This window comes from Streptomyces sp. NPDC055025, from assembly GCF_053608565.1.
In genome coordinates this window covers 57,672-110,548 of sequence record NZ_JBSGVS010000003.1, presented here as the reverse complement: position 1 = coordinate 110,548, position 52,877 = coordinate 57,672, and the positions used below count along the sequence as shown (strand labels likewise).

The following is a 52,877-nucleotide window of genomic DNA, read 5'->3' as shown; positions in this document are numbered from 1 at the left end:
CTCCACGCTCACACGCCCGTGATGACCGGCTCAGGCACCGGCTCGGGCGCGGGCTTGGGCCCGAACTCGGCCGCCAGGTCGCCTGCCAGGACACGGTCCATGGAACTGGTCATCATGGCGCGCATGCGCTGCTGCTTGACCGCGCTGTAGCCGAGGTCCTCCCACGCCTGCTCGCGCGGCAGGATGTCCGCCTGGACCAGCTTCACGACCGCGTCGGCCTTCTGCGCGAACGTCGGAGTCGACGGGTCCCGCCACAGCGTCTCCAGCCGCTGGAGGTCAGGGTTCCAGGCGCCGTCACGGAAGCGGAGCGCCAGGCGGGCGACCTGCTCGTACGAGCCGGAGAAGGCGCGGGCCTTGCGCTCTGCGGACTTCACCAGACGGGCCTCACGCGAGCGGATCGCATCGGCGGACGCCGCGTCGTCAGCGACCAGCCCCATGTAGTTCGGCGGGAGCGCGGCGATCGAGGCCGTCAGCCTCGCCAGGGCGTTGATCGTCTCGTGGAAGTTCGTCAGCGACGCCTCGGGGAACTGCCCGACCTCGGCCCCGTCCCGGTTCTTCGTCTTGGACGACGCCCACAGGCGGCCGGCGATCCGCGACCACACCGAGATGGGCTTGCCGTCCTTGTCGGTGAAGTCCTGCTCGTCGAAGCCCAGCGCCCAGCGGCGCGGCATCGCGTGGAACTCCGCCGCGACCATCATGTCCGTGGCGATCTTGCACGCCGCGTCCGACAAGGGCAGCACGTCCGCCAGCTCCGAGACACCGCCCGGAGTCAGCAGCCGGCCGCGGTTGACCAGCGGCACCACCGGCACGACCCCGAGCCCGTGATCGTCGCGGTCCGCCTCGGTCCAGCCCTCGACGCCCTTGTGCTCGTAGATCACCGTGGCGTCCGGCAGGTCCAGCGTGGCGAAGCGGTCCCGGACATCCCCTGTCAGGGTGTCTATGTCGTTCCACCGCTTCAGCGTCGCCCGCACCTTGCGGGTCTTGGGGTCGTAGTCGGCATGCATCTGGAGAGGGGACTCCGCCGTGATGAGCGGCATGGCGGAGTCCTTCTCGTTGGAGCCGACCTTGATGAACGCCCTCTTCATCACCAGGGCATCCACATGGGCCTGCTGGGACTGCTCGTCCATCCCGTTCGCCTGCCAGATCGCCCACAGGTCTTCGTCCGCGGTGTCCTTGGCCGGGTAGCGGAACCCTTCGACGTCCAGGCGCTGCTCGACCGCGTCGACGACCAGCCGCGGCCAGTTGACGACGACCTGCTGGAGCTGGCTGCCGAGTTCGGCCTGCAACTCCGGGTGCAGGTACGCCAGAGGCTGCGTGCCCTCGTAGTAGGCATTCAGCGCCGCCAGTTGCGGCCGTTCGGCCTCGTGGCAGCGGGAGAGGTAGTTGCACCAATCCAGATCCGAGAGTTCCATCAGCGCATCACCACCATCCGGCCGGATCGTTTGATGTTGGCGCCGGCCGCGATCGCGTCGCAGCGGGCTTCCCAGGACAGGTCACCGGCCATGGCGGCGTCCATCTTGAACGGACTGTCGTGACGTTCCTTCTCGATGACCCACAGGACCTGGCCGTCCTCGTCGAGCATCTTCAGATTCCGGCGGCGCGCATTCGCGATGTGCTGCCCGAACACCTCGTTCCCGTCGTGGGCGAGGTCCCCGGACTTCATGGCGCGCTCGTAGGCCCTGATCGAATAGGCCATGGCCTTCGGCCGGTTGGTCCACCACTCATGAACGATCTCGTCGCCCCAGCGGCCCTTCCACCGGTGAATCATCCCGTCCCAGTACGGCGGATCCGCGTACACCCGCCACACCCGCCAGGTGTCCATGGCCTCCACCAGTGCCGCCTCCACCTCTTCCTCGGGGCACTCCCAGTCCACCGCGTCCGGCGGGCACTCCCAGATCCCCAGAGGCCACTGGAAACCCGAGTCGACGTGAGTGGCGATGAGCGCCGTGGCGTCGCGGAACTGCGCGCCGTCGAAGCCGACCGTGATCAGCTCCTTCGGCGGGACCACGAAGCCGGAGCGGGCCAGGTTCTTCCACTGGAGCACGTCGAAGGCCTGCCGCCCGGCCTGCACCCTCCGGTTCAACCACACGCGCTCGAAGTACGCCTTGTCCGTGTCCGGCTGGTTGTAGAGGCTGGCGATCGCGTCGACCTGACCCTCGAAGTCCGGCCACTGCGCGATCGCAGGCCCGGACGCTTCCCGGATCGCGGACCGAAGCTGCCCGTCATCGGCCAAGTCCTCGCCCTTGCGGGGCGCGGCCTCCCGGTGGAAGAAGAACAGCGTCTTGTCCTTCGCCTTGCCCTTGGACACCAGCTCCGCGTACTCGTGCGTGCCCTGCGCCACCGACCCCTCGCCCGGGGTGTAGGTGGTCGTCGTCTCCAGTGACCACGGGTCGGCCAGCATCCGCTTGGGGATGTTCGCCAGCATCGTCTGGTGCGCCTCACGCAGACGCGGCAGAACGAACCGGTGGGTTTCGTCAAAGTGCTGGAAGGTGGTGCGGGCACCGTCGCGGGAGTCCGGGGATGACGCCAGGGCCTGGGCCTTGCCGTCACCGTCGATGCGCATGATGCGCTCAAGCCCCGAGTCGAACAGATCGGAGTCGGGGCCTTCGGTGCACATCACCAGGAGCGCGCCGTAGGCCAGGTCCGAGGTCTGCTCCTCGGTGTAGGCCACCATCGGGATGTACGGGTCCCGGACCGGCACACCCACCGGTTCGCCGTGAGTGTCGAAGCCGTCGCACCGCACCGGGGAGTCAGGATGCAACTCGGCGAAAGCGACCGCGGCGGCCAGCTCGGTCTTCGCGGTGCCCTTCCGGACGGACAGACCGACACGCTTGAACCGGCGCCGCCCGGCCCGAGGGTGGCCCTGGGGATAGACCTCGTACCAGCGGTAGATCAGCGCCCGTTTCTCGGCGTCCAAGGTGTAGGGCTCGCCCCGCAGGTCGCCCGGCCCGTGAACGCACCGGTCTTCCAGCAGATCGCACACCTGCGGCCCGAGCGTCGGCCACGGCTCCTCATCGGCACCGGGGACGATCAGGACGCCCACGGTCTACACCACGTGCAATATCGCCCGCGGATCCGCCGACACCGACGGCTCGGCCAGCGGCCTCTGCTCCGGCCGCCGGCGCCCCGCACGTTCCGCGGCCGGTTCCTCGTCCACGATCTCCCAGCGCAGCCGCAGCAGCGCCAGCGGTGTCAGCCCGAGCCGGTCAGCGAGCTGCCGCGCCTCACGGGCCGCGTCCAGGTCGCCCAGTTCACCCAGAACCTTCCACCGCACGTACTGAGCGGGTTCCCGGGACCAGCCAACCTTCTCCCAGGCGACGGCCTGCGGCGTCTTCCACAGATCCCGCCACAGCCGCTTTTCCAGACCTCGCTGGGCCTCCAGGACCTTGGTCAGGACCCGGACTTCCAGGTCGGTGGCGTCCAGCTTCCGCTGAAGAACGGCCCGCCGGGCGGGCTCCGCGTCCTGAAGGTCGACGCGCAGCGCGTCGACCTTCTCCTGGGCGGCCTCCAGCTCTGCGGTCTTGCGCACGTCATCGAGCAGCGGCCAGGGCGGCGTACGCCCGATACGGCCGGTGGCGGGCAGCTTGGTCATCGTGACCGTGGCATTGCGCCGCGCACGCTGACCGGCCGGCTTCGGAGCGGGCCCCATTCCAGCCATGTGATCACTCTCCTCGCGCCGTTGCGGCACGTCATGGCCCCGGCCGTTGCGGCCAGGGCCGGTTACTGACGGCGACGGCAGGTCCCGTTGCGGGACCTCCCAGACCCGTACAGCCAGGAATCGCCCTCCCCGGCGGTCCGCCAGTGATCACCGGGGAGGGGTCACCCCCCAGGGGTCATCACCCTGGGTGACATGAGGGCTGGTCAGTCGCCGCCGGCCAGGCCCAGGGTCGAGGACGTCTCCAGCGTCTCGGCGACTCGCAGCATGCCGGCCCGCTCGATCCAGCCCAGGCCCTCGGAGTACGCCAGGCTGAGGCGTGTGGAGCCGTCGGCTTCCACCACCTTGAGCAGGACCAGGGCGCCGGCCACCAGGTCGCCCTCGCCGACGGTGGCTCGGATGCCGAGCCCGTCCAGCACGTCACCGACGGGCTGGGTCCCGGGGCCCACGCTGTCATCCCATCCGCTCATCTATCCCGCTCTCCTGACGGCTGCGGCGTGGCGGAGGCCATGGCCAGGTCGATGACCTCCCACTGCGCCTCGCGCTCGGCACAGTTGAGTTCCTCGTCCCGGACGATGGCGCGCCATCCGTACCAGTCGCGGTGATACGCCTCGTCGGACAGGTAGTCCCTGCGCTGCGGCTCGGGTGGTCTGCTCACTCTCTTCACCCTTCGGCGCGGTCCTGGGCGCTGGCGGCTGTCACGGCCAGGTCGATGTCGTCCTCGAAGACGAAGATGCCGGCCAGGCCGAGGGCGGACCGGAGTTGCGTGAAGGCCTCGCCCGCATTGGTGAGCGCGTCCGTGTCGAGGCTGCCGACGTTGCCGATCAGCAGGACATCGCCGGGCTTGACGAGGACAACACGGGTGCCTTCGCTGCTCATATGTTCCAGCCTCCGGGCTGCTCGCGTGCGGTCTCTGCGCTGTGGCACGGGCCGCACAGTCCGCGCCCGTACTGCGGGTGGTCCGGGTCGAGGCCGGCGGCGACCAGGGCGCGGCGGTCGCGCGGGTGGTGGTCGGCGTGGACGCTGCGGGCCTGGTCGCACAGGACGCACATCGGGTCGCGTGCGAGGACGCCGGGCCGGAACCTGGTCTCGTGTCCGTGTCCGTAGCCGCGCTGCCGCGCGCTGCCTCGCTTCTGCTCCGCCTTCTGCTCGCACTCGGAGCAGCGGCTGCGCGTGGTGAGGGTGGGGCAGCCGGGCACGGCGCAGACACGGAGACCTGGGCGTCTGGGCATGGTGTGTCTCCCGTCCGTACTCTGTGGCCACTCGATGAGGGGGGACTGGAGATGGAGCAACAGAGCGGCCCGCAGTGGTCGTTAGGGCGTGGCGTGGCGGTGGTGGGTGTGATCGCTGCATTGATCGCCACGTGGGTGTATGTGGCGGACGCCGGCAGCAGCAGGGCCGATGAAGGGGAGGAGACGGCGGTGCTGACGCAGGTGTCGGCGTCGAGTCAGGTGGAGTATCGGTTGACGGGTTCGGCGGCCGGTGCGGATCTGACGTTCACGGACGGGCGAGAGCAGATTTCGCAGGCGGCGGGGAAGGCCGTGCCTCTGGTGACGGCGGACGGTGGCGGGATCGACTTCATGGCCGCCAGGGGGACGTCGTTGTATCTGTCGGCGCAGAACACTGGCGACGCTGGTGATCTGACGTGTCAGATCGTGGTGGACGGTGTGGTGGTGGCGGAGAACACCAGCAGCGGGGGGTACACGATCGTGACGTGCCAGGCCACCGCGTGAGGCCCGGCTGACGGTACGGCGAAGGCCCCGTCCGTGTGGGCGGGGCCTTGGGGGTTCATCGGTGTCCGGGCATGCCGAACGCCCTGTGAGTGTGACACCGGGCGATCTCGGAGGTCAAGCGGCCTTTGCAGCGGCGCGGGCCTGGAGTTCGCCCAGGTCGACCAGGGCGCGGTGGGCTCGGTCATACCCGTAATGCGTCAAATGGCCCCGTTGTAGCCGCTTGCGGATCGTGGCTGGCTTGATGCCGGTCGCGGCTGCGGCTGCGTAGATGTCCATGATGGTCGGGCTGGTCATGACTCCATGGTCGCCTACGGCCGGACCGCGTCCACGATTTCAGCTCGGAGGGGCAGCGCGCTCAGCGGCAGCCTGGCCAACGCACAGCGGGTCGCTGCACTTTGCACTTACGCGCCCCACGACCGATCCCCATTCGGGGTACTCAACCGCGATGCTGACGTCCCCGGGACCATTGAGACTGCAACGTGCCTGTCCGATTGCGTCATCAAGCGCTGCCCGGCGCAGGGCGCCCAGGCCGTGGCTGGCAACTGTTTCCGCGCTCCACGCTGTTCGGGCGATGTGGACGACTTCGGGTCCGGCGGTCACGGACGCCTCCTTGTTGGGCTGGGGTACCGGCCGGGGCGGGGCGCCGGGTATCGCACCCGGGTCTGTACCGGTCATGAGTCGGCCGCTCTGCTGCTGAGCTACGCCCCGCCCTGGGGGACAGTGTCGCCCATGCACGAAGGCCCCGCCGCGGTGTTCGCGGCGGGGCCTGTGGTTCAGAGGCGGGTGAGGTCGGTTGGGTGGTCGAACGTCAGCTGGCCGTCGGACGACCGGGTGTGAAAGCCCCAGCCGGCTGTTCTGAACGCGCTACGGAACTCGTCCTCGACCTGTTCCCGTACCGGGTTGGTCGGGCTGACGTTCAACAGCACGCCGTTGTGGGTGTATGAGATCGCGATGTCCCGTATGGGCCAGCGGCGGCCCTTCAGGTCGTAGACAGCGGTGAGGGCCTGGGCGATGGGAGCCGCGGCGTCGCGGACAAGGCTTTCCACGCTGCTGCCTACGCTTTCGCTGCCGCGTCGGTGGTTTCGGGGTAGGTGAACTTGAGTTTCCCGAGGCGGGCGTGGACCTTGCCGAGGGCCGCGACGGCGTTCCGGGACGCGTCCTGTGCCTCGCGGATCTCGGCGTAGAACGCGGGCACCTCGGTCTCGGGATCGTCGGCTCCGGGGGCGCTGATTGCCTCCTGCGGAGCTCCCGCGATCAGGTAGTCGGTGGCGGCGAGGATTTCGGGGACTCGCTGTAAGGCAGCGGTGAGGTAGCCGATCACGCGGTACCCGTCCTCCGGGTACTCCCAGCCTTCGACGCCGTGCGTGTCGATCCCGCGAAGGACCCGCCGCAGGGCGTCGTCGGCGGTGTCGGCGTACTTCCACGGCCGGCCGATGTAGTCATCGCCGCCGTAGGTCTCGATCGTGTCGGTCATGGGGGCATTCTCCTGGTGTTGGTCGTGGCCGGTAGGCGGTTTGGGTGGTTCAGTCGTGGTCGGCGGGGGGCTCGTACGGCACGAACTCGTAGCCGAGCAGCGCCGGTTGCACGCCCACGGGGTATCCGAGGTCCCACCCGAGCTGGAAGAACATGGCCCGGGTGTGGATCGCGTCGGCGATCGCGTCCGGCACGGTGCGGCCGACGCGCGTGAGGATGGCGAGGGCCTGGCACAGGTGTTCGTCGGCCGTGACGGTGATGGTGTCGCCGGGGCGCGGCAGCGCGTGCGGCGGGGGTATGGGGGTGTCCGCGACGGCGGTGATGCCGGGTGGTGTGGTGGGTGGTGCGGGCTGGTGCGTGGTGTCGGGCTCGGTGGTGCGCTCCGGTGTGTCCTGGTCGGCCGGGTGGTGCGCTCCGGTGCGTGCGGCGGCGGCCAGGTCCCGGCTGATGGTGGTGTGGTGCACGCGGAGCTGACGGCCGATCGCGCGGATCGAGATGCCGTCGCGTGCCAGTTCGGCGGCGATCGCGCGGCGCTGGTCGACGGTCATGTCAGTGGTGGGCGGGGTGGTCATGGGCGGTGGGCTCCGTGGTGGTGTCGTGGGCGATGCGTGCGGCGAGGCCGGGCCATGTGGCGGGCGGGTAGGTGGTGCCGCAGCCGGGGCAGTGGATGACGGTGGTGCCGGGCTGGTGGTGCAGGACGGTGCGGCAGGTGGTGCCGGAGCTGGTGAGGGCGGGGCAGGGCCCGATGACGGCCGGCCGCGCCCGGGTTTCGGTGTCGGGGGGGTCCACGATGCGGAGCACGGCCTGGTCGAGGAGACGGAGTTCGCGGGCGAGGTCGCCGGCCTGCGGCCAGTGCACGATCCAGGGCATGGACGCGATCAGGCCGCCTGCTGCGGTGGCTACCCGGGCCTCGATGGCGGCGCGCTGTGTGGGCAGTGCCCAGCCGCGCTCGGCGTGCACCGCCTGGTGCCAGTCCTCCAGTACGCCGACCATGCCGCCGGGTCCGCGGAGTGCGAGCGGGGCCATGGCCACGGGCAGGGGTGCCTCTACGGGCCGGGCGCTCCCGTACTGGGAGCTGGCCCGGCCGACCGGCTGAAGGACTGCGGCCAGGGCCCGGTAGAGGCGGGGCATGCGGTGCAGTCGCTGGTGGAGGGCGGTGGCGCAGCCGGTGCACAGGGTGCCGTAGGTAGGCGTGGTGCACAGCAGACACGGGGCCTGGTCGGGCCGGGCGTGGTGCGTGTGGTGCATCGGTGTCCTCCGGGTGGTGCGGGTGGTGCAGGGTGGGTCAGGGGCGGGTGACGGCCAGGCGCTGCCCGCCGCGTTCCTGCTCGGGGACGACGGCGTAGCCGAGCTGGTGGAGCGTGGTGGTGTATGCGGCGAGGTGGTCTTCCTCGTCGGGGCCGTCGTGGAAGACCCGGACGATGCGGGGACCGTGTTGGGCGACTCGGAAGCCGGGGTCCCAGGGGCCGGCCTCGAACTCGCTGTGCTCGTGGCCGGCGGCGGCGAGCTGCTCGGCGATGTCCTTGTCCCGGAGGCGTCGCACGGTCAGGTCCTCGTTTCGTTGATCGGCCCACTCGATGCGGGCGTGGCTGTAGTGGGTCAGGAGGGTGGTGAGGTCGGGGGCTGCGCTGATGCCGACGTCGGGGTCGTCGAGGACGGCGGCAGGGCCCGAGGGGAAGAGGACGCCGTGAATGAGGTCGCCGTTGCGGGGACGCAGGCGGAACGTCTGTGCGAACGGCTCGGGCTCGGTCACTGGGAGGCGTCCGGGTGGGCGGTCGGGGCGCCGCAGCAGTCCTGCGGCTGGCACCCCGGCGGAACCACAGGCGGGGCGGGCTCCGGCCTTCTCGCGTTGGCGGCCTGTATCCGGGCCTGGTCGGCCGCGTGGATCTCGGCGGCGACGAGCTGCCGCAGCTCCGCGGCCTCACCCTCGGCGAGGACGCCGCGTTCGGCGCGGGTGAGGAGCAGGCCGAGCCGGTCGCGGCGGATGGTGCCGGGCGTGGTCCGTACGGGGTGCCGACGGGCGTGGTCCGCGTAGTCGGCGGCGTCGGCGAGGAGCGCGGATCCGGCGAACAGGACGATGGTCCACCCGATGCCGGTCGGGCCGTCGGCGAAGCAGCCGGCCGTGGCGAGCGCGAGGCTGGCCAGGGCGTAGAGCGCGATACGGACCCGGGCGAGCGGCCGGGTGGCGGTGTTGTTGCTGGGCATGGGTCAGATCTCCTCGGTGGCAATGGTGAGTTGGCCGGCTGCGGCGAGCGCGGTGTGGTCGAGGGCGTCCGTACGGGCCGGGGACGTGGCGGGCTGGGGTGGGCGGGTCTTGGTGTGGCAGACGGGTCCGGTACCGCGGGCGCGGGATGCGGGGTCGCGGAGGTGCCGGCCGCAGACCTGGCAGTGGGTGCCGGTAGTCATGCGCCGGCCTTTCGTGCGGGGGTGGCGGCCAGGAGGTGGCCGTGCTGGTAGGCGAGGGCGATGGTGTGGCAGCGGGCGGCGAACGCGGGCGAGCTCGTTGTGCCGGGGCTGGACGCGCCGAGGGTGGCGTAGAGGCGGCGGATGTGGGTGGCGACCGTGTTGGGGGTGGTGCCGGTGACGCTGGCGATCTGGCTGTTGGTCAGGCCGTCGGCCATCAGTACGAGGACCTGGCGCTGTCGGGCCGTCAGCCGTACGGGCGGGCGGGGCTCGGCCGTCAGGCCGGTGAGCCATCCGTGCTGGTAGGCGATCGCTACCGCGTGCGCACAGGACACGGCAGCGATTCGCTGGCGGATCCGGCGCACCCGGTTGCGGACCGTCCCGTACGGGGTGCCGGTAGCAGCCGCGATGTCAGCGACGGTGTGTCCCCGGGCCAGACCGGCCAGGGTCACCAGGTCGTACTGCCGAAGGACGCCGGGCACGGCCCATGCCGTGCTCATCGCGGCCACCGCTGCCACGGGGCGGGCCGCACGCCCGTGCGACGCCGCGGCGTACCACTGCCGCTGCGCCGGGGCGGCCGGCCGGTGCAGTCGGGGTAGTGGGGTCTGGCGAGCCATTCGGCGTGTTCGAGGGTCGGCCGGTCTTTGGTGAGGCCGCGGGCGCGCAGGGTCTTGGTGCCGTCGTAGTACGCCGCGGTGTTCCCGGTGGGATCGGGCTGCGGGTTGAGTCGCTGTTCGCGTCCGTGTGCGGTGATGGCGACACGGATCGGTTTGCCGCAGTCGGGGCAGGGCTTCACGCCCTCAGTACTGAGCACGGGCGTCTCCTTCAGAGGAGTTGAGGTGTGGGAGGACCAGGGCGTGGCCGTAGACATCGGTCGCCACGTACGCGCCGTGCTGGCGGATCGCGGCGCGGACCTCGTCGGCGGTGGCCGCAGTACGCAGCGTGGTCTTCTGAGCGCGTGTCAGGACCGGGGCGGTGGTGTCGGGGCGTGGTGTACGGGGGCCGGGTGCCCACCGGTCGGGGTCGGCCGGGGGCGACGGCCGCGCCGCGGCGCGTTCCTGCTCCTGGCGCCGCGCCCAGGCCGCTGTCCGCTGCGCCCACCGCCGCTGCGCCCGGTCCCGCTCTTCGCGGTCGGCCTCTTCGCGGCGGCGGGTGTCGGCTTGGTCCATGGAGTTGTCGAGGCAGACGAAGCACCGCTGGCCGGTGTGCCAGGTGGTTCCGTCCTCGCAGGAGTCGAGGCCGCAGCCCTTGCGGTCGAGTGAGACGCCGAGGATCCAGCGGCCGATGCCGCCCGTACCGCGGTAGGGCTCCTTGGTGGAGGCGTACCGGGCCTGGAGGCGGGCGGTCAGTCGCTCGGGTTCCGTGCCGGTGTCGAGCTGGTGGCCGATCCGGCGGGCGATGGTGCGCAGCTCCCAGGTGCTGAGGTTCTCCACCTCGTGGTGGACCGGGGCCAGGACCGTCCAGACCCGCTTGGACAGGTCGAGGTCCGGCCCGTCGTACACCCGGCCGCTGCTGCGCTTTTCGGGGTGACCGGCACGGAAGGTGTCAGGTACACGCTCCGGGTTTTCCACAGGGCGGGTGACCCACTTACGGTCACCTCGCCTACGGCGGATCCCCCCACTCGGCTCCGTATCTTTGTCGTCCGGTCGGTCAGTCCTGGGGTCCTCCTCAGAAGGGGATCCGTCCGTGCTGCGGGGAGCCGATCCGTCATGGATGTCAGGGCCCGCGGGCCCGGGGCCGTGGGCGGTCTGGCCGGTGGGGACCGCGTGGAGGGGGTGGCGGTGGGTCTCGTAGATGTGGCGTCCGCGGGGGCCCTGGCGGCGGTGGACGGTGACCCATCCGGAGGCCTCCATGCCGTCCACGATCCGCATCACCTGACGCTCGCCCAGGGGCTCGCCGGCGCGGACGCCGCTCTGGTGGCGGACGTGGTCGCACAGGTCCGCCAGGGCGAGCGGGATACGGCGGATCTGCGCGTAGGTGATGGCGGCGTAGAGGCGCAGCTCACGGGGTGTCAGGGCCTCGGCCGCGCGTACGGGTATCCATACGTACAGCTCGGGCCCGTCGGTGTCGACGGCGCGGACGCGGCGCTCGGCGGACTCCCCGGTCCCGTCCGGCAGTGTCTTCCGTACGGTCAGGACTTCGGTGATGCCGTCGACCGGGTCCGCGTTGTGGAGCTGCCGCAGCCCGCGCTCGACTGCGGACGTGGACATGCCGAGGTAGGCGGCGATGGTGTCGACACGGGCGCGGCAGCCGGCGGGGCGCATCGCGAGCGCCGCGATCTTGACGTACACGGGCAGCGCCGCGTCGGTGTACTGGGCGCCGGTGACCAGGCGCAGCGGGACCCGGACGCGGAGTCCGCCACTCGCGCGTGCCGGTGCACCCGGTGCCGCGCGGGGCGGCTCGGGGCACGGCGCACCAGCAGCCGGAGCTGCTGGGTGCTGCGCGAGGACGGCGGACACGGGATCTCCTGGTCAGCGGGTGGTGCGGAGGCGGGGGAGGACTGCGGCAGGCAGCGTGAGGCGCACGGGCATCTGCTCGGGCCCGGCGGTGAGGCATCGGGTCGCGAGGGTGCGGTAGGCGATGGCGATCCTGGCGGGCTGGATGCCGGTCTGTGCGGCCAGCTCGGCGGGGGCGATCGGGGCCGTGGCGGGGATGAGGCCGGTGGGGTAGTCGGCCCAGGAGGCGAGGACCAGGGCCGCACCCATGTGTGTGGGGGTGAGGGCTGCGCGGTGGATGTACCGCTCCCACATCTGCCTCATGGGCTCGTCGTGGGGGCCGCGCTGCCAGCGGGCGGTCAGCCGGTGCACGGTCATCGGTCGGGGTCCTGTCTGCCGGGCGGGGCCGGCGGGTTGTGGCGGAGGGTGTCGAGGCTGGAGAGCAGGCGGATCACCGCGGCGGCGCCGGCCGCCGGGTGGACGCACCCGGCCGGACAGCGGAGTTCGGCGTAGGGCTGGCGCAGCCACCAGTCGCGCTGGGGCGACCACGGACGGGCGTGCTCGCCCATGTCGATGTAGAGGCCGGGGAGGGTCATGACGGCCCGTCCCGACCCCGGTCCGGGACGGGCCGCCTGCTCATACGCCCTCGGCGGTGGCGTGGTCGACCGGCTTCACGCCGGCGGCCTGGTACCAGGCCGCGTACTCGGGCGAGCCCATGCCGGGCTCGGAGCCGTCCACGGGCGCCTGCATGGCGGTGGCGGCGGTGAGAGCGAGCGTCGCGTGGACCTGCGCGGCGGCGAGGATGGCGGCCACGTCGGTGCCTTCCTGGTGGCCGTCGCCAACCTCACGGAGCAACTGCTCGGCGCGGGTGTAGTGCGCGGGACCGGTAACCATTCATCTCCCTTGGAAATGGGGCGGGTTGGTGGCCGGGCGGGCGGGAGAGCGGGTGTCATCCCGCCGGCCCGGCGGTAGGGGGCGGGGCTACTTTCTGGCGTCTGCGCGCCAGCGGGTGATGGTCCGCTCCGCGACCCCGACCCGGCGTGCGGTCTCTTTGGTGGAGACCCCCTGGTCCGCGAGCAGCCCGGCGGCGTACCGGAGTTCCTGCTCGGACATGTCCGGCCGGGGTCCGCCCGCCAGGAGGCGGTCGACCGCGACGAGGTCGATCCCCTGGTGGGTGGTGGCGTAGGGCGGCGGGAGCGGGGCCGTCATGGGCGCACGGCCCGTACGGCGCGTACGGCCAGCCACCACACGACCTGGAACAGATGTGCGGTTACGACGGCGGCGATCCACACGGCCGCCATCCCGGCCGCGGCCAGGACGAGCAGGGCGAGCAGCGCCACCGGGGCGGAGAGAACCATCGGTCAGTGCCTCCGGATGCGTGCGGCGCGCAGGAGACGGCGGGCCAGGCCGCTGTCCCTGTCCCACGACGCGGCGTCGTTGAGACCCACCGCGATGAAGACCGCGAGCAGGAAGAAACCGAGGACGGCGACCGCGATCACGTGTCCTCCCCGGGGTCGGCGGCCGGGGCGGGGCGGGCGCCCAGCGCAGCGGCCAGGTGTTCGGCGAGGTACCGGCGGATCTGGGGGTCTCGCAGACCGACGGTCATCGCGGTCATCTGGAACTGGGCGATGGACTCCGCGAGGAACGCGGTCAGGTCGGTGTCGGGTGCGGGAGTGACCGCAGTCTCCGTCGCGACAGACGCGGTGGAGGTGGTCTTCTCCCCTCGGGCCTCGGGTGCCGCGCTGTCGGCATCACGGCCGGGGTCGTATGCGCTGCGCCACTGGATCTGCATGCGGGAGCGGTCGTGTCCGTACCGCCGGACCGAGATCTGCACGTTCACGTTGTGGGCGTGAGCGCACCGGCCGGGCAACTCCGCGTGGACCATCAGGTTGGTACCGCGGGCGATCGACGCGGTGTCATGGCCGGAGGGCAGCCAGCCGGAGATCTGCATGTAGGTCATGCCGTAGAAGTCCGGCTCCAGCGTGCTGAGCTCCCACTCCGTCAGCTCGACCACGCCGTCCGTCAGCTCAACCCGGGCGATGGTGTCGGTCACCGGCTGACCCCCGCGTCGTGGGTCGGCGCGCTGACCGTCGACTGCTGGGCGGCGATCCACTTGGCGGCGGCGGCGACGGTCCGCAGCCCGTCCACGGCGTGGGTCCAGCGGATGTGGCCGTACCGGCCGTAGCCGTACCGGCCGTCGCGGGACGGCACCGCGCCCGCGCTCCACGTCACGGCGCCCCGCTTGCCCCGGCCCTGCTGGATCTGCCCGACCACATGCCGCTCCTCCACCCGCTCCACCCGCTCGGCGGTGACGACGAAGTCGAACGGCTCCGTGGTGTTCAGGCGGCCGAAGTCAAGGAACGGCTCGCCCGGGTAGAGGTACACGCCGGCGAGACGGCGGGGCTGGAGGCCGTACCCGATGTGCCGCGTGCTGGTGCTGCTGCGCCCGGCCCTCTCGCCGGTGATCGTCTCGGCCACGCCGCACGAGGTGCACACGATCCGTACCGTGGTCGCCTCGTAGCTGTTGGCGTGCCCGCAGTCCTCGTTCGGACACGAGTGCGACGGGCCGCCATGCAGGGACCGGTACTCGCTGTCGTTTATACGGACGTCGACCGTCCATGCCGGGCGCTTGCACGTGGGACGGTGCGTCAGCCGCTCCCAGCCGAGATAGGTGTCCAGGACCACACTCATCGGCCGGCCCCGATCGTCTCGGTGTCGGCGGTGGGGGTGGGGATCTCGGTCCAGGCGTGCACCGGCACACCGCCGATGTGGGCGTGGGCGTCGACGGCGGACCAGTCCGGACGGGACTCGATCGGCGTCACGGTCACCTCGGCGGCGAACGCCTGGGCGAACGCGATGATGGCGTCCTGGCACTGGCTGTACTGGATCGTGGCGGCGTACCCGCCAGCCCGGCGGATCTGCGAGGTGCAGTACGGGAGGGCGACGGGCTGTACGGCGGCGACGGCCTGTGCCGCAGCGGCACCCGCACGGCGGAGCGCGTCCGGCTGCGTCGCGGCCAGAGGAGCCAGGTACGGCCGGGGGGACCTACGGCCCACCTGGTAGATAGTCTTCGGGATCACGGTTCCTCGTCTCTCTGGTGGATGAGGGCCGGCGCGGGGCTGCTCGGGACCGGCAAGTCGGAGCAGCCCCTGCGCGCGGGAGTTGGTCAGCCGGTCTTTCGTCGGCCCTGAGAGGGCTTGATTCCGGCGAGCGTGAGCACGGACGTGGCCGTCGGCGCCGTCTCCGGCTGCTCAGCGGGGCGCACTCGGTGCATCTCCTTGATGGCCTCCAGCTCGGAGGCGTCGAAAACCACGGCCGCGCCGATCTTCTGGTGCGGCAGCTTGTCGAGGTTGTCCTTCAAGTAGCGCGGGAAACAACGCAGGAGCTGCGCGGCCTCGTCCAGCGAGTAGTTCTCGGCGATCACCGTGTGACCTCAGCGCGTGCCTCGAAGTCGTCGCTGTCGACGTCGAGGATCCCGGCCAATACCGCTCGCAGCCGGGGACGCGGGATGTACACCCCGCGTTCGATCCGGCTCAGGTGGGAGTGGTGGACCGTCACTCCTCGGGAGGCGCACTGGGCTGCGAGATCCTCCAGGGTCAGCCCCAGCCGAATCCGCTGGCTGCGCAGTGGTCCTGCGTTTCTCTGTGCCATGTTGCGCAGCCTAGCCACAGATTGACGCAAGTGGCAACAAGTCTGTGCCGTTTTGTGTGTCTGGAAGGGGTGTCTTGACCGCAGGAAGGCACTGTCCTGTGTGCCGACCTGCGCTAATCTGCGTTCCGAGCGGCCTGGGCTACAGGGCGCTGAACCGACAGTCGGTAGACGGAGGGCGTCCATGTCAGAGCTGTCGCGGCTCGACGGTGCAATGAACGCCAGGCGTCTAGAGCTCGGGCTGGCCTGGAAGGACGTCGCGAATGTCGCTGGCATCTCGTACGAGACGCTGCGCGGGGTCCGGAGAGGCAGTACTGCTGGTGCAGAGCTGACGCTGCGCCGCATCGAGCGAGCGCTCAAGTGGGCGCCGGGCAGCATCGATGCGGTAGTGGCCGGCGGTGAGGCGACACCCCTCGGTGATACCGGTCAAGGGGACCAGCCGGCGCCCGAGCCATCCATAGATCCACGAGTCGAAGCGATCATGACAATCCTTGACGGCCTGCCGCGGCGGGTGCAGGTGCAGGTGCTGCGCCGTTTGGGTGATCGTCTGGACGACCTGATGTCGGGCGGGCAGTGATTCAGCCATCTGCTTGGTCAGGCTGTACGGCCGTGTGACCAGCGGTGTTCCCACGGGAACACGGACGCGTGACAGGGCGGGTCTAGACGGGAACGGACGGGCAAGAGCGGGTCACGGAACTGCTGGTGACAGCGTTTCAGCAGGTCAGAGCACCCGGCGGATCGGGTTCAAGTCCGGTTCCGGGCACATTTCCGACCTTCCGACGGTCGCCGGTGTGACACGCGGCACGCGTGTGGTGTCACGATCCTGGAAAGATCCTCCCCCAGCACTAGGGCAGACGCTTTGCGTCCCTATTACTCTTGTGGCAAGGCCACGCAGGGTGGCCATGGAGGAGTGAGATGAGGAGCAGTAACCCGGTCTTCTCGCGACGGGGCTTCAGCCGCGACAACGGCCACGCGGGCTTCAACGCGGCGCCGCAGGCCGGGGGCCCCGCTGTAGGAACCAACCCGTACGCGACCAACCCCTACGCGACCAACCCGTACGCGCCCCAGCAGGGCGCGGGACACGGCGCGGGACCGCAGGCGCCCGCGCGCACCGACGTCATGACGATCGACGACGTCGTGACCCGCACCGCGATGACGCTGGGCACGGTCATCCTCACGGCGGTTCTCTCGTGGGTCCTGCTGCCGGTCGACGAGGCCAACATCGGCAAGTCGTACGGCATCGCGATCGGTGCCGCGCTGGTGGCGGTCGTCCTGTCGCTGATCCAGTCCTTCAAGCGCCGGCCGACCCCGGCGCTGATCCTCGCGTACGCCGCCTTCGAGGGTGTCTTCCTCGGTGTCATCAGCAGCGCGGTGAGCACGTACATCGCGCCGGGCGTGGTGGTCCAGGCGGTCATGGGCACGATGGCGGTCTTCGCCGGTGTGCTGTTCGCGTACAAGATGCGCTGGATCCGCGTCACCCGCCGCTTCTACGGCTTCGTGATGGCAGCGGCCATGGGCTTCGTGCTCCTGATGGTCGCCAACCTGCTCTTCAGTGTCTTCGGCGGCGGTGACGGCCTCGGCTTCCGCAGCGGCGGGCTGGGCATCATCTTCGGCATCGTCGGGGTCGTCCTCGGCGCGTGCTTCCTGGCGCTGGACTTCAAGCAGGTCGAGGACGGCGTCGCGTACGGCGCTCCGCGCGAGGAGTCCTGGCTCGCGGCCTTCGGCCTCACGCTGACCCTGGTGTGGATCTACCTGGAGATGCTGCGGCTGCTGTCGATCCTCCAAGGCAACGACTGACGCGTGGCGGTCACCGTCCGGCACGGTGACACAGAGCTGACCCGGAGGGGTCCGCGGGCCTGGTGCCCGCGGGCCCCTTCTCCGTTGTGTGCCGCTGTCGTGGTGTGCCGCTGTCGTGCACCGGTCGTATGGTGTGCGGTTCCCCCGGCCGTGTGGTTCCTGTGGCCGTTGACGGCGGCCCCGCCGGGGCGCGTAGGGTCGGCGGGGTGCTCGACACAACGCCGCTGACGGCCACCGTGGACCGATTCGCCGACCGCCTGCGGGCCGCTCCCCGGAGCCGGCTCCAGCGCGGAGCGGCGGCCGAGGCACTCGCTCTGGCCAGGGAACTGTCCGTACGGGCCCAGCGGCTCGAAGCGCCCGGCGAGGAGCCGCGGACCATGCCGGACGCCGGTGTCTTCGTCGTGGCGGACCAGCTCACGGTCGCGGCCGCGGATCTGGCCGAGGCATTGAGAACGACCCCGTCCGTGAAGGAGCTGGACGAGGCCGTGAGGTCGGTCGAGCGGGCGGTCGGCCGCGCGGCCCTGTGAGGGTGAGGCCACGGCGGGGCCGTCGACGGCTACAGCGAGGCGATGACGCGGTCCGCGAGGATATAGACGTGCTCGGCGGCCTCCCCGTCGGCGGCGGAGCCCCCGGGGCCGGTGGCGTCGCCGTCGCCGTCTTCGCTTCCGTCGCCTCCGTACGAGAACGTCAGGGTGTACGCGCCGGAGACACCGGACCCGCCCAGCAGGAACGGGGCGTCGCCCGCGCGCAGTGCCGCCGCGAGCCGTTCGGCGGTCTCCCGGTGGCCCGGGGTCATGCAGAGCGTCGTGCCGTCGGCGAAGACATACACGTCGAGCGTGCCCAGCGGCCCCGGCCGTACATCGGCGAGCGCCGTACGGGTCTCGGCCAGCTCTTCGAGCCGGGTGATCGTGCGCTCGTGGTCGGTGACGACGGGCGTCTGGAACGGTACGAAGTCCGGGTGCGAGGGATGCCGGCGGCGGGCCGCGGCCAGTTCCGGCGAGTCCTCCGTGAAATCGCCGGTCTCGCCGATGCCGGCGCCGCCGCCCGCTCCACTCACCTCACCGACTCCGCTGACCTCACTGACCTCGCTGAGGTCCGGGTAGTCGGCGAAGCTGTCGAGGGCCTCGGCCGCGTCGAGATCCAGGGACTCAAGACCGGCGAAGTCCACCTGGCGCGGGATGTAGAACGGTCCGTCCTCGGCGCCGAGGCCCGCGAGTCCGCCGAGCAGCGACGGGGTGTCGGCCGCGTCCCTGGCCTCCTGGGCGGCCCAGAAGGCGCGCGCCTCGGCCAGCTCGCGCTCGCGCTCCTCGGCGAGCGCCTCGGCGACGGCGTTGCGTATGGCGTCGGGGCAGTCGGCCTGGGCCGCGCTTCTGGCCTGCGGTACGGCGGCGGTGAGACCCCCCGGATTCACCGCGGCCAGTTCGACCCGCAGGGCGCTGACCTGCCTGCGCAGTCCGTGAGCGGCGTGCAGGGCGGCGATGCCCACGGCTGTGGAGGCGGCTGTGGTCAGCAGCAGGGCAAGAGACATGGCGCTCACTGACTACTCCCGTTCCGATCGGTACCCCCGACTTCCTACCTCAGCTTGTCCCGGGTGGGATCCAACCGTCAGTGCATTACGTCACGAAATGGACAGGTCTTTGGGCCTTAGGTTTACTCTCATCGACGCCCTGACCTGGACAAACGAATCTCCCCCTGGGCTAGGTCACATCCTGGGGGAGATTCAGTCACGACTGGGGATCGGTGGGGTTTATCCATACGATTCCGGACGGTGTGGCTACGCTGCGCGACGAGTCTCCGCATTTCGGACACTTCGCGCGCGGACGCGATTCGCGCGGGGGCGGGCTCAGCTCAGCCGCTCGATCACCATGGCCATGCCCTGGCCGCCGCCGACGCACATGGTCTCCAGGCCGAACTGCTTGTCGTGGAACTGGAGGCTGTTGATCAGTGTGCCGGTGATCCGGGCGCCGGTCATGCCGAAGGGGTGGCCGACGGCGATCGCGCCGCCGTTGACGTTCAGCTTCTCCAGCGGGATGTCCAGGTCCTGGTAGGACGGGATCACCTGGGCCGCGAAGGCCTCGTTGATCTCGACCAGATCGATGTCGCCGATGGTCAGCCCGGCGCGCGAGAGCGCCTGCCGGGACGCCTCGACCGGGCCGTATCCCATGATCTCCGGCGAGAGCGCGGTGACCCCGGTGGAGACGATCCGGGCCAGCGGGGTCAGTCCCAGCTCGCGCGCCTTGGTGTCGGACATGATCACGAGCGCGGCGGCGCCGTCGTTGAGCGGACAGCAGTTGCCCGCCGTGACCAGACCGTCGGGGCGGAAGACGGGCTTGAGGCCCCGCACCCCTTCCAGGGTGACCCCGGCGCGCGGTCCGTCGTCCTTCGTCACGACCGTGCCGTCCGGGACCGTCACGGGCGTGATCTCGCGCTCCCAGAAGCCGTTCTTGAGGGCTTCCTCGGCGAGGTTCTGCGACCGTACGCCGAACTCGTCCATCTCCTGCCGGGTGATGCCCTTGAACCGGGCCAGGTTCTCGGCGGTCTGCCCCATCGCGATGTACGCGTCGGGGACGAGGCCGTCCTCGCGCGGGTCGTGCCACTCCGCGCCCTCGCTCCGCGCGACGGAGGCCGTACGGGCCTCGGCGTCGGAGAAGAGCGGGTTGTGGGTGCCGGGCATCCCGTCCGAGGAGCCGTTGACCTGGCGCGAGACCATCTCGACGCCGGCCGAGATGAAGACGTCTCCCTCGCCGGCCCTGATGGCGTGCAGCGCCATCCGGGAGGTCTGGAGGGACGAGGAGCAGTAGCGGGTGATGGTGCAGCCGGGCAAGTGGTCCATACCGAGCTGGACGGCGACGATCCGGCCCAGATTGTGCCCCTGCTCGCCGCCGGGCAGCCCGCAGCCGAGCATCAGGTCGTCGATGTCGCGGGGGTCCAGCTCGGGGATCTTGGCGAGCGCGGCCCCGATGATCGTGGCCGTCAGGTCGTCGGGCCGCACTTCCTTGAGCGACCCCTTGAAGGCCCGGCCGATGGGGGAACGGGCGGCAGAGACGATCACGGCTTCGGGCATCACGGCTCCAGGAGGCAGAAGGCAGGGCTGACGTGGAAGTTACCGGTACGTAGCGCCGGGGGGCACCCGGCCGGTCGTGTGATGAGGACCTCTTTTCCAAGCGCTTGCTCAGCGAGTGAACGGGCGAGTGGGCGGGGGGTGGATGCGGGGCGGGCGCGGGGCGCCGGGCCGGGAAGTCCGGCAGGGGCCCTGGGCGGCTCGACGTGTCGTATGTCCGGGTGCCATACGTCCGGGCGCCGCCTTCCGCGTCACACCTTCGTGTCATACCTCCCGGTGTCATACCTCCCGGGGCACCTGGCTCGGTTCCGGCGGGGCCGCTTCCGTCTGGGGCGGGAGACTGCGGCGCCGGCGGTGTTTCAGCAGGGCCCAGGGGGCGCGGGCCGCGGTGACCTCCGTGCCCGCCCGGGACGCCGCCGCCGAGGCCGCCTTCGCCACCGGGAGCATGTCCTCGTCGCGGGACGCGTCCAGCTGGTCCGTCTCCGGCCAGAGGTCCAGCACCGCGCAGAGTGTGGGCAGGACCGCCATCGCCGCGGTCGCGTAGCCCTCCGCCGAGGGGTGGTAGTTGTCCGGGCCGAACAGCTCCCGCGGATTCGCGGCGAACTCCGGGCCCAGCAGATCGCCCAGCGAGACCGTACGGCCGCCCTGCTCGACCGCCACGATCGTCTGCGCCGCGGCGAGCTGGCGGCTCACCCGGCGCGCCAGCCACCGCAGCGGCTGGTACACCGGCTCGATGGTGCCGAGGTCCGGACAGGTCCCCACGACCACCTCCGCCCCGGCCGTGCGCAGCCGCCGCACCGCCGCCGCCAGATACCGCACCGAACGGGTGGCCGGCATCCGGTGCGTCACATCGTTCGCGCCGACGATGATCACGCAGACGTCCGGGACCCGCGCCGGGTCCGCGAGAAGCTGGGTCACCTGGCGGTCCAGATCGTCCGACTGGGCACCGGGCAGAGCCACGTTCCGCAGCTCCACGGGCCGCTCCGCGACCGCCGCGAGCCCCGAGGCCAGCAGCGCCCCAGGGGTCTGCCCCGCCCGCCGTACGCCCTGGCCCGCCGCCGTGGAGTCTCCGAGCATGCCCATCCGCAGCGGCGGCTCGGTGTGTCCGTACGCCAGTCCGTACCAGCCGTCACCGCTCGGCGGAACGGGGGCCGCACCGCCGCCCACCGACCGCTTCGCCAGTTGCAGTTCCGCCAGCACCACTCCGACGCCGGCCGCCCCCAGCAGGCCGATGCTCCCGCCGCCATAGGCCGCGCCCGCGGCGATCCGCCGTGCCACCCTCGCCCTCGACACAGTCCGAGCCACCTCCCTCTGGCCGTACGTATGAGCCAGCCGTACGTCTGAGCCGACCGTACGCACGAGTATGGGTACGTACACCAGCTAACTGCCCCGTAAGGACCGTCGCCCAATCTCGCGCGCGTACGCATACCCTGGCCGGACCATCACGGAGACCCCGGAGACAACGGTGCAATTCCACGACTCGATGATCAGTCTGGTTGGCAATACCCCCCTGCTGAAGCTGCACAGCGTGACGGCGGGAATCCAGGCGACAGTCCTGGCGAAGGTCGAATACTTCAACCCCGGCGGTTCGGTCAAGGACCGGATCGCCCTGCGCATGATCGAGGCGGCCGAGGAGAGCGGTGAGCTGCTTCCCGGCGGCACGATCGTCGAGCCGACGAGCGGCAACACCGGCGTCGGTCTCGCCATCGTGGCCCAGCGGAAGGGCTACAAGTGTGTCTTCGTCTGCCCGGACAAGGTCTCCACGGACAAGATCAATGTGCTGCGCGCGTACGGCGCCGAGGTCGTCGTCTGCCCGACGGCGGTCGACCCCGAGCACCCCGACTCGTACTACAACGTCTCCGACCGGCTGGTGCGTGAGACGCCGGGCGCCTGGAAGCCGGACCAGTACAGCAACCCCAACAACCCGCGCTCGCACTACGAGACCACCGGTCCCGAACTGTGGGAGCAGACCGACGGGCGGATCACCCACTTCGTCGCCGGCGTCGGTACGGGCGGCACCATCACGGGCACCGGCCGCTATCTCAAGGAGGTCAGCGGCGGGCGTGTGCGGATCGTGGGCGCCGACCCGGAGGGGTCGGTCTACTCCGGCGGTTCCGGGCGGCCGTATCTGGTCGAGGGCGTCGGTGAGGACTTCTGGCCGACCGCGTACGACCGTACGGTGACGGACGAGATCGTCGCCGTGTCCGACAAGGACTCCTTCCGGATGACCCGGCGGCTGGCCAAGGAGGAGGGCCTGCTCGTCGGCGGCTCCTGCGGGATGGCGGTCGTGGCCGCGCTGAAGGTCGCCGAGGGGCTCGGCCCCGACGATGTCGTGGTCGTCCTGCTGCCGGACAGCGGGCGCGGCTATCTCAGCAAGATCTTCAACGACGAGTGGATGAACGACTACGGCTTCCTGGAGCAGGGCGGCGGCGCGGTGACCGTCGGCGATGTCCTGCGGCACAAGGCGGGCGCGATCCCGACGCTCGTCCATATGCACCCGGAGGAGACGGTCGGCGACGCGATCGAGGTGCTGCGGGAGTACGGCGTCTCACAGATGCCGATCGTGAAGCCGGGGGCCGGACACCCGGATGTGATGGCCGCGGAGGTCATCGGCTCCGTGGTGGAGCGGGAACTGCTGGACGCGCTCTTCACCCAGCGGGCCTCGCTCGGCGACTCGCTGGAGAAACATATGTCGTCCCCGCTGCCGCAGGTCGGCTCGGGCGAGCCGGTGGCCGATCTGATGACCGCGCTGAGCGGTTCCGACGGCGCCGACGCGGCGATCGTGCTGGTCGAGGGGAAGCCGACAGGGGTGGTGAGCAGGCAGGATCTGCTGGCGTATCTGTCGAAGGCCTGATCTCGACGGTTGTGTAGCGAGCGGTTCAATGGGCGATGGCGCGTATCCGCGAAAGTGGTACGAGCGCGACACGTCCACGCAGCACCCGCTTAACACGCGTCCTGCACAGTAGTGGTTGTCGGCGTCAAGGACCTCCGGAGCGGCTCCCGGACCTCCATGGACGCCAAGGACACGAACCCCGGCCCTGACCCGGACCGTGTCCCTCGCGGGGACCGCCGTCGTCCCGCCCCCCGGTAACGGGGGTGCGGCGGTCCCCGCGACTATCTTTCGACTATCTTTCGCGCGTTCCCGCCGCCGCTTTCCCGCACCGACCGGCTTGCGCCGACCGTGCCGGCTCGGCGGCTTCCGGCTTCCGGCTTCCGCCGCTCAGTCCTCCCAGTCGGACGACGGCCGGTGGCGCTTTCCGGGCATCCGGGGCCGACCGCGCGAGGCATGGACCACATTGACCCCGACGATGCCCAGCCAGCAGACGACCAGGCCCTTGAAGTCCGCGTTCACCGCGGCGATGGCGGACAGCGGGATCGCCAGGATCAGCGAGACGACGCCGAACCCGAAGCGTTCGCCGAATCCCTCCACGGGGCCGGCCGTACGGGAGCCCCGGGCGGCCGCCATCTGCCGCTCGGCCAGCTCACGCCGGACACGGCGCTCGACCGTACCGTCCAGACGCTGCTCGATCTTCTCCAGGAACGACTCGACGAGCGCGGGCTCGTAATCCGCCCCCAGCTCGTGGCGTGCCTGGAGGGTGGCGTGGAGTTCCTTCGTGAGCTCGGGTTTCAGCTCGGGGTCGCGGCTATCCATACCGCTACGGTACGAACCACCGCGCACCCGGGCAGTGGGGCTAGCCCCCCTCTTGGCGTCCGCCGCGTCAGTGATCCGTGGCGCGGGGGTGTCCTATGCCCGCGAAGGTGATCCAGCAGGTGAAGCGGGCGGTGTCCGCGAGATACCAGACGCGGCCGCCCCCGGTCACCTCGATCTGCCATTGCTCGCAGGTCCGGCCACGATGGGTCCCGTGAGCAAGAGTGCCCTTCAGCCGGTGGTGCCGTGCTGTCTCCTCGCGCGGAGTGGGGTCTGTGCGCAGGGTGACCCAGGCGCGGTAGGTGTTCCCGCGAGCCTGCTGGGCGAGGGACTCCCACCCCTTGGCCGAGGCCCCGTCGGCGAAGCGGACCTCCCACTGGCCCTCCGGCGCGGGAGGCGCTGCTCTGTCTCCGCGACCCGTGCTCATGGGGCGTCCACCGGGGCGGGGGCGGGGCCGTAGTCCGCGTCGTGGTCCCTGGTGAGCGCGCTCAGCAGTTCGGGGTCGGAGTACGCCTCCGCGGTGTGCTGCCAGGCGATGAGCATCTGGGCCACGGAGGCGTTGTTGGACACGGAGTCGGCCGCGCGCATGGTGTCGACCAGTTCGACCGCGAAGGCGTGCACATCCGGGTCGGGCAGGAATCTGACCCAGGGGAAGGCGTCCGGCAGTATGTCGAGCAGGAGCTCCACACTGCCGGGTTCGCGTCGTGTCATCGCGGCGAGCATGCGGGTGGCGGCCGACACCACGGTCCGGTCCTGTTCGGCCCGTGCGGCTGTGGTGAGGACCAGATCCTCCCCGTCCCGACGGTGCAGGAGCAGCCGTGGTGACTCCTTCAGCCGGGCAAGTGTCTGCTTGTTCTTGTTCACCAGTTCGGAGAAGTTGACGGCAGCGTTGTCGGAAGCCATGACTTTGAAAGTACTTCGAAACTCCTTCGCTCGCCATCGCCCGTACGGGGGAAACCAGCCGCCTCGGCGGCCGAGGGTCACTTCTTCGTCAGGCCGTGGGTGGCGGCCCAGGCGCGGGCCACTTCGTCCGGGTCCTTCTTGTCCTTGTCGACCTGGCGGTTGAGTTCGGTGAGGGCCTCCGTGGTGAGGGTGTTGCCCAGGCGGGCCAGTGCCCTGCGTACCGTCGAGTCGGCCTTGCGGTCGGCGATCAGGGGGACGATGTGCTGGCCGGGGACGAGGTTCTCGGGGTCGGCGAGGACCACCCAGCCCTCGGCGACGATGTCCGTGTCCGTGGTGAAGAGGTTGGCGACATCCACGTCCCCCTTCTTCAGGGCTCCCTTCACCAGGGGGCCCGAGGAGTCGAGCGACTTGAACTCCCTGAACTCCACGCCGTACACCTCCTTGAGCCCGACGACCCCGACCACCCGCTTCTTCACCTCGGGCGCGGCGCCGAGGACCAGCCTGCCGTTCTGCTTCTTCAGGTCCGCCAGTGTCACGAGGCCGTACTTCTCGGCGGTCTCGCGGGTGACGGCGAAGGCGTCCGAGTCCTCGGCCCGGCCGTACGGGAGGACCTGGAGGCCCGCCGGGAGGGCGATGGCGAGGGCGTTCTGCATCTCGCCCTCCTCCGTGGCGGTCGCCTTCGCGTCGAGATAGTGGAGCAGCGCGCCCTGGTACTCGGGGAGCAGATCGATGTCGCCGCCCCTGAGGGCCGGGATCAGGATCTCGCGGGTGCCGAGGTTGGCGCGGACGGTGGTCTTCACCCCGACGGCTTCGAGCACCGTCGCGTAGAGATGACCGAGGATCTGGTTCTCGGTGAAGTTGGCCGTGCCGATCGTGATGCCGCCCGCGCTGGAGCCGCCTCCCGCGCCGCCTCCGCCCTGGCCGTCCAGGGAGGTGATGCCGGTGCTGCACGCGGCCAGTACGGGTATGGAGGCACCGGCGAGCAGACCGCCGAGCAGTGTGCGCCGGGTGTTTCCTGTGTTCCGGGTGTTCATCGGAGTGGTGTCTCCCTAGACGGCGGTGCGACGGCGGAACAGAACGCGCTGGAGTCCGGACAGCGCCAGATCGAGGACGACGGCGACGGCCGCCACCAGCACCGCGCCGCCCAGCACCTGGACGAGGTCGCGCTGGGCCAGGCCGTCGAAGACATACCGGCCGAGTCCGCCGAAGCTGACGTACGCGGCGATGGTCGCCGTCGCCACCACCTGGATCAGCGCGAGCCGCAGCCCGGTCATGATCAGCGGGAGCGCCAGCGGGATCTCGACCTGGAACAGCACCTGGTGGCCGCGCATGCCCTGGCCCCTGGCCGCGTCCTTCACCTCCGGGTCGACGGCGGTCATCCCCGCGTACGTATTGGTCACGACGGCCGGGACGGCGAGGGCGACCAGCGCCACATACACCGGCGTCATGGAGAGACCGCTCGCCAGGAAGACCAGTACGACCAGACCGACCGTGGGCAGGGCCCGGCCGAACGAGGCGAGATTGATGGCGACGAACGCGCCCCGGCCCGTATGCCCGATCAGCAGTCCGAGCGGCAGCGCGATCACGGCGGCGATCAGGGTCGCGAGCAGGGAGTACTGGAGGTGTTCCGCGAGCCGGTGGCCGATGCCGTCGGCACCCGTCCACTGCTCGCCCGAGACCAGCCAGGAGCCCAGATCCTCGAAGAGTTCGTACATGGTGGGTGTCAGCCCCTTCCTTCCCGCGTCCGGGGTTCCCGTGTCCACGGGGTGAGGACGTACTGCACGGCCACCAGCAGGGCGTCCGCGACCAGCGCGAGCAGCAGGGTCAGCACGACGCCCGCCGCCACCGGGGTGGGGAAGTCGCGCTGGAAGCCGTCGGTGAAGAGCTGTCCGAGACCGCCGTCCCCGATGTACGTGGCGACACTCACGAGTGAGATCGACATGACGGTGGCGATCCGTACCCCGGCCATGATCACGGGGAGCGCGAGCGGCAGCTCGACGGTGAGGAGCGTACGCAGCGGGCGGGTGCCCATGGCGACGGCGGCCTCACGGGCCTTGGCGGGTACGGAGTCGAGCCCTTCGACGGTGTTCCGCAGCAGCACGACGAGCGTGTAGACCGTCAGACCGATGACGGTGGTGGTCCTGGTCAGCCCGGAGACGGGCAGCAGCAGGACGAAGACCGCGATGGACGGGATCGTGAACAGGACGTTGGAGAGCCCGAGGAGGAAGCCGCGCAGGGGCCGGACCCGGTGGGCGAGCACCGCGAGGGGGAGCGAGATCAGCAGACCGAGGAGCACGGCGGTGAGCGCGGCCTGGAGATGGGAGAGGGTGAGGGTGGTGAGATCGCCCGCGTGGTCGGAGATCCATCCCCATTCGATGGTCATACGGCTCCGCCCGGGGTCCTGGGCCCGCTCCCGGCGGCTGCCGCGGCGCCAGGGGCCGTGGCGCCCGTGCTCGTCGGGGAGGCGGCTTCCCTGGCCGCCCGCGCAGCCTCCTGGTGTCTGCGGCCCGCGTGCTCGTGGATCGTCTCCCGTGAGGTGACCCCCGTCAGCACGCCCTCGGCGTCGACCCGCGCTATCAGACCCGTCGGCGACGCGATCGACTCGTTCAGCGCCGCGAGCAGCGAGTCCGTGTCCCGCAGCGGCCGTACGGGCATCAGGGGGCCGGACGGTCCGGAACCACCCGACGGGTCCGGGGTGAGCCAGCCGAGGGGCTCGTTCCGGGCGGACACCACCAGATACGGCCCGTCGTCGTACGGCCCGCCGTCGTACCCACCCTCGCCCGGCGCACCCTCGCCCGGACGCGGCACCGGCTCGCCCTCCCGTACGGTCCGTACCGCCGTCGCCACCTGCCGCGCGGGCACCTCCGCGAGCGTCGTCAGCGACAGCAGCTTCAGCTCGCGTTCCGCGCCGAGGAAGCCGGCGACGAATCCGTCCGCCGGCCGGGCCAGCAGCTCCGCGGGCGTGGCGCACTGCACCAGATGGCCGCCCGTGCGGAAGACGGCGATCCGGTCGCCGAGCCGTACCGCCTCGTCGATGTCGTGGGTGACGAAGACGATGGTCTTGTTCAGATCCTTCTGGAGACGGAGCAGCTCGTCCTGGAGCTGGGTCCGTACCACCGGGTCGACCGCGCCGAACGGCTCGTCCATCAGCAGCACCGGCGGATCCGCCGCCAGCGCCCTCGCCACCCCGACCCGCTGCTGCTGGCCGCCGGAGAGCTGATGCGGATAGCGCTTGCCCGCCTCCGCCGTCAGCCCCACGGTCTCCAGCAGCTCCGCAGCCCGCGTACGGGCCTTCCGCCGGCCCCAGCCCAGCAGCAGCGGCACGGTCGCGATGTTGTCGAGGACCGTACGGTGCGGGAAGAGCCCGGACTGCTGGATGACATAGCCGATACCGCGCCGCAGCTCGGCGGCGTCCTGCTCCAGGACGTTCCTGCCGCCCAGCCGGATGGTGCCCGAGGTCGGTTCGACCATCCGGTTGATCATGCGCAGCGTGGTGGTCTTACCGCATCCGGAGGAGCCGACCAGGACGGTGATACCGCCCTCCGGCATCTCCAGGGTGAGGTCGTGAACCGCCGTGGTGCCGTTGGGGAAGCGTTTGTTCACCGCGTCGAATCTGATCATCAGTCGTCCCTTGCCCGGCCTGCATATAGTCATGCAGAGTTCTTGGTGTCTGAATAGATTGTCAATGCCCTGGCGTAAATCACTGGTTACGGATGGTCGCGGGGTGAGACGTAACGTCTGGAATGGAGGCGTTCGCGCATGATGTCGTCCCACATGGTGGACCCGCCGGGTACGGGGAGCCCCGTGAGCACGCCCGTGAGCACGCCCCTCGTCGTTCTGGACGGACAGAGCCTCCCGGTCGCCGATGTCGTCCGGCTGGCGGACGGCGCCGCACATCCCGTACCCGGGACCGAGGCGATGAAGCGCGTCGAGCAGAGCTGGCATCTCGCCCGTGAACTGGCGGGATCGGGCCGGGTGTACGGACGCTCCACCGGCGTCGGCGCCAATCGCACCGAGGCCGTGCCCACCGAGGCCGCCGCCGGCCACGGGCTGCGGCTGCTGCGCAGCCACGCCGGCGCCATCGGCGAACCGCTGCCGGCCCGTCAGGTCCGCGCCATGCTCGCAGTGCGCGCCAACCAGTTGCTCGCCGGCGGCGCGGGACTGCGCCCCACCGTCGTCACCGCGCTCTGCGAGGCGCTGGGGTCCGGCGCGTACCCCGTCGTCAATGAATACGGTTCGGTCGGTACGGGCGACATCGCGGCCCTCGCGCAGATGGGCCTCGCCCTCGCCGGGGAACGCCCCTGGGAGCACGCCTGGGAGGGCGGCGGACCGCCTCCCGAGGCCCAGCTCCTCGACAACAACGACGCCCTCGCCCTGATCAGCAGCAATGCCCTGACGCTCGGTCAGTCCGCGCTCGCCCTCGACGAGTTGAGACGGCTCGTCGCCGCCACCGAGCTGGTCGCCGCGCTCTCCCTGCTGGCCGTCGACGGCTCGTACGAGGCGTACGCGGAGCCCGTGCACGCGGCGCGCCGGCACCCCGGCTCGTACGCCGTCGCCGCCGATATGCGGCGCTTCCTCGGCGCCCCGGAACGGCCGGGACCACCGCTCGGCCGGATACAGGACCCGTACGGCTTCCGCTGTGTCCCGCAGATCCACGGCCCGGCGCGCGACGCCGCCGACGCGCTGGAGAAAACCCTCACCGTCGAGATCAACGCAGCCGCCGAGAACCCGCTGATCAGTGCCGGCACGGAGGCCGACCCGGTCCCCGCCGCCTACCACCACGGCGGTTTCTATCTCGCCCAACTCGCCCTGGCGCTCGACCACTTCAGGCTCTCGCTGGTGCAGACCGCACGGCTGTCCACCTCCCGGCTCTCCGCGCTCAACGAGCCCGCTTTCACCCGGCTGCGGCCCTTCCTCGCCGACGGCGAGCCCGCCAGCTCCGGGGTGATGATCCTGGAGTACGCCGCCGGGGCCGCCCTCGGTGATCTGCGGGCCTACTCGGCGCCCGCCTCGCTGGGCCACGCGGTACTGTCCCGGGGCGTGGAGGAGCAGGCCAGTTTCGCCTCGCTGGCGGCGCGTCAGACGCTGCGCGCGGGCAGCGCGTACCGCCTGGTCGTCGGCTGTGAGCTGGTCGCCGCCGTACGGGCCCTGCGCCAGCGCGGACTGCGCCCCGAGCCGGGACTCGCGGTCGGACGGGCCTTCGAGCTGGCCGAGACCGTACTCGACGAGGAGGTCGGCGACCGTCCGCTGACCGATGATGTGACGGCGGCCGCCGCGCTGCTCGACCGCTTCACCGAGCTGGCCGCCGACGACGGGCGGCGGGCCCGTACGAACGCCACCACCCGCACGAGTAACGACCGGCCGGACCAGCCAGACCGGCCAGCTCAGACAGACCAGCCAGCTCAGACAGATCAGGTAGATCAGACAAGGGGGATCGCATGAGCGACAGCCCTGCCGCCCGACTCCAGCAGCTCTTCGAGGGCCACCGGCTGACCCCCACCCAGCGGCGCATCGCGCACAGCATGGTGCGCCGGGCGGGGGACGCGCCGTTCCTGTCCAGCGTCGAACTGGCCGAACTGGCCGGAGTCAGCCAGCCGTCCGTCACCCGCTTCGCGGTCGCCCTCGGCTTCGACGGCTATCCGGCGCTGCGCAGACATCTGCGGGAGGTCGCGCCCGGCGCTCCCGTGGCGGGCGAGACCACCCTCAACGAGTACCAGCAGGCCGTACGCGGCGAGATCGAGAACCTGCGGCAGCTCGCGGAGCTGCTCGCCGACCCCGAGCCGGTCGAACGGGCCGGCCGGCTGCTCGCCGCCTCCCGTCCGCTGCCGGTGCTCGGTCTGCGCGCGGCCTCCTCGCAGGCGCGTGGCTTCGCCTACTTCGCGGCGAAGGTCCATCCGGACGTACGGCTGCTCGACGAGGGCGGCACGATGCTCGCCGACCGGATCGACACCGCCCGGCACGCGGGCGCGAGCACGCTGCTCTGCTTCGCGCTGCCGCGCCATCCGAGGGAGGTCGTGGAGACGCTGGCGTACGCGCGGTCGGCCGGGCTGACGGTGGTGACGGTCGCCGACTCCGCGTTCGCGCCCGTCGCCAAGCACAGCGATGTGCTGATTCCGGCGGCCGTCGGCACCGGCCTCGCCTTCGACACGGCGTGTGCGCCGATGCTGCTGGGGCGGATGCTGCTGGAGGCGATGTGCGACGGGCTGCCGGAGGCGCAGGCGCGGCTGGAGGAGTTCGACGCGCGGGCGGCGGCGCGGGGGCTCTTCGTGGAGTAGCTCCGTGGAACAGCTTCGTGGAACAGCTCCGCTCCGTTCTGCCGCGTTCCGCTCCGTTCCGCTCCGTTCCGTTCCGTGCGTTCTCAGGAAAACTTCAGAGAACGTCATTAATCTGCCCGCCAAACTCACCGGAACGAGGAGGCGGACAGTGGGACGCGGAGGGCAGTCTCTGGCACGGGTGGCAGTGATCGTACGGGCCGGCGCGGTCCCGCTGTGGTGGCTCGGGGTGCTCGCCGCCGGGATCGGGATCGTGTTCCCCGGACTGACCGGCCGCAGGATCGGTGTCTACGCGGGGGCGGCGCTCTTCGTGGTGTGTGCCGCGGCCGTCGCCCTCGTACACCGCCGCAGATACAGCGCGTGGGCGGAACGGACCGAGCGGGCGGGCCGGCACGACCATCTCCAGGACCGTCGTGTGACCACCCGGAACTGGCGGCGGGCACACCGCTGGTGGCTGCTCGCGGGCTTTCTCGTGGCCGTGGCCGGTTCGTCGGCGCTGCCCGGCGCGGGCGGCGGCGCCCTGGCGGGTGCGGCCGCCGGTCTCTGGCTCAAGGCCGGCTGGCTGGGACGCCGGGAGCGGCGCGAGGACGAACTGCTGTGGGTGCGCACCGACTGGGCCGGCTCCGGCCGGCCCGTCGGCAAGCGGGTGAAGGGCTTCCGTACGACGGGTGTCGGCGCGGGCGACGCGGCGCCGGGCGGAACACGCCGGCGCTGAGCCGGGGGCGCGGCGCGGTCGGCCGTCGGGGTGGGCCCGGGGGCGGTTCCCGGACGGCCGCCCGCCCCTCGGCCGCCCGCCCCTCGGCCGCCCGCCCCTCGGCCGCCTGCCGGGCGGGCCCCGTCGGGTCGGTGGGCACCGTACCCGGACAGGGCCCATGGCCCGGGGCGGCCGGGGTCCGTCGTCGGACCCGGGCGGTCACACCTCCAGCTCGGCCTCTATCTTCATGAGCTGATGGCGGGCCATCGCCAGATTCGCGCGTGACTTGTCGAGCGCCAGATAGAGGAACAGCCCGTTGTTGCCACGCCCCTTGAGCAGCCGGATCAGGTGGTACTGGCCGCCGAGGGTGATCAGGATGTCCTCGATCTCCTCCTTGATCCCGAGCAGTTCCAGTGCGCGGACCTTGGCCCTGACCACATCGGTGTTGCCGGCCGCGGCGACCGTCATGTCGAGGTCCTTGCTGCCGCCCGCCGTACCGAGGGCCATCCCGCTGGTGTAGTCGACGAGGGCGGCCCCCAGGGCTCCTTCGATGGCGGTCGTGGCTTGCTTGAGAGCCGCGTCGGTGTTGGCCATGGATGTCGTACTTCCTTCCGTTCCGATGGAGGTCCGGGGAATTCCGGACGTCCGGGTGGTGCGTGAAGTCGCGCGAGGGAGGGAGAGGGGGAGCGGGCGAGGGAGGGGGACAGGGAGCGGGAGGCTCAGGCGTTCTCCAGCCGTTCGAGGGCGCCGTCGACCAGTTCGCCGATACGGGCACCGGAGCGGCGGCCCTCCAGATGGAGCCGGCCCACATTGATCCTGGGCTCCGCGAGGAGCGTCAGGACCGCCGAGGAGCCCGCCGCGTACGTCGCGACATAGCCCAGCTCCCCGCGGATCACCAGCTCCCGGAATCCGCCCTGGCCCGTGGTGTCCGTGAGCCGTACGGCGACGCCCAGCGCGGCGGCCGTGAGCGCGGCCACCCCCTCGGGCTCGACCCCGGTGGTGTCCTGGGCCAGCACCAGACCGTCCGTACTGGCCGCGAGCGCGCCCGTGAGCTGGGGCAGCCGGGCCCGCAGCCGTCTGAGTTCGCCGAGCACCTCGGCTTCTGCCGTCATGAGCTGTCTCCTCTCGGCACGCGCCCGCAGAGCGCGCCTCATGACGCCGTGGCGGCGTACCGGACGGGGCAGGCGAGGCAAGGGACGGGCTGGATGGGCGAGGGCTGGATGAGCACGGACCGGAAAGAGGCGGACCGGAAGGGGGCGGACCGCGGGGGGATGGAGCGGAAAGGGATGGAGCGGGGAGTCACAGGCTTGCCTCCAGGGCGTCGCGGAGCCGGCGTAACAGGGCGATGTCCGGGTCGGCGGCGACCGTCGCGACCCAGGAGGGGACCGGCGCGGGCGGGGCCGCCGACGGTTCGTCGGGCGTCTCGACCAGTCCGGCCGCGGCCAGCCGCCGGACATCGAGCAGGGTGTGGAAGGCGGGCCGTCCCAGGGCCCACGCGATGGCCACCGGGGTCCGCACCCCGTCGGCCAGTTCCAGCAGGGCGCGCTGGCGGCGGGTGACGGCCTGACCGGGTGCGGGCCCGCGGGCCACCACGGGGGCGGTGTCGACGGCCGGATACGGCCAGACCCGGTCGAGGAGTTCGCGTCTGCGCCGTGTCTCACGCTCGACGGCCGCCGCCGGTACGGGACGTACGGGACCGATCCAGTGGGCCACGCCGTAACGGAAGCGGGTGGGGCCGCTGCCCGGCGCGAGTGCGAAGAAGGCCGCGTCGAACAGCGCGCCGAGGTGGCAGATCTCCAGCTCGCCGTCGCCGAGCCGGCCGCTCTCCACGAGGAATCTGCCGACCTCGCGGCGGGCACCGGCCCGGTCCACCGCCTCCTCCCAGCCCGCGCGCGGCAGTCGGCCGCCCGCGGTGAGCAGGACGTCGATCCCGGGAGCGGCGGGGCTCTCGGCGTGCACGATGCGGCCGTCGGTGAGATAGAGCGTGCCGTGGTCGCGGAGGAGGGCGCCGGTGGCGCGTTCGCCGGCCAGCCGGACGAGCATCGGGGAGACGGAGGCGGAGGCGGTCGGCGGCGACGGTGGTGTCGGCGGCGACGGTGGTGTCGGGGGGCCCGGCGGCATCGCCGGTAAGGGGGCCTCGGCGCTCATCCCAGTACCAGCCGTTCGGCGAGCTGCCCCAGACGCAGCCGGGCCAGGGCGAGATTGCCGGTGTCACGGTCGAGCCAGAGATACAGGAAGACGCTGCTGTCGAAGGCCGTCTCGACGAAGCTGAGGATGTGATAGCCGGTGCGGCTGGTGACGATCAGGTCCTCGACGGGCGGACCCTTGTCCTGGTCGGCCGAGCCTGTGCCGCCGGCCCTTCCGGATGCTGGTCCCGCGCCCGCGCCCGCGCCCGTTCCCGGTGCTGATGCCGACGCCGGTCGCGGTGCCGTTCCCCCGGCCGCTCCCGGGGTCGGTGCGAACGCGGTGTACTCCGCCGCCGCCCTGGCCAGTTCGGCCGTCTCGGCGGCGGTGGCCTCGTGGTCGCCGCCGGGCGACTCGCCCGCCGTGCCGAGGGCGAGTCCACTGGTCCAGTCGACTATGGCCGCTCCGCGCGCCCCTGGCAGGCTCATGGCCTCCTGAAGGCATGCGTCGATTCCGGGCACGCGGGCTCCCCCTCCCAGCCGGGTGTACGGGTGCACTGCTGTACGGCAGTAACCGTGAGATTACGCAACGTCCGTGCTGGGGGAGGGAGTTCTGGCATTTTCCATCGGAACATGCGGCAAGGTTCGGCCGGTCCGGGCCTGGGCTCAGGCTCTGTCGTCCAGCAGCGCGTCCGCGTACGCGCCGCCCGACTCGGTGACGATCTCCTCGACCGTCTGCGGCGCCCGTACGGTACTGAAGCGCACCTCGTCCGTATCGCCCATCCCGTCCACCCCGCCCGTACCGTCCACCCCGTCGGTCCCGTCCGTACCGGCGCGGGGCCGCACCGTGAAGCCCTGGATGCCCGGTCTGACAAGGCTGTTGTACGCGTAGTGGTTGGTGAAGTAGTACGCGCCGGTGTCCAGCGCGGCGACGAGATCGCCCTGCTCCAGCAGCGGCAGCGGTCTGTTCTCGGCCAGCAGGTCGCCCGCGAAGCAGGCCGGTCCCGCGATGTCCTGGGCCACGTCCGGGCCGCTCTTGGGCCGTCCCCCGGCGTCGTACGCGGCGATGCGCAGCGGCCAGGACACGGGGTTGTAGACCGTGCGCGTGGCGATCTGCGAGCCCGCGTGCGTCACCGCGATGGGACGGCCCCCGGCGGACTTGGCGTACTCGACCCGGGCGAGCACCAGGCCGTGCTTGGCGAGCAGGGAGCGGCCGAACTCGGTCACCAGCCCATAGCTGCCGTCCAGCAGCCCGGGGACGGTGTCCTTGAGCAGCCGGGCGTAGGCCGCGTACGTCGGTGTCTCCTCGTCGGAGGCGAAGTTGACCGGAAGGCCGCCGCCGATGTCGAGAGTGTCGATCTGCCGGCGGCCCGCCGCCGCGTTGATCTCCTCGGCCAGTTCGTGGAGGGCCCGTACGCCCTCGGCCATCAGCTCCAGCGGAAGGCCCTGCGATCCGGAGTGGGTGTGCAGCCGGGTCAGCCAGGGGCGGTCCAGATAGGCCTGGACGACCCAGGCGCGGGCGCCCTCGTCGCGCAGCGCGACCCCGAACTTGGACGTCGCCGTCGCGGTGGACAGCGCGCCGATGGAGCCGGCTCCCGTCTGCGGATTGACCCGTAGCCCGAACGGGGAGGTGGTCCCGCCCGAGCCGACCAGGGCGTCGATACGCGCCAGCTCCTGCGGATTGTCGGCGTTGACGGCGATCCCGAGCGCTATGGCCTCACGCAGTTCGGCGGTGGTCTTCGCGGGGGAGTCGAGGACGGTACGGTCGGCCGGTATCCCGGCCGCGCGGGCGAGCGCCAGCTCACCGGGGCTGGCGACCTCGGCGCCGATGCCCTCCGCGGCCAGCAGGCGCAGTACGGGCACGAGCGCGGTCGCCTTCACGGCGAACGCGTGCAGCACGGCGGTGCCGGGAGCGACGACCTCGTCGAAGGCGGTACGGAGCGCGGCGGCCGAGGACCGGATTCCGGCCACATCGAGCAGCGCGACCACCGGCTCGGCCTCGCTGATCAGCCCCTGTGCCACCGCCGCCCGTACGGCCAGGTCACGGCGGGCCGCAGCGCCGGTGCGGCCGGTGCGCCCTGTCTGTCCGGGCGCGGATCCGCCCGTATGGCGATCCGTACCGTGCCGGCTGCCGTGTCGCGCGCCGTGATCCGCGCTCTGACTGTTGTGCTGAACCGAGGCCATGGACTCCAGCCAATCATCCGGCGGGCGCCCACGCAGCGGTTGACTACAAGTATTCATCAAGCCAGGATGTGAATAGATCGGCCAACAGTCCGTCGGGTCGCGGACTCCCCGAGGGGCGCCGGACCCAGCGAGGACCGGCGACCCGCCGAGGATCGGCGGACCCACCAAGGAGGAGGCAACGCCATGTCGGGACCCCGCCCCGTACGGGCACCGCGCGGTACGGAACTGAGCGCCCTGGGATGGCAGCAGGAAGCCGCCCTCCGCATGCTCCAGAACAATCTGGACCCCGAGGTCGCCGAACACCCGGACAAGCTCGTCGTCTACGGGGGCACCGGCAAGGCCGCCCGCGACTGGCGCTCCTTCGACGCCATGGTCCGGACGCTGCGCACGCTCAAGCAGGACGAGACGATGCTCGTCCAGTCCGGCCGTCCCGTGGGTGTCATGCAGACCCATGAGTGGGCGCCGCGCGTGCTGCTCGCCAACTCCAATCTGGTCGGCGACTGGGCGAACTGGGAGGAGTTCCGGCGGCTGGAGGCCCTCGGGCTCACGATGTACGGGCAGATGACGGCCGGGTCCTGGATCTATATCGGCACCCAGGGCATCCTCCAGGGCACCTACGAGACCTTCGCGGCCGTCGCCGCGAAGCGGTTCGGCGGGACACTGGCCGGGACGATCACCCTCACCGCGGGTCTGGGCGGGATGGGCGGTGCCCAGCCGCTGGCCGTGACCATGAACGACGGCGTCGCGATCTGTATCGACTGCGACCCGCGCGCCATCGACCGCCGGATCGAGCACCGCTATCTCGATGTGCGCGCCGACAGCCTGGAGCACGCCCTCCGGCTGGCGACCGAGGCCCGGGACGCGCGCCGGCCGCTCTCCATCGGCCTGCTGGGCAACGCGGCCGAGCTGCTGCCCCGGATGCTCGCCGAGGGCGCCCCCGTCGACATCGTCACGGACCAGACCTCGGCGCACGACCCGCTGGCGTATCTGCCGCTCGGCGTCGACTTCGACGACATGGCCTCGTACGCGGCAGAGAAGCCCGCTGACTTCACCCTGCGCGCCCGTGAGTCGATGGCGCGGCATGTGGAGGCCATGGTCGGCTTCATGGACGCGGGCGCCGAGGTCTTCGACTACGGCAACTCCATCCGGGGCGAGGCCCAACTCGCCGGATACGACCGTGCCTTCGCCTTCCCGGGCTTCGTACCCGCCTATATCCGGCCACTCTTCTGCGAGGGCAAGGGGCCCTTCCGCTGGGCGGCCCTGTCCGGCGAGGCGTCCGACATCCACAAGACGGACAAGGCGATCCTCGAACTCTTCCCGGAGAACGAGTCGCTGCACCGCTGGATCAGGCTGGCCGGGGAGCGCGTCCGCTTCCAGGGTCTGCCGGCCCGGATCTGCTGGCTCGGCTACGGCGAGCGCGACAAGGCGGGCGAGCGCTTCAACGACATGGTCGCCTCCGGCGAGCTGGCCGCGCCCGTCGTCATCGGCCGCGACCATCTCGACTGCGGCTCGGTCGCCTCCCCGTACCGCGAGACCGAGGCCATGCTCGACGGGTCCGACGCCATCGCCGACTGGCCGCTGCTCAACGCCATGGTCAATGTCGCCTCCGGCGCCTCCTGGGTCTCCCTCCACCACGGCGGCGGTGTCGGTATGGGCCGCTCGATCCACGCCGGCCAGGTCACGGTCGCCGACGGGACGAGGCTCGCGGGCGAGAAGATCCGCAGGGTCCTCACCAACGACCCCGGCATGGGCGTCATCCGGCATGTCGACGCGGGCTACGACATCGCGGAATCGGTCGCCGGGGAACGCGATGTGCGTATCCCCATGCGCGAGGACGAAGCCACCGCCACCGCCACGGCCACCGACGGCGTCCCGGCATGACCCCCCGCGACCCCGACGACACACTCCCCGACCCGGCCGGGGCCGCCCCGGCCGGGCGGGCGTCCGTTCCGGCCGGGGGCGGTACGAGCCCGCCCTCGTTCCAGGAGATGTGGCGCGATCTCGCCCCCCTTGGACGTGATCCCGGCAGCGGCGGCTACCGCCGCTACGCCTGGACCGCCGCCGACACCGACTGCCGCGCGTGGTTCCGCGCGCAGGCCGAGATCCGCGGGCTGGTCCATGAACTCGACCGCAACGGCAACCAGTGGGCCTGGCTGGGCGATCCGCTCGCCGGGGACGCCGTCGTCACCGGCTCGCATCTCGACTCCGTACCCGACGGGGGCGCCTTCGACGGCCCCCTCGGGGTCGTCTCGTCCTTCGCCGCGCTCGATGAACTGCGCCGCAGGGGAGCGCGGTTCACCAGGCCCGTCGCCCTCACCAACTTCGGTGACGAGGAAGGCGCGCGCTTCGGGCTCGCCTGTGTCGGCTCCCGGCTCACCGCGGGCCGGCTCACCGCCGAGCAGGCCCATGAGCTGCGCGACGGCGACGGGGTCCCGCTGCCCCGGGCGATGGAGGCGGCGGGACACGATCCGTCCACCCTCGGGCCCGACCCCGAACGGCTCGCGCGTATCGGCGCGTTCGTGGAACTGCATGTCGAGCAGGGCCGCGCTCTCGATCTCTCCGGCGACCCCGTCGGCATCGCGTCCGCGATCTGGCCCCACGGCCGCTGGCGGTTCGACTTCCACGGTGAGGCCAACCACGCGGGCACCACCCGGCTCGCCGACCGCCGCGACCCGATGCTGACCTACGCCGAGACCGTGCTCGCCGCCCGCCGCGAGGCGGAACTCGCCGGGGCCCTCGCCACCTTCGGCAAGGTCTCCGTCGAGCCCAACGGTGTGAACGCCATCCCCTCCCTCGTCCGTGGCTGGCTGGATTCCCGCGCCGCCGACCAGTCCGTCCTGGACACGGTGGTCGCCGGGATCGAGTCCGCAGCCCGCGCGCACGCGGACCGCGCCGGTATCGAACTGCGGGTCGTACGCGAGTCCTTCACCCCCGTCGTCGAGTTCGAGCACGCCCTGCGGGACGAACTCGGCAAGATCCTCGGACAGCGTCCGGGCGCCCGGTCCGCCGTCCCCGTCCTCGGCACCGGCGCCGGACATGACGCGGGTATTTTGTCCGGCTCCATCCCCACCGCCATGCTGTTCGTACGGAACCCCACCGGTGTCTCGCACTCCCCGGCCGAGTTCGCGGCCGAGGACGACTGCGTGGCCGGGGTCCTGGCACTCGCCGACGTACTGGAAGGACTCGCGTGCACATGACGCAGCCGACAGCGGCAGCACGCCCCGAGCCGCCAGGCCTGGAACCACCACACCCGCGAACGCCACACCCGGAACCGGAACCGCCGCACCCGCGGACGGCACACCGCCCGCAGACGGCCCGCCCGGGGACGGCACCGGCGACGGCGGCGCGTCCCCAGGCAGCGCGTCCCCAGTCGGCGCGTCCGTCGGCGGCGCAGCCGAAGCGGGCCCGGCCGACCGCGGCGCCGGGGAGGACCCGGATCATGACTCCCGCCGAGATCGCGGAGGCCGCCCGGGTCACCGGCGGCGGCACACCGGAGACGCGCACCGCACCGGGCCCCCACCGGGCACCCGACGTCCTGTACTGGCTGGAACACGCCTGGTACGACAATCATGTCGAGCCCGGTGTGACCGTCGGCGCCGCCGCCGGCGACGGCCGGATCACCGACGTGCGCACCGGTGTCCCGGCCCCGCCCGCCGGCGCGACCGTCCTGCGCGGACTGACCCTCCCCGGTCTGGCCAACACCCACTCCCACGCCTTCCACCGCGCCCTGCGCTCCACCGTCCAGGTCGGCTCCGGCACCTTCTGGACCTGGCGCGAGCTCATGTACGGCTTCGCCGCCCGGCTCACCCCGGACTCGTACCACGCGCTCGCCCGCGCCGTGTACGCCGAGATGGCGCTGGCCGGCATCACGGCCGTCGGTGAGTTCCACTATGTCCACCACGCGCCGGACGGCACGCCCTACGCCGACCCGAACGCGATGGGCGAGGCCCTGATCGCGGCAGCCGCCGAGGCCGGGATCCGGATCACGCTCCTCGACACCGCCTATCTCTCCGCCGGTCTCACCAAGCACCGGGGCGGGGCGCCCCTGGAGCGCCATCAGCTCCGCTTCTCCGACGGCACGGCCGACGCCTGGGCCGAGCGGGTCTCCGCGCTCAAGGACAGCGACCACGCCCTGATCGGCGCCGCCATCCACTCCGTACGCGCCGTCCCCGCCGAACAGCTCGCCACCGTCGCCGAATGGGCCGAGGCGCGCCGGGCCCCGCTCCATGTCCATCTCTCCGAACAGACCGCGGAGAACGACGCCTGCCTCGCCGTCCACGGCCGCACCCCCACCCGGCTCCTCGCCGACCACGGTGTCCTGGGCACACGCACCACCGGGGTCCACAACACGCATCTCACCGACGAGGACATCACCCTGCTGGGCTCCAGCCACACCGGCACCTGTATGTGCCCCACCACCGAACGCGATCTGGCCGACGGCATCGGCCCGGCGTCCCGTCTCCAGCGCGCGGGCTCGCCGCTGTCGCTCGGCAGCGACAGCCATGCCGTGATCGACATCCTCGAAGAGGCCCGCGCGATGGAGCTGGACGAACGGCTGCGCTCGCGCCGCCGTGGCCACTGGACGGCCGCGTCCCTCCTGCACGCCGCCACCGCCGGAGGCCACGCGGCGCTCGGCCGGCCGCAGGCGGGCCGGATCGAGGTCGGCGCGCTCGCCGATCTCGTCACGATCGCGCTGGACTCGGTCAGAACAGCGGGCCCACTGACACGACTCGGTGCGGAGACCGCCGTATTCGCCGCCTCCGCGGCGGATGTGCGCCACACCGTCGTGGGCGGCCGTCATCTCGTACGGGACGGGGTCCACGCGCTCGTGCCCGATGTGCCCCAGGCCCTCGCCGAGTCCATCGCGGCCCTGCGCGGCTGACGGCTCCCCCGCCCCTGACATCCCCCGCACGCCGTACAGAGCCCAGGCCGCCCAGGCCCCCCGAGCCGCGCGGACCGAAGCCGCCGGAGGAGAGAATCCCCGCCATGAGCACGACCACCGCCATGACCGCGGCCACGACCACGCCCACGTCCACCGTCATCACCAACATCGCCGGTCTGGTCACCAACGACCCCTCCCTCGGTGACGGAACCCCCATCGGTCTGATCCAGGACGCGGCCGTCGTCATCGACGGCGACCGCATCGCCTGGGTCGGTGAATCAAGCAAAGCACCCGCCACTGACAACGCCGTCGACGCGGACGGCCGGGCCGCCGTCCCCGGCTTCGTGGACTCGCACTCCCATCTCGTCTTCGCGGGTGACCGCACCGAGGAGTTCAACGCCCGGATGTCGGGACGCGCCTACGCCGCGGGCGGCATCCGCACCACCGTCGCCGCCACCCGCGCCGCGACCGACGCCGAACTGGCCGCCAATGCCGCGCGCTATCTCGCCGAGGCACTCCGCCAGGGCACCACCACGCTGGAGACCAAGTCCGGTTACGGGCTGACCGTCGAGCACGAGGCCCGCGCCGTGCGCATCGCCTGCGACCACACCGACGAGGTCACCTATCTCGGCGCGCACATCGTCCCGCCCGAGTACGCCGACGACCCCGCCGCGTATGTCGCCCTCGTCACCGGCGAGATGCTCGACGCCTGCGCTCCGTACGCCCGTTGGATCGATGTCTTCTGCGAACAGGGCGCCTTCGACGGCGACCAGGCCCGCGCGATCCTCACCGCGGGCCTGGCGCGGGGCCTCCAGCCCCGCGTCCACGCCAATCAGCTCTCGTACGGCCCCGGGGTGCTGCTCGCCGTCGAGCTCGACGCCGCCTCCGCCGACCACTGCACCCATCTCACCGACGCCGATGTGGACGCGCTGGCCCACAGCGACACCGTGGCGACCCTCCTTCCCGGCGCGGAGTTCTCCACCCGCGCCGTCTGGCCGGACGCCCGCCGTCTGCTCGACGCGGGCGCCACCGTCGCGCTCTCCACCGACTGCAATCCGGGTTCGTCCTTCACCTCGTCCGTGCCGTTCTGCGTCGCCCTCGCCGTACGCGACATGGGCATGACCCCCGACGAGGCGATCTGGTCGGCCACCGCGGGTGGCGCGGCGGCCCTGCGCCGCCAGGACATCGGTCGTGTCACCCCCGGTGCCCGCGCCGACCTCGTCCTTCTCGACGCCCCGAGCCATGTCCATCTGGCCTACCGCCCGGGAGTCCCCCTGGTCTCCTCCGTGTGGCGTGGCGGTCTGCGTATGTTCTGAGCGGGGCGAAGGACCGGCCGGCGACCGTCCAGGTCCGGTCCGGATCAGCCCTTCAGTACGGCGACCTCGTCCATCCTCGGTCGCAGCCGCTGTACCGCGCGCGTCTTCGCGTACGGCTTCAACCGCCGCCGCATCGTCTCGAAGTGCTCGTCCCCGCGCGCCGAGGACACATGCTCGTAGTCGTCCAGGAACTGCCACCAACTCCCGCACGCGGCTTCGAGATGGCCCAGTTCCAGCTGGCGCTGCGCCAGCACGGCCAGGAAGTGCACCCGGCCCTGGCGCTCGTTCTTCTGCTGTGCCTTCAGGGACTGCTGGAGCGCGGAGATCGAGCCCGGCAGGTCCTTGAACTCGTACAGCACGTGCGACACATGGAAGAGATAGGCGGTCTGGTCGTAGCCGCCGATGGACTCGCGTCTGTTGTCCGCCTTGGTCAGCGCCGTCTCGGTCTCCCGCAGCCGGGTGAAGGCCTGGCGCTTGTCGCCGACCATCGAGGCGGCGTGGGCCTGCTGTCCCGACAGGAACGCCTGGAGGCGCGGCTCCGCCTTCGGTGAGGCCTCGGCGGCCGAGTCGGCGAGTTCCAGGGCCCGTCTGCCGTAGCCGAGATTGGACGCCTGGAGGGACATACCGCGCAGGGTGCGGCAGTAGGTGACATGGTCCTCGGCGGCACCCGCCAGTTCGAGCGCCCTGAGGTAGTAGCGCTGACCGAGCCCGTGCGCGCGCTCGTACATCGCCATCCACCCGGTCAGATAGACCAGATCGGACGCGGCGGCCAGCATGTCGTTGCGTACCCTCTCCGCTGCCTCCGCTTTCAGCCATGGCATCACGGTGTTCACCAGGAACGCGGCGGCCATCGGGCGGGCGTGACCGCCTCCGAGTTCATCGAGGATGTCGGCGATCCGGTCCGTCATCGTCCGTACGGCCTGCACCTGAGGCGCGCCGATCCGGACCGTCCGCTTCCCCGGCGCGGCCGGCGGCGGAGTGGCGGCCTGGGCCAGATCCGGGAACAGGGGCACCACGACGGCGGCCGAAAACAGCCCCGCCGCGATCAGGCCACGACGTGACGGATCCATGTCCGCCCGCCCCATGTCGACGAGTTCCTCAAGGGTGTTGACGCGAGCCGCCGGATCGTCCGGGGCGGCGTGCATGGACGTTTGTGCGGACCCGTGTACGGACCCCTGAACGGACGTACGTGTCGAGGAGAAGCCGGTCGGCGCGACCGTGAGCCCCGCCTCCGAGTGGGTGACCGGGCGGTTGAGCTTCCGCGCGAACGCCTCCAGTATCAGGGGTCTGACCTGCTCTTTCGGCATGGTGCCCGCGACCCAGTGGGAGACGGCGGACTGGTCGTAGCGAAGCTCTAGACCGGCTTCGGCACCCATGCGGTTGATGATCTGCGCGAACTGCGAACGGGACCACTTCGCCTGCTCAAGCAGGCAGGCCAGCCCGGTATTGGGTGTGCGTGAGTTACTCGCCATGCTCTCAACTCCCCCAGTGCGTTCATGGCTTTCATTCTCAGACCTGCTTCCACGGTACTCGTGGAGGCTGATAACGCGGTTTTCTCTTCGTAGACGCCGATCACACGAAGACGGGGGCCAAGGTGACCACAGTGACAGACCACAGAGCCGGCAGCACAGACGAAAACGCGCACACCGAGGCCATGGCCCACGATGCCACCTCCATAGCCTTGGCCTTCGACGCGATCGCCTTCGACGCCGATCGCGCCCTGGCTCCCCATCGTCTGATGCCCCCGCCGCAGGAGATCAGCGATCTCACCGAGCGGCTCATCACCCATGGAGCGCGGCTCGTGGGTCTTGTCGAGAGCGTGCCCGAGGCCCAGCACACGGTGCGGGCGAAGGGCGCGCTCAAGGACTGGTACGACCTGACGGAGAGCGGGCCCGGCGACGGGGCCATGGCCGACTGGGTCCATATGCGGGCCATGGCACGGATGTGCCGCACATTCATGGACTATCTGCGTGAGCGCGAAGGACGAGGCCGCCCATGACCCCCGAAGCGAAGCATCAGACGTGGTTCGTCGTCGCGGTCTGCACCCTGGGGCTCACGATCGCCCTGGCCGTGGGACTGCGGTTATGACGCCCGATGGCGTCTACGACCACCCGAGATGAGTACGGTCCGATGAGTACGTGAGCTGACAACCACAATCGAACATTCGGCGGACTACCCGAGCACCACGGGCAGTTCGCGCACACCGTTGCCCACGAAACTGCGCTGACGGGGCAGTTCCTCTTCCGTGACCGCGATCTTCAGGCCGGGGAAGCGGGTGAACAACTGCCTCAGGGCGATGGTGGTCTCCATCCTCGCCAGCGGAGCCCCCAGGCAGTAGTGGACGCCATGGCCCAGGGAGAGATGACGGGTCATGGCGGAGGACGGGCGGCGGGCGAGATCGAACCGGCCGGCGTCCGGGCCATGGGCCGACGGATCGCGGCCGGCCGCCGAGTAGCCGGCCAGGACGGGAGTGCCCCGGGGAATCAGCGTGCCGTCCACGGTCAGATCACGGGTCGGATAGCGGAACGGGAAATAGCTCACCGGACTGTCCCAGCGCAGGGTCTCCTCCACCGCGTCCGCCCAGTCGGCGCGGCCCTCCAGGAGCAGTTCGAGCTGGTCACGGTGGGCGCAGAGGGCCCGGACGGCGTTGGTGATCAGATTGAGGGTGGTCTCATGTCCCGCGATGATCATCAGCAGCAGTGTGCCGATGAGTTCGGACTCGCTGAGCCGGTCCGATCGGTCCGATCGGTCCGACCGGTCCGACCCGTCCGGCCGGTCGTTGCTCGTGGGCGTACCCGCGCTCGCACCGGTGTCGGTGTGGGCGTCGGCGTCGGTGTCGGCACCGTGATCGGCAGCGGTGCCGTCCTCCGCGCGGACGGCTATCAGCGCACTGGTGAGATCGTCGCCCGGCCGCGCCCTGCGGGAAGCCACCACCGCGCCGAGCACGGCCACCATCTCGCGGTTGGCGGCCATCGCCTCCTCCGGGCCTATGTCCGTGCTCACGAGCTGGGTCGACAGGACATGCAGCCGGTCCCTGAACTCGGCGTCCACACCCAGCAGTTCACTGATGACACTCATGGGGAGCGGCAGCGCGAAGAGGGCACGCAGATCGACGACGCCGTCGCGCCCGGCGTCCGTCCGCGCCGCGTCCGCCGCGTCCGCCAGACCGTCCAGCAGCTCTTCCGTGAGGCGCTCGATGCCCGGCCGCAGCGACTCCACCCGCCGGGCCGTGAACACCTTGCTCACCAGCGACCGCAGCCGCCGGTGGTCCGCTCCGTCCGCCGTCGTCATGCCCCGTACGGTGGCGAAGGTCTTCAACGGCCAGCCGTCCGGAATCCGCCCCTCCCGCAGCGCCGTGAAGTGCTCGGCGCCCTTGGCGACATCCGGGTGGCCGAGGAACTCCCTGAGCGCCTCGTGCCCCAGCACCGCCATGGCCGGCACCTCGCCGGGGAGCACGACCGGGGCCACGGCTCCCCTCATCAGCAGCGTGGCATTGGCGGCATGGGGGCAGCCGCCCGTCGGATCCATCCGGTGCGACGTGAGCAAGGGGACCTCCTCCCGGGCGAGTGCTTCGATCTACGCGTGATGCGATCCTATGAGCGATCGGACCGCTTCGGACAGTAGTTGTTCAGCCTCTGGCGAATGGTCGCCGGGCCCTATCCCGGAACGATTTGGGTCGGTACCGTCCTTTCGGTGGGGTTGGGGACCGGGGGGTCGAAATGAGTGACGTACGCAGTGCCGCGCGCCACCGGGCGCGCATTCGAGTCGCCGAGCCAGGAAGTCTCGACGAGACCGAGATCGACGCGTGGCGGGCCTTGAGGGCCCTGTCCGGCGCGCCCGCCAGTCCCTTCATGGAGCCGGAGTTCACCCGCGCCGTCGGCCGCGTCCGGCCCACCGCCCGGGTGGCGGTGGTGCGGCAGCATCCGGACGGGGACGGCGCGGGGGGCGTGTCCGGTTCCGGCGGTCCGCGCGCCGGCGAGCCCGTCGGTTTCTTTCCGTACGAGACAGGGCCGTTGGGGCACGGCAGGGCCATCGGTCTCGGTGTGTCCGATGTGCAGGGAGCCGTGTTCCGCGACGGCCTGCGGCTGTCGGCGCCCGATCTGCTGAAGGCCTGCTCGCTCTCCGCCTGGGAGTTCGACAATCTGGAGGCGGGACAGGAGCTGTTCGCCCCCGCCACGGCCGAGGAGTTCGAGTCCCCGGTCATCGATGTCCGTGAGGGATACGAGGCGTACGAGACGGAGCTGCGCGCGCGGTCGCCGAAGTTCCTCAGGACGACGAGCGCGAAGGAGCGCAGGCTCGGCCGCCAGGCGGGCGAGGTCCGCTTCGTGTTCGACGAGCGCGATCCGGCGGCGCTGCGCCGGCTCATGGAGTGGAAGTCCGCGCAGTACCGCAGGACGGGCCGCCGTGACCGTTTCGCCAAGGAGTGGATCAGCGCGCTCGTACGGCAGCTGGCCGAGACACGCGCGCCGGGCTGCTCCGGTGTGCTCTCCGTGCTCTATGTCGCGGACAGGCCGGTCGCCGCGCACTTCGGGCTGCGTTCGCGCACGGTCCTGGCCTGCTGGTTCCCGGCGTACGACCCCGTGTTCGCCAAGTACTCCCCGGGGCTGATTCTGCATCTGCGGATGGCCGAGGCCGCCGCCGGGGCGGGGATCGAGGTGCTCGATCTGGGGCGCGGGGCCGCCGAGTACAAGGACGCGCTCAAGACCGGCGGAGTGCGGGTGTACGAGGGCTCCGTGGCGCGGCCGGGGGCGCGGGCGGCTCTGCACTGGCTCAGCCGGGAGCCGTCCCGCAGGGCGCACAGCTTTGTGAGGAGCCGGCCGAAGCTGGCCGGATACGCGCAGCGGACGCTGAACCGGGTGGGCCGGCTGCGGGAGAAGTGACGGCGGGGGCCGTATCACCAACGGGGGAGCCGATGACCAGCAAGCCCAGCACACCCAGCACATCGACGTCCGCTTCGACATCCGCGTCGACGCCCGCATCCGTGTCCGCGTCGACGGCGACGGCGACGTCGTATGCGGCCGACGGACCGCCGCCGGGGTTACGGGAGTTACCGCCCATCGCCGTGGCCGAACTGGACCTCGATCCCGACGGCCCGGACGGCCCGGTGCTGTCCTTCGGCCCGGCGCTCGGCGGCCCGCCTCCGGGCGCCGGGGACATCTTCGCGCTCGTCCGGCTCCGGGGCCGGCCCATCGCCACCGTGCTCGGCCATGTCGGGGCGGACGAGGATCCGGCGGAGGTCCTCACGGCCGTCTTCCACGCACGGAAGGGTCCGTACGGTCCGCCCGCGCCCGCGAAGCCGACGCCCGTAGAGCCGACGCCCGCGAAGCCGACACGCGCGGCCCCGCCGCCTGCGGAGCCCGTAGTCGAAGCGCCCATACCCGAAGCGCCCGTACCGCCCGCGCCGTCCGTGACCGCGGGCGCCGCGCCTCCCCGTACCACCGTCGTCGTGGCCACCCGCGAGCGCGCCGGACAGCTCGCCCGTGCCCTCGACTCGCTCCTCGCGCAGGACCACCCGGACTTCCGTGTCCTCGTCGTGGACAACGCGCCCGTCACGACCGCCACCCGCGATCTCGTCGAGTCCCGCTACGCCGGCCGCGTCGACTACGTCCAGGAGCCGCGCCCCGGTCTGGCCGTCGCGCACAACAGCGGTGTCGCCGCCGCCGACGGCACGGTCATCGCCTTCACCGACGACGACGTGATCGCCGATCCGCACTGGCTCACCGCGCTCACCGCGCCCTTCGCGGCCGATCCCGGCCTGGGGTGTGTCACCGGACTGATCCTTCCCGCGCGGCTGACCACCTCCGCGCAGATCCTGCTGGAGAGCCACGGCGGCTTCGCCAAGGGCTTCGAGCCCCGGCTGTACGACCCGGCGAGCCCGCCCGCAGACGAGCCGCTCTTCCCGTTCACCGCGGGCAGCTTCGGCTCCGGCGCCAATATGGCCTTCCGCGCCGAGGCACTGCGGGCCGTGGGCGGCTTCGATCCCGCCACCGGCACCGGCACCCCCGCCAGGGGCGGCGACGACCTCTACGCCTTCGTACGGATCCTGGCCGAGGGGCACCGGCTGCGCTACGCGCCCGAGGCGCTCGTCTGGCACCACCACCGCGAGACCTGGCAGGACCTGCGGAACCAGGCGTACGGCTACGGCGCGGGCCTGACCGCCTATCTCACCGCGATCCTGGTCAGACACCCGGCGCTGCTGCCCGCGCTGCTCGCCAGGCTGCCGCGCGGTCTCGCCCACGCCCGCGCCATCACGGCGCACCGCCCGGACCCGGCGGGGGATCCGGCGCCCGGGACCCATGGCGCGCGGGCCCATCCCTGGCCGCGCGACCTCTCCCGGCTGGAGCGCCGGGGAATGCTGTACGGACCGCTCGGCTATCTGAGGGCGCGGGTACGGGTACGCCGTCAGGCGGGCGGCCGTACACAGCCACGCGGCGCGGCTCGGGTACGCCGTGGGACACGCGGGGGGCGGTCATGAGCGACGGCCCGCCCGCACCCATCCCGGTCCTCCTGTATCACGCGGTGATGGACGACCCGCCCGCCTGGATCGCCGAATTCACCGTCACCCCACGGGACTTCGCCACCCACCTGGACGCCGTCCTGGCCAGCGGCCGTACCCCCGTCACGATCGGCGCCCTGACCGGCCAAGCGGCGACGACGGGCGGCGGGCCCCTGCCGTTCCGGCCCGTCGTGCTCACCTTCGACGACGGATTCGCCGATCTGCCGGGCCCCACGGCCGAGGCGCTCGCCGTCCGGTCCCTGCCCGCCACCGCGTATCTGACCACCGGGGCGATCACCCCGGGCCTGACCAGCCTGCTGCCGCCCGCGCCGATGATGACGCTGGCCCAGGCGCCCGCGCTGGAGCGGTACGGGATGGAGGTGGGCGCCCACACCGTCACCCATCCCCCGCTCGACACCCTCCGCCCCGCCGATCTCCACCGTGAACTGCGCGACGCGAAGGGCGCGTTGGAGGACACACTCGGCCATGAGGTCGCGCATCTCGCCTATCCGCACGGCTACAACAGCCGCGCGGTGCGCCGGGCCGCCGAGCGCGCCGGATACGCCTCGGCCGTCGCCGTGCGCCACGCGCACAGCTCGGAGCGGGACGAGACATACCGCGTCTCCCGGCTCATCGTGCGCCGTACGCACACCGCGGCGGACGTGGCGTCCTGGATGGCGGGCGGGGCGGCGGACGGCGAGCGGGCCAGGACCGCACCCTTCCCGGACTCCCCGCGCACGCTGGGGTGGCGGCTGTACCGCCGCGCGCGGGCCCGGATACGTGGGCCCGAGTTCGCCGGATAGAACCGAAACAAACGCGTGGAGAATTCCTATACTTCGCTTCAGGGACAGCGGCGTGACGGCCGCGACCACATCTGTGGGGGGAGTCGCACTGTGCAGCAGCCTGTGCCCGCGCCGGTCGAGGGGAGCGGCGAGCCCCCGCCCGAGCCCGCCCCTGTACCGGACGCTCCCGTGCCGGAGGCCTCCGTATCGGACGCTCCCGTGCCGGACGCTCCAGTGCCGGAGACCTCCGTCCCGGACGCCCCTGTGCCGGACGCCCCCGTATCGGCCGTCACGGCGGCGAACGTTCCGGCGGTGGAGCCCCTCGCCGTGGGCCGTCGCGGCTCCGGTCCCGCGAGAGCCCTGTTCCGTCCCCAACCGCTCCTGACCTGGCTGCCGTTGGTGGTCTCGGTGGCACTGTGGAGCTGGTCGTTACCCCGGATCGACTTCCACGGCATGGGGGACTTCGGGCTCCTCGACCGGTTCCCGATCGCCTTCTACGCCGCGCTGGTGGTGCTCTCGGCCGGCTTCCTGGCCAGTCTGCGCCGCGCGGCCACCGCTCCCTGGTGGCCGTTGGCCTACTGCGTCACCCTGCTCCTGGCACTCAAGGCGCCGCCCGCCCTGCTCTACGACTCGGTCCGCTACGCCTGGGCGTCCAAGCACGACGCCGTGATCGCCCGGCTGCTGGCCGAGGGGACCGTACACCCCACCGTCGAACTCTCCGGCGGGATGTCCGCGTACGACCAGTGGCCCGGCTTCTTCTCGCTCAACGCCGCGCTCGTCCGCGCCTTCGGGGTGGAGGGCGCGGCGGTGTACACCAACTGGGCACCGGTCGCGTTCGGGCTGCTGACGATGCCGGTCCTGATACTGGTCTACCGCACGTTCAGCGACGACCGGCGCCTGGTGTGGACGGCGGTCTGGATCTTCCAGCTCGCCAACTGGGTCGGACAGGACTATCTCTCCCCCCAGGGCTTCGCCTATCTGCTCTTCCTGACCATTTTCGCCGTGGTGGTACGGCACTTCGTACGCCCGGGGTCCGCCGGCCGGCTGCGCGACCGGTCGGATCTCGACCCGGCCGCTGCCTCCGTCCCACCGCCCACCGGTCTTCGGCAACGGGCGGTCGGTGTGGCGCTCCTCGCCCCACTCGTCGCGGCGGTCAACGCCTCGCACCAGCTCACCCCGGTCATGCTCGGCATGACCCTGACGGCCCTCTGCCTCACCCGGCGCTACCGCAATATCGGGCTGCTCGCGGTCACCGGCGTCATCATGCTCGTCTGGGATCTGACGATGGGCCGGGTGCTGTTCCTGGACACGCTCGGCACGCTGCGCGACACGGCGGGCGACCTGCTGAGCAACTCCCGTGCGGGGTTCGCCGGTGAACCGACCGGCCCCGGGCCCGAACTGGTCGGCGATGCCAACATCATGATGGTGGCCGTGCTCGGCGTTCTGGCCGGTACGGCGGTGCTGCTGCGGCGCGCGCTGACCCGGAGCGCCCTGCCCCTGCTGCTGGCCGCCGCCGCGCCCGTACCGCTCTTCGCCGTCAACGACTACGGCGGCGAGATGCTCTTCCGCGTCTATCTGTTCGGGCTGCCCGGCACGGCGTTCTTCGCCGCGGCGGCCCTGGTGCCCACCGTCGCGGGGACCGGCAGGGCGCGGCGGTTGGCCCGCGGGACCGGCGCGGTGGCGCTGCCCGTGGCGCTGATCGCCCTGCTGGCGGGCTTCCTGCCGTCGTACTACGGCAAGGAGGCGATGCAGTACGCGCCTCCCGCGGAGACCGCGCTGGTCAGACGGGCGTACGACCGGGCCCCGGAGGGTGCGCTGATCCTGGCCACCACCGGGTCCTTCCCCGGTGCCTACTACCGCTACGACCGGTACGAGCGCTGGTTCTTCACCGAGCAGGAAGTGCCGGAGAACCTGAAGATGCTCCGGGATCCGGTCGGCTATCTCGACGCGGGCATCCCGGAGGGGCGTCCCGCCTTTGTGATCCTCACCCGGACCCAGGAGAGGGCCACGACCGGCGAGGGATATCTGCCGTACGGCGGCTTCGCCCGGATGAGCGAGGCGCTGAAGGCCTCCCCGCTGTTCCGGGTCGTGGAGGAGAACGAGCACGGGCTTGTGCTGGAGCACATACCGGATCCCACCGCCACCAGCACGGTCACGGCGGACCGATGACGCATGAGGAGGAGGCAGCCGCCGTGACGGACATCGAGAAGCCGGCCGACTCGCGGGCACCGGGACCGCTCCTGGCGCGGCCATGGCTGAGAGCCGCCCTCGCCCTCTCCGGTTGGGTGGCGCTCGCCGTCACCGCACTGCCCGGCGGCTCCCCCCTGCGCTGGCTCCCCGTCCTGCTCTTCGTCGCCTTCGGCCCCGGATGCGCGCTGCTCCTGCCCCGGCCCCCGGCCGAGTACACCCGGCCCGGCGGCGCCCTGCTGGAGACGGTGGCACTCGCCGCGCCCCTGAGTCTGTCCCTCGCCACGCTCACCGCGACCGCGCTCTTTCTGCTGGAGAGCTACTCGGTCACGTTCTTCCTGGCCCCGCTCGCCGCCTTCTGCACGGTGGTGGCGCCCCTGCCCGCCGTACCGCTGCCCGCCGCGACCCGGGAGGCCGCGGCTCTACGGACCACCGAGCGACTCAAACCGGGCCCTTGGAGGGGCCGGTGACCGGTACACCGGCACGGCACCGGGGCGAGGGCGGGCGCCGTGCGGAGAGCGCGCACCGGGCCGAGGGCGGGCGCCGGGCGCAGAGCTGGCGCCGGGGCGAGGGCGGGCGCCGGTCCACCCATGTCGCGCTGATCCTGGCCGCCGCCGGGGCGCTGCTCGTCGCTCTCGGGATCGGCGCCACCGGACCGGGGGACCCGGCGCGGGACGCACGGTGCGCGGCGGGCCCCGCGCTGGAGCCGCCCTGCGGGGCCTGGTGGGGCGCGTATGTGCCGTACGCGGAGAACGGTTCGCTCAAGGACGCGGTGTACGGCTTCGAGAAGAAGATCGGACGCAAGCTGGATCTCGTCTACAACTACCACGACATGTCCAACACCCCCAGGGACGGAGTGCTGCTCACCCCCGACGAACGGGAGCTGGGCCGGGACCGGATGCTGATGCTGGCCTGGGAGTCCACCGTATGGACCGAGCCGCACCACGAGAACTGGACCGAGACCCAGCTCGGCTGGCGCAATGTCGCCGCCGGGAAGTTCGACGAGGAGATCATCGATCCGCAGGCCCGCCGTCTCAAGGCGTACGGCAAGCGCGTCTTCTTCTCCTTCGACCAGGAGACCGACTTCCGCACCCCGGACGCGGGCACGCCCGAGGAGTTCATCGCCGCCTACCGCCATATCCACGACCGGTTCGAGAAGCTCGGTGTGGACAACGTGGTGTGGG

General features: G+C 71.4%; 66 protein-coding genes and 1 tRNA gene (2 of these 67 cut by a window edge). 19 read left to right on the top strand and 48 right to left on the bottom strand.

Annotated elements, in window-relative coordinates; all coding sequences use genetic code 11:
- The 8 genes from ACWGDX_RS03035 to ACWGDX_RS03000 form a co-directional block, all read right to left on the bottom strand.
- Positions 1–12: the 5' portion of a hypothetical protein gene (locus tag ACWGDX_RS03035; protein WP_453621620.1), read on the bottom strand. Its footprint begins 990 nt before the window's first position; the window shows 12 of its 1,002 coding nt (coding positions 1–12); the start codon lies at positions 10–12; its stop codon lies beyond the left edge, outside the window.
- On the bottom strand, positions 9–1,412 hold the full coding sequence (locus tag ACWGDX_RS03030) for a phage portal protein (protein WP_453621618.1): 1,404 nt from the start codon (positions 1,410–1,412) through the stop codon (positions 9–11). The genes ACWGDX_RS03035 and ACWGDX_RS03030 overlap by 4 nt, the downstream gene beginning before the upstream one ends.
- Complete coding sequence (locus ACWGDX_RS03025; protein ID WP_453621616.1) at positions 1,412–3,043, bottom strand: terminase; 1,632 nt, start codon at positions 3,041–3,043, stop codon at positions 1,412–1,414. The genes ACWGDX_RS03030 and ACWGDX_RS03025 overlap by 1 nt, the downstream gene beginning before the upstream one ends.
- A gap of 3 nt (positions 3,044–3,046) precedes the next feature.
- The gene (locus ACWGDX_RS03020) at positions 3,047–3,658 is read right to left on the bottom strand and encodes a hypothetical protein (RefSeq protein ID WP_453621614.1); all 612 of its coding nucleotides are present in this window, start codon (positions 3,656–3,658) and stop codon (positions 3,047–3,049) included.
- A 203-nt stretch (positions 3,659–3,861) separates the two neighbouring features.
- Positions 3,862–4,125, bottom strand: coding sequence for a hypothetical protein (locus ACWGDX_RS03015; protein ID WP_453621612.1), 264 nt, complete (start codon positions 4,123–4,125; stop codon positions 3,862–3,864).
- Complete coding sequence (locus tag ACWGDX_RS03010; protein WP_453621610.1) at positions 4,122–4,313, bottom strand: hypothetical protein; 192 nt, start codon at positions 4,311–4,313, stop codon at positions 4,122–4,124. Before ACWGDX_RS03010 ends, ACWGDX_RS03015 begins: the two co-directional genes overlap by 4 nt.
- A 5-nt stretch (positions 4,314–4,318) precedes the next feature.
- Positions 4,319–4,534, bottom strand: coding sequence for a hypothetical protein (locus ACWGDX_RS03005; protein WP_453621608.1), 216 nt, complete (start codon positions 4,532–4,534; stop codon positions 4,319–4,321).
- A complete protein-coding gene (locus ACWGDX_RS03000) occupies positions 4,531–4,887 on the bottom strand; it encodes a holin (RefSeq protein ID WP_453621606.1) in 357 nt (118 codons plus the stop codon). Before ACWGDX_RS03000 ends, ACWGDX_RS03005 begins: the two co-directional genes overlap by 4 nt.
- A gap of 51 nt (positions 4,888–4,938) precedes the next feature.
- On the opposite strand from ACWGDX_RS03000, the gene ACWGDX_RS02995 reads away from it, so the two are divergent.
- Positions 4,939–5,388 carry an MmpS family transport accessory protein gene (locus ACWGDX_RS02995; RefSeq protein WP_453621604.1) on the top strand — a complete coding sequence of 150 codons (450 nt, stop codon included), beginning with the start codon at positions 4,939–4,941 and terminating at the stop codon, positions 5,386–5,388.
- Between the two features lie 114 nt (positions 5,389–5,502).
- Here ACWGDX_RS02995 and ACWGDX_RS02990 read toward each other — a convergent pair whose 3' ends face one another.
- The 23 genes from ACWGDX_RS02990 to ACWGDX_RS02880 form a co-directional block, all read right to left on the bottom strand.
- Positions 5,503–5,682, bottom strand: a complete 180-nt coding sequence (locus ACWGDX_RS02990) for a hypothetical protein (protein WP_453621603.1) — start codon at positions 5,680–5,682, stop codon at positions 5,503–5,505.
- Positions 5,683–6,023: 341 nt separating this feature from the next.
- A tRNA-Met gene (locus tag ACWGDX_RS02985) sits at positions 6,024–6,096 on the bottom strand.
- A gap of 65 nt (positions 6,097–6,161) precedes the next feature.
- Positions 6,162–6,434, bottom strand: coding sequence for a hypothetical protein (locus ACWGDX_RS02980; protein ID WP_453621601.1), 273 nt, complete (start codon positions 6,432–6,434; stop codon positions 6,162–6,164).
- Positions 6,435–6,442: 8 nt separating this feature from the next.
- Entirely contained in the window at positions 6,443–6,862 is a 420-nt protein-coding gene (locus tag ACWGDX_RS02975; RefSeq protein ID WP_453621599.1) for a hypothetical protein, read from the bottom strand.
- 49 nt (positions 6,863–6,911) lie between these two features.
- Positions 6,912–7,433 (bottom strand): helix-turn-helix domain-containing protein, encoded by a 522-nt coding sequence (locus ACWGDX_RS02970; protein WP_453621597.1) that lies wholly within the window; start codon positions 7,431–7,433, stop codon positions 6,912–6,914.
- Positions 7,411–8,109: a hypothetical protein gene (locus ACWGDX_RS02965; protein ID WP_453621595.1), complete on the bottom strand. Its 699-nt coding sequence runs from the start codon at positions 8,107–8,109 to the stop codon at positions 7,411–7,413. The genes ACWGDX_RS02970 and ACWGDX_RS02965 overlap by 23 nt, the downstream gene beginning before the upstream one ends.
- Before the next feature lie 37 nt (positions 8,110–8,146).
- The gene (locus ACWGDX_RS02960; protein ID WP_453621593.1) at positions 8,147–8,614 is read right to left on the bottom strand and encodes a hypothetical protein; all 468 of its coding nucleotides are present in this window, start codon (positions 8,612–8,614) and stop codon (positions 8,147–8,149) included.
- Entirely contained in the window at positions 8,611–9,066 is a 456-nt protein-coding gene (locus ACWGDX_RS02955) for a hypothetical protein (protein WP_453621591.1), read from the bottom strand. The genes ACWGDX_RS02960 and ACWGDX_RS02955 overlap by 4 nt, the downstream gene beginning before the upstream one ends.
- A 3-nt stretch (positions 9,067–9,069) precedes the next feature.
- The gene (locus tag ACWGDX_RS02950) at positions 9,070–9,267 is read right to left on the bottom strand and encodes a DUF6011 domain-containing protein (RefSeq protein ID WP_453621589.1); all 198 of its coding nucleotides are present in this window, start codon (positions 9,265–9,267) and stop codon (positions 9,070–9,072) included.
- On the bottom strand, positions 9,264–9,764 hold the full coding sequence (locus ACWGDX_RS02945; RefSeq protein ID WP_453621587.1) for a response regulator transcription factor: 501 nt from the start codon (positions 9,762–9,764) through the stop codon (positions 9,264–9,266). The genes ACWGDX_RS02950 and ACWGDX_RS02945 overlap by 4 nt, the downstream gene beginning before the upstream one ends.
- Complete coding sequence (locus tag ACWGDX_RS02940) at positions 9,761–10,078, bottom strand: hypothetical protein (RefSeq protein WP_453621585.1); 318 nt, start codon at positions 10,076–10,078, stop codon at positions 9,761–9,763. Before ACWGDX_RS02940 ends, ACWGDX_RS02945 begins: the two co-directional genes overlap by 4 nt.
- Positions 10,065–11,723, bottom strand: a complete 1,659-nt coding sequence (locus ACWGDX_RS02935) for a hypothetical protein (RefSeq protein WP_453621583.1) — start codon at positions 11,721–11,723, stop codon at positions 10,065–10,067. The genes ACWGDX_RS02940 and ACWGDX_RS02935 overlap by 14 nt, the downstream gene beginning before the upstream one ends.
- Before the next feature lie 12 nt (positions 11,724–11,735).
- A complete protein-coding gene (locus tag ACWGDX_RS02930) occupies positions 11,736–12,077 on the bottom strand; it encodes a hypothetical protein (RefSeq protein ID WP_453621581.1) in 342 nt (113 codons plus the stop codon).
- Entirely contained in the window at positions 12,074–12,295 is a 222-nt protein-coding gene (locus tag ACWGDX_RS02925) for a hypothetical protein (RefSeq protein WP_453621579.1), read from the bottom strand. Before ACWGDX_RS02925 ends, ACWGDX_RS02930 begins: the two co-directional genes overlap by 4 nt.
- 40 nt (positions 12,296–12,335) lie before the next feature.
- The gene (locus ACWGDX_RS02920; RefSeq protein WP_453621577.1) at positions 12,336–12,593 is read right to left on the bottom strand and encodes a hypothetical protein; all 258 of its coding nucleotides are present in this window, start codon (positions 12,591–12,593) and stop codon (positions 12,336–12,338) included.
- A gap of 87 nt (positions 12,594–12,680) precedes the next feature.
- Entirely contained in the window at positions 12,681–12,908 is a 228-nt protein-coding gene (locus tag ACWGDX_RS02915) for a helix-turn-helix domain-containing protein (RefSeq protein WP_453621575.1), read from the bottom strand.
- Positions 12,905–13,057: a hypothetical protein gene (locus ACWGDX_RS02910; RefSeq protein ID WP_453621573.1), complete on the bottom strand. Its 153-nt coding sequence runs from the start codon at positions 13,055–13,057 to the stop codon at positions 12,905–12,907. Before ACWGDX_RS02910 ends, ACWGDX_RS02915 begins: the two co-directional genes overlap by 4 nt.
- A gap of 3 nt (positions 13,058–13,060) precedes the next feature.
- Complete coding sequence (locus ACWGDX_RS02905) at positions 13,061–13,198, bottom strand: hypothetical protein (RefSeq protein ID WP_453621571.1); 138 nt, start codon at positions 13,196–13,198, stop codon at positions 13,061–13,063.
- The gene (locus ACWGDX_RS02900) at positions 13,195–13,752 is read right to left on the bottom strand and encodes a hypothetical protein (protein WP_453621569.1); all 558 of its coding nucleotides are present in this window, start codon (positions 13,750–13,752) and stop codon (positions 13,195–13,197) included. The genes ACWGDX_RS02905 and ACWGDX_RS02900 overlap by 4 nt, the downstream gene beginning before the upstream one ends.
- Positions 13,749–14,390 (bottom strand): hypothetical protein, encoded by a 642-nt coding sequence (locus ACWGDX_RS02895; RefSeq protein WP_453621567.1) that lies wholly within the window; start codon positions 14,388–14,390, stop codon positions 13,749–13,751. The genes ACWGDX_RS02900 and ACWGDX_RS02895 overlap by 4 nt, the downstream gene beginning before the upstream one ends.
- Positions 14,387–14,779, bottom strand: a complete 393-nt coding sequence (locus ACWGDX_RS02890) for a hypothetical protein (protein ID WP_453621565.1) — start codon at positions 14,777–14,779, stop codon at positions 14,387–14,389. The genes ACWGDX_RS02895 and ACWGDX_RS02890 overlap by 4 nt, the downstream gene beginning before the upstream one ends.
- 86 nt (positions 14,780–14,865) lie before the next feature.
- The gene (locus tag ACWGDX_RS02885; RefSeq protein WP_453621563.1) at positions 14,866–15,123 is read right to left on the bottom strand and encodes a hypothetical protein; all 258 of its coding nucleotides are present in this window, start codon (positions 15,121–15,123) and stop codon (positions 14,866–14,868) included.
- The gene (locus tag ACWGDX_RS02880) at positions 15,120–15,350 is read right to left on the bottom strand and encodes a helix-turn-helix domain-containing protein (RefSeq protein ID WP_453621561.1); all 231 of its coding nucleotides are present in this window, start codon (positions 15,348–15,350) and stop codon (positions 15,120–15,122) included. The genes ACWGDX_RS02885 and ACWGDX_RS02880 overlap by 4 nt, the downstream gene beginning before the upstream one ends.
- Positions 15,351–15,531: 181 nt before the next feature.
- Between ACWGDX_RS02880 and ACWGDX_RS02875 the strand changes: the two genes are divergently transcribed.
- The 3 genes from ACWGDX_RS02875 to ACWGDX_RS02865 all read left to right on the top strand — a co-directional run bounded on the left by ACWGDX_RS02875 (position 15,532) and on the right by ACWGDX_RS02865 (position 17,671).
- Positions 15,532–15,924, top strand: a complete 393-nt coding sequence (locus tag ACWGDX_RS02875) for a hypothetical protein (RefSeq protein WP_453621559.1) — start codon at positions 15,532–15,534, stop codon at positions 15,922–15,924.
- 338 nt (positions 15,925–16,262) lie between these two features.
- Positions 16,263–17,144, top strand: coding sequence for a Bax inhibitor-1/YccA family protein (locus ACWGDX_RS02870; RefSeq protein ID WP_453621557.1), 882 nt, complete (start codon positions 16,263–16,265; stop codon positions 17,142–17,144).
- Positions 17,145–17,350: 206 nt separating this feature from the next.
- Entirely contained in the window at positions 17,351–17,671 is a 321-nt protein-coding gene (locus ACWGDX_RS02865) for a hypothetical protein (RefSeq protein WP_453621555.1), read from the top strand.
- 29 nt (positions 17,672–17,700) lie between these two features.
- On the opposite strand, the gene ACWGDX_RS02860 is transcribed toward ACWGDX_RS02865, so the two are convergent.
- The 3 genes from ACWGDX_RS02860 to ACWGDX_RS02850 form a co-directional block, all read right to left on the bottom strand.
- Positions 17,701–18,672, bottom strand: coding sequence for a hypothetical protein (locus ACWGDX_RS02860; RefSeq protein ID WP_453621840.1), 972 nt, complete (start codon positions 18,670–18,672; stop codon positions 17,701–17,703).
- 315 nt (positions 18,673–18,987) lie between these two features.
- Positions 18,988–20,208: an acetyl-CoA C-acetyltransferase gene (locus ACWGDX_RS02855; protein WP_453621553.1), complete on the bottom strand. Its 1,221-nt coding sequence runs from the start codon at positions 20,206–20,208 to the stop codon at positions 18,988–18,990.
- A 276-nt stretch (positions 20,209–20,484) separates the two neighbouring features.
- Positions 20,485–21,483, bottom strand: a complete 999-nt coding sequence (locus tag ACWGDX_RS02850) for an SGNH/GDSL hydrolase family protein (protein ID WP_453621838.1) — start codon at positions 21,481–21,483, stop codon at positions 20,485–20,487.
- Positions 21,484–21,670: 187 nt separating this feature from the next.
- Between ACWGDX_RS02850 and ACWGDX_RS02845 the strand changes: the two genes are divergently transcribed.
- Positions 21,671–23,059, top strand: coding sequence for a cystathionine beta-synthase (locus ACWGDX_RS02845; RefSeq protein WP_453621551.1), 1,389 nt, complete (start codon positions 21,671–21,673; stop codon positions 23,057–23,059).
- A gap of 366 nt (positions 23,060–23,425) precedes the next feature.
- On the opposite strand, the gene ACWGDX_RS02840 is transcribed toward ACWGDX_RS02845, so the two are convergent.
- The 7 genes from ACWGDX_RS02840 to ACWGDX_RS02810 all read right to left on the bottom strand — a co-directional run bounded on the left by ACWGDX_RS02840 (position 23,426) and on the right by ACWGDX_RS02810 (position 28,378).
- Positions 23,426–23,857 carry a hypothetical protein gene (locus ACWGDX_RS02840; protein ID WP_453621549.1) on the bottom strand — a complete coding sequence of 144 codons (432 nt, stop codon included), beginning with the start codon at positions 23,855–23,857 and terminating at the stop codon, positions 23,426–23,428.
- Positions 23,858–23,924: 67 nt separating this feature from the next.
- A complete protein-coding gene (locus ACWGDX_RS02835) occupies positions 23,925–24,281 on the bottom strand; it encodes a hypothetical protein (RefSeq protein WP_453621547.1) in 357 nt (118 codons plus the stop codon).
- Positions 24,278–24,757, bottom strand: a complete 480-nt coding sequence (locus ACWGDX_RS02830; RefSeq protein ID WP_453621545.1) for a hypothetical protein — start codon at positions 24,755–24,757, stop codon at positions 24,278–24,280. The genes ACWGDX_RS02835 and ACWGDX_RS02830 overlap by 4 nt, the downstream gene beginning before the upstream one ends.
- A 77-nt stretch (positions 24,758–24,834) precedes the next feature.
- A complete protein-coding gene (locus ACWGDX_RS02825; RefSeq protein ID WP_453621543.1) occupies positions 24,835–25,791 on the bottom strand; it encodes an ABC transporter substrate-binding protein in 957 nt (318 codons plus the stop codon).
- A 15-nt stretch (positions 25,792–25,806) separates the two neighbouring features.
- On the bottom strand, positions 25,807–26,472 hold the full coding sequence (locus ACWGDX_RS02820) for an ABC transporter permease (protein WP_453621836.1): 666 nt from the start codon (positions 26,470–26,472) through the stop codon (positions 25,807–25,809).
- An 8-nt stretch (positions 26,473–26,480) separates the two neighbouring features.
- On the bottom strand, positions 26,481–27,140 hold the full coding sequence (locus ACWGDX_RS02815) for an ABC transporter permease (RefSeq protein ID WP_453621541.1): 660 nt from the start codon (positions 27,138–27,140) through the stop codon (positions 26,481–26,483).
- On the bottom strand, positions 27,137–28,378 hold the full coding sequence (locus tag ACWGDX_RS02810; RefSeq protein ID WP_453621539.1) for an ABC transporter ATP-binding protein: 1,242 nt from the start codon (positions 28,376–28,378) through the stop codon (positions 27,137–27,139). Before ACWGDX_RS02810 ends, ACWGDX_RS02815 begins: the two co-directional genes overlap by 4 nt.
- A gap of 141 nt (positions 28,379–28,519) precedes the next feature.
- On the opposite strand from ACWGDX_RS02810, the gene ACWGDX_RS02805 reads away from it, so the two are divergent.
- The 3 genes from ACWGDX_RS02805 to ACWGDX_RS02795 all read left to right on the top strand — a co-directional run bounded on the left by ACWGDX_RS02805 (position 28,520) and on the right by ACWGDX_RS02795 (position 31,744).
- Complete coding sequence (locus ACWGDX_RS02805) at positions 28,520–30,199, top strand: aromatic amino acid ammonia-lyase (RefSeq protein WP_453621834.1); 1,680 nt, start codon at positions 28,520–28,522, stop codon at positions 30,197–30,199.
- Positions 30,196–31,032 (top strand): MurR/RpiR family transcriptional regulator, encoded by an 837-nt coding sequence (locus ACWGDX_RS02800; RefSeq protein WP_453621537.1) that lies wholly within the window; start codon positions 30,196–30,198, stop codon positions 31,030–31,032. The genes ACWGDX_RS02805 and ACWGDX_RS02800 overlap by 4 nt, the downstream gene beginning before the upstream one ends.
- 148 nt (positions 31,033–31,180) lie before the next feature.
- Positions 31,181–31,744, top strand: a complete 564-nt coding sequence (locus ACWGDX_RS02795) for a hypothetical protein (protein WP_453621535.1) — start codon at positions 31,181–31,183, stop codon at positions 31,742–31,744.
- Positions 31,745–31,942: 198 nt separating this feature from the next.
- On the opposite strand, the gene ACWGDX_RS02790 is transcribed toward ACWGDX_RS02795, so the two are convergent.
- The 5 genes from ACWGDX_RS02790 to ACWGDX_RS02770 all read right to left on the bottom strand — a co-directional run bounded on the left by ACWGDX_RS02790 (position 31,943) and on the right by ACWGDX_RS02770 (position 36,030).
- Positions 31,943–32,317, bottom strand: coding sequence for a hypothetical protein (locus tag ACWGDX_RS02790; RefSeq protein WP_453621533.1), 375 nt, complete (start codon positions 32,315–32,317; stop codon positions 31,943–31,945).
- A gap of 125 nt (positions 32,318–32,442) precedes the next feature.
- The gene (locus ACWGDX_RS02785; protein ID WP_382856249.1) at positions 32,443–32,877 is read right to left on the bottom strand and encodes a roadblock/LC7 domain-containing protein; all 435 of its coding nucleotides are present in this window, start codon (positions 32,875–32,877) and stop codon (positions 32,443–32,445) included.
- A 145-nt stretch (positions 32,878–33,022) separates the two neighbouring features.
- Complete coding sequence (locus ACWGDX_RS02780; protein WP_363079488.1) at positions 33,023–33,766, bottom strand: transcriptional regulator; 744 nt, start codon at positions 33,764–33,766, stop codon at positions 33,023–33,025.
- Between the two features lie 101 nt (positions 33,767–33,867).
- The gene (locus tag ACWGDX_RS02775) at positions 33,868–34,368 is read right to left on the bottom strand and encodes a hypothetical protein (RefSeq protein WP_453621531.1); all 501 of its coding nucleotides are present in this window, start codon (positions 34,366–34,368) and stop codon (positions 33,868–33,870) included.
- A gap of 144 nt (positions 34,369–34,512) precedes the next feature.
- Positions 34,513–36,030: a diaminopimelate decarboxylase gene (locus ACWGDX_RS02770; protein WP_453621529.1), complete on the bottom strand. Its 1,518-nt coding sequence runs from the start codon at positions 36,028–36,030 to the stop codon at positions 34,513–34,515.
- Between the two features lie 183 nt (positions 36,031–36,213).
- Between ACWGDX_RS02770 and hutU the strand changes: the two genes are divergently transcribed.
- The 4 genes from hutU to hutI all read left to right on the top strand — a co-directional run bounded on the left by hutU (position 36,214) and on the right by hutI (position 42,228).
- Positions 36,214–37,911: a urocanate hydratase gene (gene hutU, locus ACWGDX_RS02765; protein WP_453621527.1), complete on the top strand. Its 1,698-nt coding sequence runs from the start codon at positions 36,214–36,216 to the stop codon at positions 37,909–37,911.
- A gap of 107 nt (positions 37,912–38,018) precedes the next feature.
- A complete protein-coding gene (locus ACWGDX_RS02760) occupies positions 38,019–39,227 on the top strand; it encodes an allantoate amidohydrolase (RefSeq protein WP_453621832.1) in 1,209 nt (402 codons plus the stop codon).
- Between the two features lie 242 nt (positions 39,228–39,469).
- On the top strand, positions 39,470–40,912 hold the full coding sequence (locus ACWGDX_RS02755; protein ID WP_453621525.1) for a formimidoylglutamate deiminase: 1,443 nt from the start codon (positions 39,470–39,472) through the stop codon (positions 40,910–40,912).
- A gap of 104 nt (positions 40,913–41,016) precedes the next feature.
- On the top strand, positions 41,017–42,228 hold the full coding sequence (gene hutI / locus ACWGDX_RS02750; protein ID WP_453621523.1) for an imidazolonepropionase: 1,212 nt from the start codon (positions 41,017–41,019) through the stop codon (positions 42,226–42,228).
- Positions 42,229–42,272: 44 nt separating this feature from the next.
- On the opposite strand, the gene ACWGDX_RS02745 is transcribed toward hutI, so the two are convergent.
- A complete protein-coding gene (locus ACWGDX_RS02745; RefSeq protein ID WP_453621521.1) occupies positions 42,273–43,700 on the bottom strand; it encodes a hypothetical protein in 1,428 nt (475 codons plus the stop codon).
- Positions 43,701–43,831: 131 nt separating this feature from the next.
- Here ACWGDX_RS02745 and ACWGDX_RS02740 point away from each other — a divergent pair, with 131 nt between their 5' ends.
- Positions 43,832–44,227 carry a DUF6415 family natural product biosynthesis protein gene (locus ACWGDX_RS02740; RefSeq protein WP_453621519.1) on the top strand — a complete coding sequence of 132 codons (396 nt, stop codon included), beginning with the start codon at positions 43,832–43,834 and terminating at the stop codon, positions 44,225–44,227.
- A 173-nt stretch (positions 44,228–44,400) separates the two neighbouring features.
- Here ACWGDX_RS02740 and ACWGDX_RS02735 read toward each other — a convergent pair whose 3' ends face one another.
- Positions 44,401–45,756, bottom strand: coding sequence for a cytochrome P450 family protein (locus ACWGDX_RS02735; protein WP_453621830.1), 1,356 nt, complete (start codon positions 45,754–45,756; stop codon positions 44,401–44,403).
- Positions 45,757–45,947: 191 nt separating this feature from the next.
- Here ACWGDX_RS02735 and ACWGDX_RS02730 point away from each other — a divergent pair, with 191 nt between their 5' ends.
- The 6 genes from ACWGDX_RS02730 to ACWGDX_RS02705 form a co-directional block, all read left to right on the top strand.
- Complete coding sequence (locus ACWGDX_RS02730; protein ID WP_453621517.1) at positions 45,948–47,108, top strand: GNAT family N-acetyltransferase; 1,161 nt, start codon at positions 45,948–45,950, stop codon at positions 47,106–47,108.
- Between the two features lie 176 nt (positions 47,109–47,284).
- Entirely contained in the window at positions 47,285–48,703 is a 1,419-nt protein-coding gene (locus ACWGDX_RS02725) for a glycosyltransferase (RefSeq protein WP_453621828.1), read from the top strand.
- Positions 48,700–49,527, top strand: coding sequence for a polysaccharide deacetylase family protein (locus ACWGDX_RS02720; RefSeq protein ID WP_453621515.1), 828 nt, complete (start codon positions 48,700–48,702; stop codon positions 49,525–49,527). The genes ACWGDX_RS02725 and ACWGDX_RS02720 overlap by 4 nt, the downstream gene beginning before the upstream one ends.
- Positions 49,528–49,617: 90 nt before the next feature.
- Positions 49,618–51,675: a hypothetical protein gene (locus ACWGDX_RS02715; RefSeq protein ID WP_453621513.1), complete on the top strand. Its 2,058-nt coding sequence runs from the start codon at positions 49,618–49,620 to the stop codon at positions 51,673–51,675.
- On the top strand, positions 51,672–52,163 hold the full coding sequence (locus ACWGDX_RS02710) for a hypothetical protein (RefSeq protein ID WP_453621511.1): 492 nt from the start codon (positions 51,672–51,674) through the stop codon (positions 52,161–52,163). The genes ACWGDX_RS02715 and ACWGDX_RS02710 overlap by 4 nt, the downstream gene beginning before the upstream one ends.
- Before the next feature lie 128 nt (positions 52,164–52,291).
- On the top strand, positions 52,292–52,877 hold the 5' portion of the coding sequence (locus ACWGDX_RS02705) for a glycoside hydrolase family 26 protein (protein ID WP_453621826.1). Its footprint extends 437 nt past the window's final position; 586 of the gene's 1,023 nt are visible here — the first part of the coding sequence; the start codon lies at positions 52,292–52,294; its stop codon lies off the right edge, out of view.

Bases quoted from the DNA above. Each gene is read 5' to 3' on its own strand.
- ACWGDX_RS03030 (WP_453621618.1), bottom strand. From the start codon at position 1,412: ATGGAACTCTCGGATCTGGATTGGTGCAACTACCTCTCCCGCTGCCAC.
- ACWGDX_RS03020 (WP_453621614.1), bottom strand. From the start codon at position 3,658: ATGGCTGGAATGGGGCCCGCTCCGAAGCCGGCCGGTCAGCGTGCGCGG.
- ACWGDX_RS03015 (WP_453621612.1), bottom strand. From the start codon at position 4,125: ATGAGCGGATGGGATGACAGCGTGGGCCCCGGGACCCAGCCCGTCGGT.
- ACWGDX_RS03005 (WP_453621608.1), bottom strand. From the start codon at position 4,534: ATGAGCAGCGAAGGCACCCGTGTTGTCCTCGTCAAGCCCGGCGATGTC.
- ACWGDX_RS03000 (WP_453621606.1), bottom strand. From the start codon at position 4,887: ATGCCCAGACGCCCAGGTCTCCGTGTCTGCGCCGTGCCCGGCTGCCCC.
- ACWGDX_RS02995 (WP_453621604.1), top strand. From the start codon at position 4,939: ATGGAGCAACAGAGCGGCCCGCAGTGGTCGTTAGGGCGTGGCGTGGCG.
- ACWGDX_RS02990 (WP_453621603.1), bottom strand. From the start codon at position 5,682: ATGACCAGCCCGACCATCATGGACATCTACGCAGCCGCAGCCGCGACC.
- ACWGDX_RS02975 (WP_453621599.1), bottom strand. From the start codon at position 6,862: ATGACCGACACGATCGAGACCTACGGCGGCGATGACTACATCGGCCGG.
- ACWGDX_RS02970 (WP_453621597.1), bottom strand. From the start codon at position 7,433: ATGACCACCCCGCCCACCACTGACATGACCGTCGACCAGCGCCGCGCG.
- ACWGDX_RS02965 (WP_453621595.1), bottom strand. From the start codon at position 8,109: ATGCACCACACGCACCACGCCCGGCCCGACCAGGCCCCGTGTCTGCTG.
- ACWGDX_RS02955 (WP_453621591.1), bottom strand. From the start codon at position 9,066: ATGCCCAGCAACAACACCGCCACCCGGCCGCTCGCCCGGGTCCGTATC.
- ACWGDX_RS02950 (WP_453621589.1), bottom strand. From the start codon at position 9,267: ATGACTACCGGCACCCACTGCCAGGTCTGCGGCCGGCACCTCCGCGAC.
- ACWGDX_RS02945 (WP_453621587.1), bottom strand. From the start codon at position 9,764: ATGAGCACGGCATGGGCCGTGCCCGGCGTCCTTCGGCAGTACGACCTG.
- ACWGDX_RS02930 (WP_453621581.1), bottom strand. From the start codon at position 12,077: ATGACCGTGCACCGGCTGACCGCCCGCTGGCAGCGCGGCCCCCACGAC.
- ACWGDX_RS02925 (WP_453621579.1), bottom strand. From the start codon at position 12,295: ATGACCCTCCCCGGCCTCTACATCGACATGGGCGAGCACGCCCGTCCG.
- ACWGDX_RS02920 (WP_453621577.1), bottom strand. From the start codon at position 12,593: ATGGTTACCGGTCCCGCGCACTACACCCGCGCCGAGCAGTTGCTCCGT.
- ACWGDX_RS02915 (WP_453621575.1), bottom strand. From the start codon at position 12,908: ATGACGGCCCCGCTCCCGCCGCCCTACGCCACCACCCACCAGGGGATC.
- ACWGDX_RS02910 (WP_453621573.1), bottom strand. From the start codon at position 13,057: ATGGTTCTCTCCGCCCCGGTGGCGCTGCTCGCCCTGCTCGTCCTGGCC.
- ACWGDX_RS02895 (WP_453621567.1), bottom strand. From the start codon at position 14,390: ATGAGTGTGGTCCTGGACACCTATCTCGGCTGGGAGCGGCTGACGCAC.
- ACWGDX_RS02880 (WP_453621561.1), bottom strand. From the start codon at position 15,350: ATGGCACAGAGAAACGCAGGACCACTGCGCAGCCAGCGGATTCGGCTG.
- ACWGDX_RS02875 (WP_453621559.1), top strand. From the start codon at position 15,532: ATGTCAGAGCTGTCGCGGCTCGACGGTGCAATGAACGCCAGGCGTCTA.
- ACWGDX_RS02870 (WP_453621557.1), top strand. From the start codon at position 16,263: ATGAGGAGCAGTAACCCGGTCTTCTCGCGACGGGGCTTCAGCCGCGAC.
- ACWGDX_RS02860 (WP_453621840.1), bottom strand. From the start codon at position 18,672: ATGTCTCTTGCCCTGCTGCTGACCACAGCCGCCTCCACAGCCGTGGGC.
- ACWGDX_RS02855 (WP_453621553.1), bottom strand. From the start codon at position 20,208: ATGCCCGAAGCCGTGATCGTCTCTGCCGCCCGTTCCCCCATCGGCCGG.
- ACWGDX_RS02840 (WP_453621549.1), bottom strand. From the start codon at position 23,857: ATGGATAGCCGCGACCCCGAGCTGAAACCCGAGCTCACGAAGGAACTC.
- ACWGDX_RS02835 (WP_453621547.1), bottom strand. From the start codon at position 24,281: ATGAGCACGGGTCGCGGAGACAGAGCAGCGCCTCCCGCGCCGGAGGGC.
- ACWGDX_RS02830 (WP_453621545.1), bottom strand. From the start codon at position 24,757: ATGGCTTCCGACAACGCTGCCGTCAACTTCTCCGAACTGGTGAACAAG.
- ACWGDX_RS02825 (WP_453621543.1), bottom strand. From the start codon at position 25,791: ATGAACACCCGGAACACAGGAAACACCCGGCGCACACTGCTCGGCGGT.
- ACWGDX_RS02820 (WP_453621836.1), bottom strand. From the start codon at position 26,472: ATGTACGAACTCTTCGAGGATCTGGGCTCCTGGCTGGTCTCGGGCGAG.
- ACWGDX_RS02815 (WP_453621541.1), bottom strand. From the start codon at position 27,140: ATGACCATCGAATGGGGATGGATCTCCGACCACGCGGGCGATCTCACC.
- ACWGDX_RS02810 (WP_453621539.1), bottom strand. From the start codon at position 28,378: ATGATCAGATTCGACGCGGTGAACAAACGCTTCCCCAACGGCACCACG.
- ACWGDX_RS02805 (WP_453621834.1), top strand. From the start codon at position 28,520: ATGTCGTCCCACATGGTGGACCCGCCGGGTACGGGGAGCCCCGTGAGC.
- ACWGDX_RS02800 (WP_453621537.1), top strand. From the start codon at position 30,196: ATGAGCGACAGCCCTGCCGCCCGACTCCAGCAGCTCTTCGAGGGCCAC.
- ACWGDX_RS02790 (WP_453621533.1), bottom strand. From the start codon at position 32,317: ATGGCCAACACCGACGCGGCTCTCAAGCAAGCCACGACCGCCATCGAA.
- ACWGDX_RS02785 (WP_382856249.1), bottom strand. From the start codon at position 32,877: ATGAGGCGCGCTCTGCGGGCGCGTGCCGAGAGGAGACAGCTCATGACG.
- ACWGDX_RS02780 (WP_363079488.1), bottom strand. From the start codon at position 33,766: ATGCTCGTCCGGCTGGCCGGCGAACGCGCCACCGGCGCCCTCCTCCGC.
- ACWGDX_RS02770 (WP_453621529.1), bottom strand. From the start codon at position 36,030: ATGGCCTCGGTTCAGCACAACAGTCAGAGCGCGGATCACGGCGCGCGA.
- hutU (WP_453621527.1), top strand. From the start codon at position 36,214: ATGTCGGGACCCCGCCCCGTACGGGCACCGCGCGGTACGGAACTGAGC.
- ACWGDX_RS02760 (WP_453621832.1), top strand. From the start codon at position 38,019: ATGTGGCGCGATCTCGCCCCCCTTGGACGTGATCCCGGCAGCGGCGGC.
- ACWGDX_RS02755 (WP_453621525.1), top strand. From the start codon at position 39,470: ATGACTCCCGCCGAGATCGCGGAGGCCGCCCGGGTCACCGGCGGCGGC.
- hutI (WP_453621523.1), top strand. From the start codon at position 41,017: ATGAGCACGACCACCGCCATGACCGCGGCCACGACCACGCCCACGTCC.
- ACWGDX_RS02745 (WP_453621521.1), bottom strand. From the start codon at position 43,700: ATGGCGAGTAACTCACGCACACCCAATACCGGGCTGGCCTGCCTGCTT.
- ACWGDX_RS02735 (WP_453621830.1), bottom strand. From the start codon at position 45,756: ATGGATCCGACGGGCGGCTGCCCCCATGCCGCCAATGCCACGCTGCTG.
- ACWGDX_RS02730 (WP_453621517.1), top strand. From the start codon at position 45,948: ATGAGTGACGTACGCAGTGCCGCGCGCCACCGGGCGCGCATTCGAGTC.
- ACWGDX_RS02720 (WP_453621515.1), top strand. From the start codon at position 48,700: ATGAGCGACGGCCCGCCCGCACCCATCCCGGTCCTCCTGTATCACGCG.
- ACWGDX_RS02710 (WP_453621511.1), top strand. From the start codon at position 51,672: ATGACGCATGAGGAGGAGGCAGCCGCCGTGACGGACATCGAGAAGCCG.